Origin of the sequence: Nostoc sp. DedQUE09 (genome assembly GCF_034530915.1) — a bacterium.
In the GTDB taxonomy this organism is placed as follows: domain Bacteria; phylum Cyanobacteriota; class Cyanobacteriia; order Cyanobacteriales; family Nostocaceae; genus Nostoc.
In genome coordinates this window covers 1-57671 of sequence record NZ_JAVRCE010000009.1, presented here as the reverse complement: position 1 = coordinate 57671, position 57671 = coordinate 1, and the positions used below count along the sequence as shown (strand labels likewise).

50 protein-coding genes and 1 pseudogene (1 of these 51 running past the window's edge) are annotated in these 57671 nt (G+C 42.9%); 32 read left to right on the top strand and 19 right to left on the bottom strand.

What is annotated here, in order from left to right:
* From RMY27_RS08275 to RMY27_RS08250, 5 genes are all read left to right on the top strand, one after another.
* On the top strand, positions 1–1225 hold the final stretch of the coding sequence (locus RMY27_RS08275) for an MGH1-like glycoside hydrolase domain-containing protein (protein ID WP_322662111.1). 1433 nt of this gene lie to the left of the window's left edge; 1225 of the gene's 2658 nt are visible here — the last part of the coding sequence; the start codon falls outside the window, past its left edge; the stop codon is at positions 1223–1225.
* A 4-nt stretch (positions 1226–1229) separates the two neighbouring features.
* Positions 1230–2060 carry an MIP/aquaporin family protein gene (locus RMY27_RS08270; RefSeq protein WP_322662110.1) on the top strand — a complete coding sequence of 277 codons (831 nt, stop codon included), beginning with the start codon at positions 1230–1232 and terminating at the stop codon, positions 2058–2060.
* Positions 2057–3622 (top strand): GMC family oxidoreductase, encoded by a 1566-nt coding sequence (locus RMY27_RS08265; RefSeq protein ID WP_322662108.1) that lies wholly within the window; start codon positions 2057–2059, stop codon positions 3620–3622. Before RMY27_RS08270 ends, RMY27_RS08265 begins: the two co-directional genes overlap by 4 nt.
* 505 nt (positions 3623–4127) lie before the next feature.
* Entirely contained in the window at positions 4128–5714 is a 1587-nt protein-coding gene (locus tag RMY27_RS08255; RefSeq protein WP_322662106.1) for a sugar ABC transporter ATP-binding protein, read from the top strand.
* Positions 5665–6642: an ABC transporter permease gene (locus tag RMY27_RS08250; protein WP_322662104.1), complete on the top strand. Its 978-nt coding sequence runs from the start codon at positions 5665–5667 to the stop codon at positions 6640–6642. Before RMY27_RS08255 ends, RMY27_RS08250 begins: the two co-directional genes overlap by 50 nt.
* 380 nt (positions 6643–7022) lie before the next feature.
* Here the strand turns inward: RMY27_RS08250 and RMY27_RS08245 are convergent, their stop codons facing one another.
* The 5 genes from RMY27_RS08245 to RMY27_RS08225 form a co-directional block, all read right to left on the bottom strand.
* Positions 7023–8660, bottom strand: coding sequence for an alpha/beta hydrolase (locus RMY27_RS08245; protein ID WP_322662103.1), 1638 nt, complete (start codon positions 8658–8660; stop codon positions 7023–7025).
* A 262-nt stretch (positions 8661–8922) separates the two neighbouring features.
* On the bottom strand, positions 8923–9774 hold the full coding sequence (locus tag RMY27_RS08240; protein WP_322662263.1) for a cyanophycinase: 852 nt from the start codon (positions 9772–9774) through the stop codon (positions 8923–8925).
* A gap of 222 nt (positions 9775–9996) precedes the next feature.
* Complete coding sequence (locus RMY27_RS08235; RefSeq protein WP_322662101.1) at positions 9997–10446, bottom strand: DUF1392 domain-containing protein; 450 nt, start codon at positions 10444–10446, stop codon at positions 9997–9999.
* A 220-nt stretch (positions 10447–10666) separates the two neighbouring features.
* Positions 10667–11212 (bottom strand): pentapeptide repeat-containing protein, encoded by a 546-nt coding sequence (locus RMY27_RS08230; protein ID WP_322662099.1) that lies wholly within the window; start codon positions 11210–11212, stop codon positions 10667–10669.
* A 163-nt stretch (positions 11213–11375) separates the two neighbouring features.
* Positions 11376–11771, bottom strand: coding sequence for a hypothetical protein (locus RMY27_RS08225; RefSeq protein WP_322662097.1), 396 nt, complete (start codon positions 11769–11771; stop codon positions 11376–11378).
* 707 nt (positions 11772–12478) lie between these two features.
* Here RMY27_RS08225 and RMY27_RS08220 point away from each other — a divergent pair.
* The 3 genes from RMY27_RS08220 (at position 12479) to RMY27_RS08210 (ending at position 15196) form a co-directional block, all read left to right on the top strand.
* The gene (locus RMY27_RS08220) at positions 12479–13825 is read left to right on the top strand and encodes a glutamate-cysteine ligase family protein (RefSeq protein ID WP_322662095.1); all 1347 of its coding nucleotides are present in this window, start codon (positions 12479–12481) and stop codon (positions 13823–13825) included.
* A 46-nt stretch (positions 13826–13871) separates the two neighbouring features.
* Entirely contained in the window at positions 13872–14621 is a 750-nt protein-coding gene (locus RMY27_RS08215; protein WP_322662094.1) for a gamma-glutamyl-gamma-aminobutyrate hydrolase family protein, read from the top strand.
* 341 nt (positions 14622–14962) lie between these two features.
* Positions 14963–15196, top strand: coding sequence for an EF-hand domain-containing protein (locus RMY27_RS08210; protein ID WP_292717504.1), 234 nt, complete (start codon positions 14963–14965; stop codon positions 15194–15196).
* A 273-nt stretch (positions 15197–15469) separates the two neighbouring features.
* Here the strand turns inward: RMY27_RS08210 and RMY27_RS08205 are convergent, their stop codons facing one another.
* Positions 15470–16447, bottom strand: coding sequence for a hypothetical protein (locus tag RMY27_RS08205; protein WP_322662091.1), 978 nt, complete (start codon positions 16445–16447; stop codon positions 15470–15472).
* A 482-nt stretch (positions 16448–16929) separates the two neighbouring features.
* On the opposite strand from RMY27_RS08205, the gene RMY27_RS08200 reads away from it, so the two are divergent.
* From RMY27_RS08200 to RMY27_RS08190, 3 genes are all read left to right on the top strand, one after another.
* On the top strand, positions 16930–18861 hold the full coding sequence (locus RMY27_RS08200; protein WP_322662089.1) for a transglycosylase domain-containing protein: 1932 nt from the start codon (positions 16930–16932) through the stop codon (positions 18859–18861).
* A 352-nt stretch (positions 18862–19213) separates the two neighbouring features.
* The gene (locus RMY27_RS08195; RefSeq protein ID WP_322662087.1) at positions 19214–20890 is read left to right on the top strand and encodes an alpha-keto acid decarboxylase family protein; all 1677 of its coding nucleotides are present in this window, start codon (positions 19214–19216) and stop codon (positions 20888–20890) included.
* 46 nt (positions 20891–20936) lie between these two features.
* A complete protein-coding gene (locus RMY27_RS08190) occupies positions 20937–21620 on the top strand; it encodes a DUF2834 domain-containing protein (protein ID WP_322662085.1) in 684 nt (227 codons plus the stop codon).
* A 21-nt stretch (positions 21621–21641) separates the two neighbouring features.
* Here the strand turns inward: RMY27_RS08190 and RMY27_RS08185 are convergent, their stop codons facing one another.
* The 3 genes from RMY27_RS08185 to RMY27_RS08175 form a co-directional block, all read right to left on the bottom strand.
* A complete protein-coding gene (locus RMY27_RS08185; protein ID WP_322662083.1) occupies positions 21642–21836 on the bottom strand; it encodes a hypothetical protein in 195 nt (64 codons plus the stop codon).
* 178 nt (positions 21837–22014) lie between these two features.
* The gene (locus RMY27_RS08180) at positions 22015–23706 is read right to left on the bottom strand and encodes a M3 family oligoendopeptidase (protein ID WP_322662081.1); all 1692 of its coding nucleotides are present in this window, start codon (positions 23704–23706) and stop codon (positions 22015–22017) included.
* 272 nt (positions 23707–23978) lie between these two features.
* Complete coding sequence (locus RMY27_RS08175; RefSeq protein WP_322662079.1) at positions 23979–24263, bottom strand: hypothetical protein; 285 nt, start codon at positions 24261–24263, stop codon at positions 23979–23981.
* Between the two features lie 479 nt (positions 24264–24742).
* Here RMY27_RS08175 and RMY27_RS08170 point away from each other — a divergent pair, with 479 nt between their 5' ends.
* Positions 24743–25120 carry a VOC family protein gene (locus RMY27_RS08170; RefSeq protein WP_322662077.1) on the top strand — a complete coding sequence of 126 codons (378 nt, stop codon included), beginning with the start codon at positions 24743–24745 and terminating at the stop codon, positions 25118–25120.
* Positions 25121–25318: 198 nt separating this feature from the next.
* On the opposite strand, the gene RMY27_RS08165 is transcribed toward RMY27_RS08170, so the two are convergent.
* The gene (locus RMY27_RS08165) at positions 25319–25534 is read right to left on the bottom strand and encodes a hypothetical protein (protein ID WP_322662075.1); all 216 of its coding nucleotides are present in this window, start codon (positions 25532–25534) and stop codon (positions 25319–25321) included.
* A 429-nt stretch (positions 25535–25963) separates the two neighbouring features.
* Between RMY27_RS08165 and RMY27_RS08160 the strand changes: the two genes are divergently transcribed.
* The 5 genes and pseudogenes from RMY27_RS08160 to RMY27_RS08140 all read left to right on the top strand — a co-directional run bounded on the left by RMY27_RS08160 (position 25964) and on the right by RMY27_RS08140 (position 30212).
* Positions 25964–26341 (top strand): hypothetical protein, encoded by a 378-nt coding sequence (locus RMY27_RS08160; RefSeq protein ID WP_322662074.1) that lies wholly within the window; start codon positions 25964–25966, stop codon positions 26339–26341.
* Positions 26342–26582: 241 nt separating this feature from the next.
* Positions 26583–27611 carry a hypothetical protein gene (locus RMY27_RS08155; protein ID WP_322662073.1) on the top strand — a complete coding sequence of 343 codons (1029 nt, stop codon included), beginning with the start codon at positions 26583–26585 and terminating at the stop codon, positions 27609–27611.
* Between the two features lie 176 nt (positions 27612–27787).
* Positions 27788–27970, top strand: a pseudogene (locus RMY27_RS08150) (hypothetical protein); the annotation flags it as partial.
* Between the two features lie 88 nt (positions 27971–28058).
* Entirely contained in the window at positions 28059–29060 is a 1002-nt protein-coding gene (locus tag RMY27_RS08145; RefSeq protein ID WP_322662072.1) for an ABC transporter substrate-binding protein, read from the top strand.
* A gap of 333 nt (positions 29061–29393) precedes the next feature.
* A complete protein-coding gene (locus tag RMY27_RS08140) occupies positions 29394–30212 on the top strand; it encodes an ABC transporter permease (protein WP_322662070.1) in 819 nt (272 codons plus the stop codon).
* Positions 30213–30713: 501 nt separating this feature from the next.
* Here the strand turns inward: RMY27_RS08140 and RMY27_RS08135 are convergent.
* The 3 genes from RMY27_RS08135 to RMY27_RS08125 form a co-directional block, all read right to left on the bottom strand.
* Positions 30714–31064, bottom strand: coding sequence for a DUF1257 domain-containing protein (locus RMY27_RS08135; protein WP_094350625.1), 351 nt, complete (start codon positions 31062–31064; stop codon positions 30714–30716).
* Between the two features lie 141 nt (positions 31065–31205).
* Positions 31206–32720: an AAA family ATPase gene (locus tag RMY27_RS08130; protein ID WP_322662068.1), complete on the bottom strand. Its 1515-nt coding sequence runs from the start codon at positions 32718–32720 to the stop codon at positions 31206–31208.
* Between the two features lie 78 nt (positions 32721–32798).
* On the bottom strand, positions 32799–33152 hold the full coding sequence (locus RMY27_RS08125; protein WP_322662066.1) for a hypothetical protein: 354 nt from the start codon (positions 33150–33152) through the stop codon (positions 32799–32801).
* Between the two features lie 623 nt (positions 33153–33775).
* Here RMY27_RS08125 and RMY27_RS08120 point away from each other — a divergent pair.
* The 4 genes from RMY27_RS08120 (at position 33776) to RMY27_RS08105 (ending at position 39891) form a co-directional block, all read left to right on the top strand.
* The gene (locus tag RMY27_RS08120; protein WP_322662064.1) at positions 33776–34294 is read left to right on the top strand and encodes a hypothetical protein; all 519 of its coding nucleotides are present in this window, start codon (positions 33776–33778) and stop codon (positions 34292–34294) included.
* Positions 34295–34543: 249 nt separating this feature from the next.
* On the top strand, positions 34544–35698 hold the full coding sequence (locus tag RMY27_RS08115) for an NAD-dependent epimerase/dehydratase family protein (protein WP_322662261.1): 1155 nt from the start codon (positions 34544–34546) through the stop codon (positions 35696–35698).
* Positions 35699–35939: 241 nt separating this feature from the next.
* Positions 35940–37070, top strand: a complete 1131-nt coding sequence (locus tag RMY27_RS08110; protein ID WP_322662062.1) for a glycosyltransferase family 1 protein — start codon at positions 35940–35942, stop codon at positions 37068–37070.
* Between the two features lie 199 nt (positions 37071–37269).
* Positions 37270–39891 (top strand): GAF domain-containing protein, encoded by a 2622-nt coding sequence (locus RMY27_RS08105; protein WP_322662061.1) that lies wholly within the window; start codon positions 37270–37272, stop codon positions 39889–39891.
* A 145-nt stretch (positions 39892–40036) separates the two neighbouring features.
* On the opposite strand, the gene RMY27_RS08100 is transcribed toward RMY27_RS08105, so the two are convergent.
* A complete protein-coding gene (locus tag RMY27_RS08100) occupies positions 40037–40312 on the bottom strand; it encodes a hypothetical protein (RefSeq protein WP_322662060.1) in 276 nt (91 codons plus the stop codon).
* Positions 40313–40950: 638 nt separating this feature from the next.
* Here RMY27_RS08100 and purC point away from each other — a divergent pair.
* The 7 genes from purC to RMY27_RS08065 all read left to right on the top strand — a co-directional run bounded on the left by purC (position 40951) and on the right by RMY27_RS08065 (position 49822).
* Positions 40951–41688, top strand: coding sequence for a phosphoribosylaminoimidazolesuccinocarboxamide synthase (gene purC, locus RMY27_RS08095; protein WP_322662259.1), 738 nt, complete (start codon positions 40951–40953; stop codon positions 41686–41688).
* A 176-nt stretch (positions 41689–41864) separates the two neighbouring features.
* On the top strand, positions 41865–44345 hold the full coding sequence (locus RMY27_RS08090; protein WP_322662058.1) for a BamA/TamA family outer membrane protein: 2481 nt from the start codon (positions 41865–41867) through the stop codon (positions 44343–44345).
* A gap of 227 nt (positions 44346–44572) precedes the next feature.
* Entirely contained in the window at positions 44573–45493 is a 921-nt protein-coding gene (gene lpxC / locus RMY27_RS08085; protein WP_322662056.1) for a UDP-3-O-acyl-N-acetylglucosamine deacetylase, read from the top strand.
* Between the two features lie 99 nt (positions 45494–45592).
* Positions 45593–46123 (top strand): 3-hydroxyacyl-ACP dehydratase FabZ, encoded by a 531-nt coding sequence (fabZ, locus tag RMY27_RS08080; protein ID WP_194046775.1) that lies wholly within the window; start codon positions 45593–45595, stop codon positions 46121–46123.
* Between the two features lie 310 nt (positions 46124–46433).
* Positions 46434–47252 (top strand): acyl-ACP--UDP-N-acetylglucosamine O-acyltransferase, encoded by an 819-nt coding sequence (gene lpxA / locus RMY27_RS08075; protein WP_322662053.1) that lies wholly within the window; start codon positions 46434–46436, stop codon positions 47250–47252.
* Between the two features lie 133 nt (positions 47253–47385).
* Positions 47386–48567, top strand: coding sequence for a lipid-A-disaccharide synthase (gene lpxB, locus RMY27_RS08070; RefSeq protein WP_322662051.1), 1182 nt, complete (start codon positions 47386–47388; stop codon positions 48565–48567).
* Positions 48557–49822, top strand: a complete 1266-nt coding sequence (locus tag RMY27_RS08065) for a DNA cytosine methyltransferase (protein WP_322662049.1) — start codon at positions 48557–48559, stop codon at positions 49820–49822. The genes lpxB and RMY27_RS08065 overlap by 11 nt, the downstream gene beginning before the upstream one ends.
* 33 nt (positions 49823–49855) lie before the next feature.
* Here the strand turns inward: RMY27_RS08065 and RMY27_RS08060 are convergent, their stop codons facing one another.
* The 5 genes from RMY27_RS08060 to RMY27_RS08040 all read right to left on the bottom strand — a co-directional run bounded on the left by RMY27_RS08060 (position 49856) and on the right by RMY27_RS08040 (position 53363).
* Positions 49856–50821, bottom strand: a complete 966-nt coding sequence (locus tag RMY27_RS08060) for an aldo/keto reductase (RefSeq protein WP_322662047.1) — start codon at positions 50819–50821, stop codon at positions 49856–49858.
* Positions 50822–50967: 146 nt separating this feature from the next.
* Entirely contained in the window at positions 50968–51195 is a 228-nt protein-coding gene (locus RMY27_RS08055; RefSeq protein ID WP_322662045.1) for a type II toxin-antitoxin system HicA family toxin, read from the bottom strand.
* Positions 51188–51403, bottom strand: coding sequence for a type II toxin-antitoxin system HicB family antitoxin (locus RMY27_RS08050; RefSeq protein WP_322662044.1), 216 nt, complete (start codon positions 51401–51403; stop codon positions 51188–51190). The genes RMY27_RS08055 and RMY27_RS08050 overlap by 8 nt, the downstream gene beginning before the upstream one ends.
* Positions 51404–51494: 91 nt before the next feature.
* Positions 51495–52658, bottom strand: coding sequence for a hypothetical protein (locus RMY27_RS08045; protein WP_322662042.1), 1164 nt, complete (start codon positions 52656–52658; stop codon positions 51495–51497).
* 183 nt (positions 52659–52841) lie between these two features.
* On the bottom strand, positions 52842–53363 hold the full coding sequence (locus tag RMY27_RS08040; RefSeq protein WP_322662040.1) for a hypothetical protein: 522 nt from the start codon (positions 53361–53363) through the stop codon (positions 52842–52844).
* A 241-nt stretch (positions 53364–53604) separates the two neighbouring features.
* Between RMY27_RS08040 and nfi the strand changes: the two genes are divergently transcribed.
* The 4 genes from nfi (at position 53605) to RMY27_RS08020 (ending at position 57081) form a co-directional block, all read left to right on the top strand.
* A complete protein-coding gene (nfi, locus tag RMY27_RS08035) occupies positions 53605–54270 on the top strand; it encodes a deoxyribonuclease V (RefSeq protein WP_322662038.1) in 666 nt (221 codons plus the stop codon).
* A gap of 107 nt (positions 54271–54377) precedes the next feature.
* Positions 54378–54926 (top strand): FHA domain-containing protein, encoded by a 549-nt coding sequence (locus RMY27_RS08030; RefSeq protein WP_322662036.1) that lies wholly within the window; start codon positions 54378–54380, stop codon positions 54924–54926.
* Positions 54875–55105: a hypothetical protein gene (locus RMY27_RS08025; RefSeq protein WP_322662034.1), complete on the top strand. Its 231-nt coding sequence runs from the start codon at positions 54875–54877 to the stop codon at positions 55103–55105. Before RMY27_RS08030 ends, RMY27_RS08025 begins: the two co-directional genes overlap by 52 nt.
* 17 nt (positions 55106–55122) lie before the next feature.
* On the top strand, positions 55123–57081 hold the full coding sequence (locus tag RMY27_RS08020) for an FHA domain-containing protein (RefSeq protein WP_322662032.1): 1959 nt from the start codon (positions 55123–55125) through the stop codon (positions 57079–57081).
* Positions 57082–57671: the final 590 nt, after the last annotated feature.

Here is a 57671-nt window from a genome sequence, read left to right as displayed (position 1 = left end):
CGTGCAGGCGTGGGCAGCTTTGCGGGTTTATCAAATCGAGCAGAAGTTTTGCAAAAAAGGCGATCGCGCTTTTTTGGAAAAAGTCTTTCACAAGCTGTTGCTGAATTTTACTTGGTGGGTAAATCGCAAAGATGTAGAAGGTAAGAACGTTTTTCAGGGTGGGTTTTTGGGGCTAGACAACATAGGGGTATTTGACCGCAGCAGGGAACTGCCCACAGGCGGCCATCTCAATCAAGCAGATGGTACAAGCTGGATGGGAATGTACTGTTTAAATATGCTAGCGATCGCCCTGGAACTCGCCAAAGAAGATTCTACCTACGAAGACATTGCCAGCAAGTTCTTCGAGCATTTTCTCTACATTGCCGATGCCATTGACGGCATTGGGAATGCAGATATTTCGCTGTGGAATGAAGAAGACGGCTTTTACTACGATGCCCTGCGTTTACCTGATGGACGGCAATTTCCCGTCAAAGTGCGCTCAATGGTAGGCTTAATTCCCCTCTACGCTGTCACAGTGCTGGAATTAGAAACTTTAGAGCGTTTTCCAGGTTTCAAGCGTCGGATGCAATGGTTCATTCGCAATCGTCCTGACTTAAAAGATAATGTCGCCTGCATGGAAACACCAGGGGTAGGCGCAAGAAGGCTATTAGCGATCGCTTACCAGACAAAGTTAAAACGTATTCTGCAACGGATGTTAGACGAGAATGAATTCTTGAGTGATTACGGAATTCGCGCCATCTCCAAGTATCACCTAAAAGATCCTTATGTATTACATCAAGGCGAACATGATTACTGCGTTCGTTACGAACCCGCCGAATCTACCACAGGTTTGTTTGGCGGTAACTCTAACTGGCGTGGCCCGATTTGGTTCCCGGTAAACTACTTAATTATTGAAGCACTCTGGAAGTTTTATGACTACTTCGGAGATAGCTTGAAGGTGGAATATCCCACAGGTTCCGGGCAAGAAATGACACTAAGGGAAGTGGCGATCGCGCTTTCTCGTCGCTTAGTTGCGATCTTTGGGCAGGATAGTGCAGGTCGTCGTCCGGTATATGGCGGTCTAGAAATATTTCAATCCGATCCCCATTGGCGCAACTATATTTTATTCCACGAATACTTTCATGGAGATAACGGGGCGGGTATTGGAGCCAGTCATCAAACAGGCTGGACAGGATTAGTCGCCACGCTGATTCTCCAAAATGCTGAACACCGAGCGCAAGAGTAGCAGCATGGAAACATTTAGAAACCATTTACCAGAATACTTAATGGAAGCAGGACAACTGGGATTATTTCTGATTGCTGCGGGAATATTTAGTTGTGTGTTTGAGTATCCTGGTTCTCCAATTCATCAAGCAATTCCCAATGGTGATTTGCGTCGGTTTTTAATTGGTGTGGTTATGGGGTTGACGGCAATTACCATTATCTATTCTCCTTGGGGCAAGCAATCCGGCGCACACATGAATCCTGCTGTCACGCTCACCTTCTATCGTCTGGGAAAAGTCAAACGTCAGGATGCTATTTTTTACATTCTGTTTCAATGTTTGGGCGGCTTATTTGGGGTTTATTTGGTGGCATTATTGCTGGGTCAGATGTTCACTAAAGCCCCAGTGAATTACATCGTCACCGTGCCAGGAACATCAGGTTGGATTGTGGCTTTATTGGGCGAACTAGTCATCGCATTTGTAATGATGATGACCGTTTTACTAAGTAGTAACAACCAGAAACTCAATCGGTTTACAGGTTTATTTGCCGGATGTCTGGTAATGCTTTACGTTTTTTTTGAAGCTCCTCTATCTGGCTTTGGCATGAATCCTGCCCGCAGCCTTGCTTCTGCCTTCCCTGCCCAAGTTTGGACAGCATTTTGGCTGTATATAATTGTGCCACCTGCGGGGATGTTGCTGGCATCAGGAGTATATCAATATCTATTTGGCAAACGCGCCGTCAAGTGTGCCAAATTGCATCACGCCAATCACAAACGCTGTATTTTTCGCTGTGACTACAATCGTCACGGCAAAATCGATTTGAGCGACTCTCTGCCAATTCCAGGAGAACAATCATGACAACGAACACTCATTATGATGCGATCGTTATCGGCACTGGGGCGGGTGGCGGCACTTTGGCCTATCATCTTGCTTCCAGTGGTAAGAAAATTTTAATTTTGGAACGGGGTAAATTTTTACCGCGAGAAAAGGAAAACTGGAGTGCGCTGGAAGTTTATCAAAAAGAACGATATCACACTCAAGAACAGTGGTATGACGTAAACCATAAACCCTTCCGTCCAGCAATGAATTACTGGGTTGGTGGTAATACCAAAGTTTATGGTGCAGCTTTGTTGCGATTACGGGAACGTGATTTTGAGCAGGTAGAACACAAGGACGGCATTTCACCGGAATGGCCATTAAAATACCGCGACTTTGAAGCGTACTACACCCAAGCAGAGCAGCTTTATGATGTCCACGGTCAAGGGGGTATCGATCCCACCGAGGCAGCTAGGAGTTTACCTTATCCTCATCCTCCCGTACACCATGAACCCAGAATACAGGAACTTGTTAACGGTCTGAGGCAAGCTGGTTTGCATCCCTTCAACCTGCCGTTGGGATTGAAACTTAATGAAGTAGATAAAAGCCTGGGGAACTGTATTCGTTGTAATACCTGCGATGGCTTTCCTTGTTTAACTCAAGGTAAAGCCGATGCTGAAGTTAACTGTATTCAACACATTCGCCATGATGAAAATATTACTTTACTGACTGAAGCCAAAGTCACACGCTTACATACAAGTCCCTCTGGTCGAGAAGTCACCCGCGTAGAAGCTGAAATTGACGGTGAAACTCAGTTCTTTACAGGCGATATTGTTGTAGTTGCTTGTGGCGCGATTAACTCGGCAGCATTATTATTGCGATCGCACAATGACCAACATCCCAATGGATTGGCAAACAGTTCCGATCAGGTAGGGCGTAACCTGATGAAACATGTTTGCATGGCAATGGTGCAACTAAATACAAAACTCAATCTTTCTGTTTATCAAAAAACGATCGCCATCAGTGATTTTTATTGGGGCGAATCCGATTTTCCCTACCCGATGGGCTTGGTACAGAATACTGGCAACGTGTTAGCGGATATGCTACCCGCCGAGGTTCCTGCACTGCTGGCTCCACTATTAAGGCTACGACCAGGAGCAGAACTGAGAACAGTTGCCGATCATACAGTTGGTTGGTGGCTGCAAACTGAAGACTTACCCGATCCTGAGAATCGTGTGCGAATAGAGAAAGAGCGCCTTTACTTAAACTATAAACCCAATAACCTAGAAGCAAGCGATCGCCTAGCGAAACGCTGGGTAGGTGTTCTCAAGCAGGTTGATCGGGCAGAACATTGTATTCCATTTAGCCTCTATCCCCGCAACATGATGCCACTGCAATCGGTTGGTCATCAATGTGGGACTTGTCGTTTTGGAGAAGACCCAAAAACCTCTGTACTGGATCTGAATTGCCGTACCCATGATGTAGATAATCTCTATGTTGTCGATGGCAGCTTCTTTCCATCCAGTTCTGCCGTCAATCCTACGCTGACAATTATCGCTAATTCATTGCGAGTTGGCGATCATTTACTAGAGCGCTTGAAATGACAATATCTTTGCCAAAAAAGAGCATAAAGAAATAGGGCAGAAAGTAGCGAAGCTATGAGCCGCCATGCAACGCCTGAAAACGCTACCCAGAGGGAGTTTCATAAAAATTTTTCAACTACCATAAAATGAGATTTTGACCAAATAGATACTGCTAGGTAATCAGCATTTAAACCACCAGATGCAGACCACGCTTACCGTTATAAACTCTTATTAAATCCTCAAAGTCTTGAAATTTCCCACGTTTTTCTAGAGTGGTCAGGTCAATAATTACCTGTAGAAAAGTCTACTTCCTCTGCCACATTCTGATAAAACCTTTAAAACCGTTTCCAATACATGGCTGTGAACAATTGCGTTTCACGTGCTGTACTAGGTAGTTCTCACCCTAAAATAGAAAAAAGATAACCTGGAACTATCCTGAGCTTCCACGATGGACAAAAAACATTACTATAGTGCCAAGTAAAGGATCTCCACTATCGGCAATTAAGACAAAAACTAGGTAAAGCCGATGAATCAGGCGACTAGAAATGTCCTGTGCATGACGGGTATTAAAAAAAGTTTTTCCGGCATGCCAGCGCTCTGGGATGTGGATTTTGAACTGAAGGCAGGCGAGATTCATGCACTGGTCGGAGAGAATGGCGCTGGCAAATCGACGCTGATCAAGATTATGACGGGGGCTTATCGACGGGACTCAGGTGTAATAGAGTACGACCAGAAAACCGTTGCATTCCAGAACCCGACCGAAGCGCAGGCGGCAGGCATCGTAGCCGTCTACCAGGAGATCCAACTGGTGGGTTTCCGAACTGTTGCTGAGAATATTTTTCTGGGCAGGGAGCCGCATCGCTTCGGCATTATTGATAGACGGGCGATGAACGCTAGGGCGACAGATATCCTGGAGCGCCTGGGGTTGCATATCGACCCGCACTCAGTGGTTGATTCGCTGAATATTGCCCATCGCCAGATGGTGGCGATCGCCCGCGCCATCTCCTTTGGTGCGCGGGTGCTGATCCTCGATGAACCCACGAGTTCACTGACGGAAACTGAAGTTTCTGTTCTTTTTGATGTCATGCGGCGGCTCAAGTCGGAAGGGACATCCATCGTCTACGTCAGTCACCGTTTTGAAGAACTTTATGCCGTGTGCGATCGCGTGACGGTGCTGCGTGATGGGCGCAACATCGTAACGCGATCACTGTCCACGCTGACTCGTCTGGAACTCGTTTGTTTTATGCTAGGTCGTAAACCCGAAGAGGTGAGCCAAGGAGTCACGGCGTTTGCAGGACACTCGCAAAACACCCTAGATCGGCCAGTGCTGCTCCAGGCGGAAGCTCTCAAATATAAAAAACGGCTCAATGGCGTTTCCATTGAAATGCGGCATGGCGAAATCGTTGGGATTGCGGGTTTGCTCGGCTCTGGTCGTAGTGAAACAGTACGTGCCCTATTCGGGGCTGAACCACTTGAGGGTGGAACTGTAAAACTCGAAGGTAGTCTTTTATCCCTGCGCGATCCTCATGATGCGATCGCTGCTGGGATAGCTTTCCTTTCCGAGGATCGCAAGGCAGACGGCATCATCCCTGAGCTTTCGGTGCGCGAAAACCTGACGCTAGCTGCCTTACCGAACCTGACACAATGGGGCATTGTTTCCAGGAAACAACAGAACGAGCTTGTAGAGCGTTTCATGCAGCGTCTTGACATTAAGGCAGCCAGCACCGAGCAGAAGATCCACGAACTATCGGGCGGCAATCAGCAGAAGGTGCTTCTGGCACGATGGCTGTGCAAGAATACAAAAATTCTTCTCCTCGATGAGCCGACTCGTGGGATCGACGTTGGTGCAAAGCGCGAGATTCAGCAGCTAATTGCCGAACTAGCAGAGCAAGGGCTGGGAGTTCTAATGATTTCATCGGAAGTGGAAGAGTTAGTTGAAGGTTCGCAACGTGTTGTCGTCCTGCGTGATGGGCAGTCAATCGCGGAACTGGGCGGCGAGCAGAAGAACATAAAGGCAATTCTGCACGCAATGGCGGAAGGTGCAGATCATCAGGAAATCGTCAGTGGACAATCCCAAACAGAGCAAAACCCAAATGAAGAGCAAGAAGTCTGATCTGGGTGGGGGAACCCTGTGGAACCCAAACTTCGGTGCATTTGCGGCACTCCTAATTCTCTATGTTGCGAACGCCATCTTCACTCCGCGTTTCGCTACAGTTAGCAACACATTAAATATGTTGCTGCAAGTATCCACAACAATGTTGATTGCCGTTGGCATGACCTTTGTCATTGCCTCCCGTGGTATCGACCTGACGGTTGGCTCTACGATGGCATTGGTTTCAGTCATTGTGGCATTGCTGATTAAGTATGGGATGACTGTTGCCATCTTGTTCGCTTTGAGCGCGGCTCTGTTGGTTGGTCTGATTAATGGCTTTCTGATCTCGCGTCTAAAACTTGATGCCTTGATCACCACCTTGGCGGCTCTGATCTTATGGCGTGGGATTGCTCAGGTTATCGGGGACGGTAAGCTTGTTCCCTTCGTCCATCCTACATTTGAAGCGCTGGGAAAGGGCTATCTCGGTTCTATACCAATTCAAGTTGTCATTGCGGCAGCAGCGATCGCGGCAGCTTTCTTCTGTATCCGCTCTACGCTTTTTGGGCGTCATATCGTCGCAGTTGGCGGCAACGAAGAGGCTGCAAGGCTTGCGGGTATCCGTGCGGAGCGCGTGAAATATATAGTTTATATAATTAGCGCCCTGCTTGCTGGGGTTGCCGGACTCGTCGAGACAGCGAGGCTGGGTATGGGCGATCCGAGCAAGGTCGGTGTCAACGCAGAATTTGATGCGATCGCGGCTGTTGTTGTTGGCGGTACGCCCTTCTCCGGTGGCCGGGCAAACATCCTCGGCACTGTTGTGGGGGCCCTTCTCATGCAGGTGATCTCCACAAGTTTCAATATGCTCCTGATTCCCTTTACCTGGTCATTGGTTTTGAAATCCGTAATCATTCTTTTCGCTATTTTTTTGCAGCGTCCGAGGGAGGTTTAACGCCTCATGGCTGCCACAAAGTCTCTTGCGCTTGCAGGGAAGCGTCTTGCCAAGCTCCTCATATCATGTCCGCCAAATTACCCATAATAAAAGAACCCCACCCCCAACCCCTCCCCGCTCTTCGGGAGGGGAGACAAAGCACAGCTTTGGCGGGGTGGGGTTCTTCGGATTTAATAAGCAATCAAGCGGATATGATATCACCTCCCAGGGCGTGCTGCTCATGCTCCTTAGTTTGGCTATTTTCGCATTCTTTCGTTATCAAACCTTCCTGACACCTGTTAATCTGATGAACATCATGCGACAGAACAGTATCTTGGCGATGTGGCGCTGGGCATGACTGTCGTGCTTTTTCAGCAGCGTATTGTGCAGATGGGCTGAGTTTATTGAAACGGAAGTTGTAGTTGTTCAGATGTCAGAGATGTAATTAAACTTAAAGGTAGCGGTTGCTGACTAATGTTATTAACATAATTTGCACTCAAATAGGGAAGGTAACTTGATTGTCCGGCGATATAAGTTTCAAGAAAGGGAACACTCAAAGTTTTAACATAACGACGTGCCAAAGCTGGACTAGAACCAATTACTTGTGTAGGAACAGACACAACTCTATTGGCTGATTCTGCAATAGTAGAAAAGTGTGTGCCACCATTGATAAGTGCTAAATATTTATTGGGAGTTGTTAACCAAATAAAAGGCTGAATTTGCTCTGTTAAAGCCGGAGTTATAGTATCAGCGCTACCAGATACAATCATCACTGGAATTTTTATTTGGCTGAGGCTAGCTTGACCAAAAATACTACTATCAACTGGATTAATTGCAATTACTGCTTTTATTCTTGCATCGGATAAGTTATAGCTACCACTTGGTAAATTGACAGCTAAACACTGAAGTAAGAGCGAAATATTTAATGTATCTTCAAAAGCTGGACAATTGGCTTGTAGCTGTTCAAAATTAATCTTGGCGCCTGCCAATGCTAATGCCGTATATCCACCAAAGGATTGTCCTACTACACCAACTTGTTCTAAATTTAAACGTTTCCTAAATGTTGGGTTAGACTTTGATAAACGAGTAAGCTCATCTAGTAAATACTTGATATCTAAAGGTCTATCAATGAGTTCTCTAGGATTGGTAACTGTATCTGCTGTACCTGCTAATAATGCTTGCAGTTGTCTTGAATTACTACCAGGATGTTCGGGAACAGCAACCACAAAACCATAGGAAGCGAGATGTTCAGCTAGATATGCAAAACTTGTTCTGTCGGAACCTAGCCCATGCGAAATAATAATTATCGAACGAGGAGTTTGAGAAATGGGAAGGTAAATATCGGCTGGAAACCTTCTGCGACGCGTTAAGTCATTGAGAACAATAGTTTGCTTAGAAAAACGAAAACTTCCGTTTTGTCCTAAGTCTCTCAAGGGAACCAGGTTAAGTGTAGAAGCAGTGGTTGTTTTTTGTTGGGCTTGTTGATTAATAATTGCTACTGCATTTTGCGTTTGATTAGCTAAATTCTGTAATGAATTTACAATTTCTAAAGCCTGGTTTAAATTAATTGAAATTGAACTAGCTGGAAATTTCTGTAAGACATTTAAAAGCGTAAAGTTCTGGGGATCTGCGGCAGCTAATATTAATGCTGCGCGAATTGCATAAAAACCTGATAATCTAGATTCAGTCTGAATAACTTTACCCAATGTTTCTAATAATCGCTCCCCAATTGGCGTATAAAGAAACTGCGAAACCCCTACTTGATTTAAATTAATAGGAGTTAGTAAAGTTTGACGCAGTTGAGTTAGTTGCTTTTTGTCTATATACTGACTATATACAGCAAAATCTTCATCCATTTTGCCTGTTCTAGCATAGGTTTCAAGCGAACTAATTGGGATAGACCGTTCTAAAGCACCGTAATTAAATTTTATCCGCTCTGCACCGAAAGCTTGATTTGCAGTTAGTACAGGGAGCAATCCTATGCTAAAAACTCTCAAAGCCAATTGCCAGACAGTTTTTTTACTTGTAATACGAGTCATTATGTGCCACTTAAAATAGTACGTTACGCATAATTCATCAACGAATTCAAGCCATTTTACTTGTCCTAAATTCGTTAATTTGGGAATATCCAGTTTTGGCTAATCGCCCTTTAGCTATAAGTCTGGGGCTAGACCGGCTTCCTTTGTGTAGCCTACGGCTTTAATCTGTATAGCCCTAATTTCTAATCGCTTGATATTTTGCAAAACTGGATACTCTTGTTAATTTAAGCCATAAAGGTTTGGTTGATGACTCTGTTCAACATTAAATATTTTCTGAATTGGCTAACACAGACGCATCTGGGATATAGCCATTATTTAAGATAGGTTGACGGGTTTTTAAATCAAATTTATAGCCATGCGGTAAGATATGAAGCTTTGCTCCACAAATCGCTAAAGCCTCATCTTTTAAGATTTCGCCCATATTGTTATATGTACCCTCTACATCGACAATTGTGACTGAACCTTCGCCAATGATTTCAACTTGTTTATCAGTAACTACCATCGCTGTATTCTCATCAATACCAAATCCTAAATCAGCAGGCTCTTGTATCAAAGCTGAAATTAAGCGCCCTAAACGTCCACGCTGTAAAAAATGTTGGTCAATTACTACTCCCGGTAGAAAGCCTAAACCTGGCCCCATATTTACAATTTCTATCCGGGGGTTAGTTTGAGAATCGCCTTCTACAATCATTTTATCTGGCATCACAGCTGCTCCTGCGCTTGTGCCTGCAATAACTGCTCCTTCAGCAAAACGTTTATGAATAGCTGTGTCAAGTTCGGTATCTTTAAGAGTGCTTGTAATTCGAGCTTGATCTCCTCCAGTAAAAAATATTCCTGTAGCTTTGCTGACAGCTTCTAATGCCGTAGAAGAATATGCGTCATCACGAGTTTCCGTATCAACAATACGGGCATCTTCAGCTCCTAGCTTTTCAAATACTCTAATATAATTTTCTCCAACCTCTCTAGGTAGTTCTGTCGCTGCTGTCATAATTACTATTTTTGCTTTTGTACCTCCAGCGCGTCGTACAAACTCGCGTAGTATTTGACAATCTTCCTTTTTATCTTCAGCTCCTCCAATAATGATGAGTTCTTGTTTGCTATTACTTTCCACAATAATGACTCCTGATATTAAATTAATTTTAGTTAACTATAATTCCTAATATTACGTAATCAGTCTTTGGAGATATTAAAATGCTTCCTTAAAGATGAGAAATTCTAGGAATAAAATTATTGATTTTAAGATGAGTAACCTAAAATGAAAATGAGAACTACAAAACTTTTGTAGTTATTGCTGAACCATTTTGGTTTATAGTTTCAACATCATTTATTGACAATGCTACACCCTTACTAAATCAATATCAGCAAGCCAGATGAGTTGGCTTTGAGTGAATGCTGTTTCTTCCACAATTGGGGCAGACCACTCCACACCATAAAGCCAATTGCTTTTGAGCCTAAAAATCCCTTGAATAATACGACGTGTTGGTTGGAGAGTAAAATCAACTTCAACCATGTCGCCTAATTTTAAAAGCGAAGCAAGAACAGCAGCATTTTTGAATACATTTGTTGGATGAAATTCTTTAGAACGCAAGTAAAGTATTTCACCAAGGCAAGCAATTGCATAAATCCATTCCTGTCCTTCCCAGTGAATACCACAACAGTAGCCTGGTAAATCAGAGCTTGATAGGAAAACTTCTTCTAGTATCTGAACTGCTAATGGAGGCATGACTTTACCCCACGGAGGAGAAATATGCCAGCAAGATTCCAAAAGTGTAATTTGGTTAATCATAATGCTTTCCGCCTCTAATTTTAGACACTTCAGATTTATTAATTGCGCCAACGCCCAGTAAATAAATTAAGTGTTTCCACTGGAATCTGGTATTTATACAATCATTTCTATTCAATGGTTTGAAGCTTTGTGAACAATCACTACATTTAAATGATCTGGGAGAGTTCCTGAAAAACTTTGTCATTTCCTCTTCATATATTGACTCAACCTTGAGCAAAACTTAGGTTGCAAGATTGTTGTTGCCGCCCTCTAAAATAGTCCCCTTTAAATTGGCATCTTCTAGATTAGCTCCGGTGAGATTGCTTCTTTCTAATGCAGCTTGGTGCAGATTTGCCTGATGTAAATCCGCGATCGCCAAATCTGCCCCGCTCAAATCTGCTGCTTCTAAATTAGCTTCACTCAAATCAGCTTCACGGATGTCAGCGTCACTAAGAATCGCCTGTTCCAAGTTAGCAGCTTTGAGATTAGCCTGATTTAAAACGGCTTCATCAAGAATTGCACCTTCTAATATTGCATTGTCAAGAATTGCATCACTCAAATCGGCTTTACTTAAATTAGCGCCTGTTAAATCTGCACCATTGAGCGTAGCCCCGCTTAAGTCAGCACGGCTGAGATTCGCCTGTTGCAAATTTGCTTCATCCAGCATCGCCCCATGTAGGATTGCACCACTGAGATTGATGTTTTCCAAAACTGCACCCCTCAAGTCAGCGATACTAAAGTCTCGCTCTCCTGCGGCATATAGTTGCCTGAGTTCTTCTACGTCCATCGGCTAATACCCCGTTTTTGTTCAAATACAAGACTTGAGATTTTGGTTGAAATGATGGATTGCTGAAAATACTTCAAAGCCAGAACACTTATTTCAGGATCTCCAAAAAATAATATGCCCAGCCCTTTTCCTGCGATCGCTGTTGAAAGCAACTTGAACTAGACTATTCTTGAAGGTTGGTTTCAGGATCAATCGGCATCCCAATCGGGTCGGTATTAGGTAAAGTTCCTTGTATGCGATCGCTTGGAATGTCTGGATTGTTCTGGAGATTGACGGAACCCTTTTCGGAGAGTTGCTCATCTGTAGAATAAGGCCCCATGATAGTAGAAGCTCCAGCAGTTTTGGGATCGCCACTTGCGTCAGCTTTTGTAAAGTTAGTAGCAATAGGAAAGTTAGTCGGATCTCCCTCCGGTTCGTTCCCTCCGATTGCAGCTTGTGCATCTAACATTGCACTCCCTGCAACATTAGTAGGTGTATTAGGTTGAGCTTGCCCTGATGCAACAACAGATTGATCTGGGGAAATAGCTGGATTTGATAAAGATGGGTCGTTCTCGCTCATATTTTTAGCCAAAATATTGGTAACAGCAAAATAAAGGTAATCAGGTGTTTGGCATGGCAGACGTAGACGCAAAGCGGTGAGGTCATTGTAATCGTGACTGTTTATATTGGTTGATTTAGCGATATCTTCTCCTGTCGGAGACGCTATACGTTAGCGAGTCACGTCACGAGCTAACTTTTACTAATCAATTTATATTTTCTTGTGTATAGCAATTAATAGACGTATCTGTGCAGAGGTTATCTACAAACTACATAACTAGCGATCGCTAAAGCCCACATATCTTTAGTTAAGAATATATCTAATATGAAAACCTCAATCCAAATAGTTAATTTGAATCGTACTTAAAGAATAACTAAGTTACTTAAACATGTAATGAAGGATACAAAAAATTTTCAACACCAGATTTTGAAGAAATAACCGCAGCACAGAGTAAAACTAAAAAAATATAATCGTTGGTAAGTATAAAAGCTTATCTGCCAATCATTGCTCTTATCCTATGTCTGAAAGTGGAAAACACTTCTCGAAATATTATTAAGTATTAATCTAAATTCCCTTGAGGATAACTTCGTTAGACAACAAAATCTCTAACAATCTGATATTACGATTCTCCAAGTCGATTGACTCAAATCAATTTTGTCTTGCGGTAACTTTATCCTTTAAGCTACATATATTGAGGCTGTGGCGAGATTACCCTTGTGGAGGTCTAGATGGCGATAGTCAAGCGTCGTATTGGTCTGGAGCAAGAATTTTTTCTGGTAGACGAAGTTGGTAGCTTGAGCGATCGCGCCGATGAGTTTTTAAAGAGTTGTCACTTCAAAGCTCAAGCACAAGGTTTAAACCCAAATTACTTTGTGGCAGAGTTCGTTAAAAGCATGGTAGAAATTAACACACCTCCTGCCGACACTGCCAAGGAACTAGCGAGAGTTTATCTCAAAAATCTCAAATTGGCGATCTCTGTAGCGCAACAGATGGGTTTACGTCTTTACCCTCTGTCTAGCTATCCTTTGCCTAGTATGCCAGTTATGCGAGATCGCCCTAATTACCATATCCAAGCGCGAACTGTCGGCATTTCAAAATTTTTGCACGCTGGAAAATGTACAGGTACACACCTGCATTTGGAAGTCCCGTCTGGGGTTATTGACCCTCGTGTTGCAGTATCTTACAACTCAACATCAATTGAGCGAGAAGAACTATTAAATATCTATAATTTAGCTACAGCTTGTGACTCTGCACTTATTTCCCTGACGCGGGCGTGTCCCTTTTATGAAGGACAGGCGTTAGGACTAGCCGCACATACAATTCGTTATCGAGGTAGCGAAACCTTCGGTTGGGAGGGAGTTTATACTAATTTACAACCTGTCGGTGGACTCATGCCTTATGCCGAAAGTGTTGAGGGTTTAGTTGAGCAGCAGTTCGCTCGTTATTATGCTTGGCTGCAAGCGATGGAAAAAGCCTCAATTGAACCGAACCTGTTCAAAGAAGCGGGAGTTAGCTTACTCAAATCAGCTTGGAATCCAGTTCGACTCAACAAACTCGGCACAGTAGAAATAAGGTGTATAGATAGCAACTTTCCCTCTGTAATTTTACTTGTAATTACATTGCTGGAAAAATTGGCCGATCGAGTCAGGCATGAGAACTTAACAGTAAAACCATCTAAAGGAATGCAGATATTTGAACTAGTTGGCGATCGCTTGTATGTACCAGATTTTGAATATCTTAATGGGGAATTGCTCTTAACCTCAGCTACAGAAGGAATTAAAAACCCCAAAGTTAGAGCTTACGTCGATTCCATTTTGCAGTTTGCCAGCGCTGTTGGTGGCGAAGGAGCAAATTTTCTGACAAAACTCAGCAGAAACCTTGATCAATATCAGACAATAGAAGCCAGCATCTTGCAAAAGTTTACTCCAACAACTACTCAACTTTCATTAGATGCCGGTTTGCGTTTAGTCCGCTCAAGTTGTGACAAACTAGAAGCACAGGTTTCATCGATAGATATAGAAAATCCCCTTGCAGCTTTGGATAGTGATGAAGGATTGTTGCTACAGCAGCATTAATCGAATCTTACAAAACTGCTAGACGAAATAGTGAAATAGCATCAAGATGAGTAGAAAATCTCAAAAACCATTGATTGGGATTACAACTTACGGTCGCCTTGCAGCGTTACCATTTTCTCTGCCAAGTGAATATATAGATGCAGTCCGTGCCGCAGGTGGCATTCCCATATTATTACCACCAGGAGAAGTTGAGCCTGCCATACTTCTAGATTCTTTAGATGGTTTAATCATCTCTGGTGGTGGAGATATTGACCCTGCTTGCTACAACGGTTTTGCTCATCCTACTATCTATTCAGTCGATCGCGAACGTGATGCTTTTGAATTGCAGCTTGGCAAGTTTGCTCTTGAACGTCATCTGCCGATATTAGGTATTTGCCGGGGTTTACAAATTCTCACCGTCGCCTGCGGGGGTACTCTAATTCCTCACATTCCAGATGTTTACGGTACATCTGTATTACATCGTCTAGAGCCTGAACCTGGACGACGTTTACCTACAGAACATCTCGTCAGGATAGATGTAAAAAGCCTTTTAGCTGACTGTTTACAGAATTCTCACATATCTGTAGTTTCTTGGCATCATCAAGCAGTAGATAAAGTACCACCTGGTTGGCGGGTTGTTGCTCATGCTTTGGATGATGGAGTCATTGAAGCTGTGGAGCATGAACATCATCCTTGGGCAATTGGTGTGCAATGGCATCCTGAGCTTTCAATTCTCAATCCCAGTCATCAAAGACTTTTTCAAGCTCTCATTCAGGCTGCACATACAAAACAACCCCGGAACTGGTTGAAAAGATGAGGGAGGCAAGCTGATTCAGAAAATAGTCGCACTGGAGGCGATACTGGCAACGCCTGGGGAGATGACCAAATAGTACGAAGAAAAACTAAAATGTCCTTAGGGCAGGGTGTTGGGGGTAGGGTGTTGGCTGAGTGTGTTCCAGACAATTGAATGCGAGTGCGTCAAAAAGTTCAACATCTTCTTAATTCCCCACACCCAAACCTGCAACCCACAGCGTACACCCGATCTAAGCCCCAGCGATAGCCGTTTCTACATCTAAAGATACAAGTTTATTTAATTTTGAGAGATTAATCAGAGATTAATGAGATATTAAGTTGAAAAACTAATTCAGATAGAAACTTATGACAACCGAGCAAGAGCTTCAATCTCTTTTTAATACCTTAGATAGCGATCAAGACGGCAAAGTATCCATTAATGATCTTTTTTTAAGTCCTGGCTTAAGTGCAATCATTTCATCAGAAACAAATACCACTAGCCCCCAGGAATTGCTAGTAAATTATGATTCAGACAAAGACGGCAGTATTACCTTTGAAGAGTTAAAAGAAGCAGTTGAGAAAGCAAATAATTTAAACTAGCCAATCCCTAACACCCAATACCCAATACCCAAAAATCCCTCTCTAGCCCACGCTTTGAGGGATTTGCAATTTTCATGGTCATTGGTGACTCGCTAGCACAAAAGAGATGACCACACAAGTAGACGTGCCATTTGCAAGGCATTATTGTTTCCAAAATGACCGTCCAAGGCTTAAGGTATGCATCATCGCTGACATTAGTAATTGCGAGCGCACTTTTTAATTCATCAGCTGCTGGCTTCAGTGCCGGGTTGAATTTTGTGGCGGCGTTAATGGCTATTGTGTTTGTCCAACAATTATCCAGTACATCCCATCTGGTGCAACTAACCCAAAAGACGGTTCACTAAATTCGTTAGTTACAATTGGGCTAACGTTAGTGGCAGCGCTAGCAGTAACACGTTGATGAAAAGCACTAATGTCATCAACTTGATAAGTGAAAAGGCTCAGTCCCAAAGAACCGGGTTGAGAGTATTCTCGTTTATCTGGTGTAGGGTAAAGTGGGCTATAGACTTGAAAAAGACCGACATTTGTTTTGGGTGAAGTAAAAGCTGAAAGACAAAACTCCTGTCCTTCATCAAGCATCAATATTTGACGAGTGGAGGGTTTTTGATAACCTGATCGCTTGGGGTTACTCTCCAGGGGTACAAGTCCAAAAACCTCTGCGTAGAAAGAAGTCAGGCTGTGGTCAGAGACGATGAAACTAGAGTGAGTTCCTTCGCTTACCAATAGCGGGGAATTCGGATCAATTGTGCCGTAACCAAGGCGATGATAGTTATATCGTTGAAAAAATGCCTGTCGCGTCTCGGAACCAATCACAAACATTTCGCGCACCCCGACAAAGCGGTTATATAACCCAGATCCTAAATTGCCTGTAAACTCAATTGCCCGAACTGGTTCTGAGTAAATCCAATCTCCCCCGTTAGTTTTATCATCGCTAAAAGCATCAGCGAGCGCATAAATATCTTGAACCAGAGAAGCAAACCAGCGGCTACCCTCAACTACAGGCAAGGTATGACCTAAACCTTGATTACTAGGTTGTTGCCAAGACAGCACCCGCACGAGTCCATGATCTGATGAGTTACCATTTTGTAGTCGCAGTGATGTTAAATCTGAAGCATGACCATAGAGTAGCCCCGCCTGTTCTGCTGAGAGTTGTCCTCTATTGACCTCTCGATAACCGAACTCAGCCCAATATTTTAAGGTGGCTTCAACATTCTTTGAGCCAATACAATTTTCAAAAATTCCACTAATCATTACAACTTGCCTAAACCTAATTAGTATATACAATACCTTTGCCAAAATAAGAGCCTAGATAAATAAATTTTGGCAAAAACGGCAAAATTAAGAATATATAAGCGGTTTGATGAAAATGTGGTTTGGAATCTAAAACCCTTATCCTGCCGTCAATACGTTAAAAAACCCTTGTAGGAAACCTTAAAGGAATTTTTAGGACTGATTGTTTTTGCCAACCCTCAAAGAAATGGAGTTAATGGTTAAAGTATCATCATCTCAGCCTCGTAAATTGGCAAAGGTATTGATGTAATTTCTGTCTTTGAGTAGAAGATTTGTAATTATTTCTCCATTAAACTCTTCATAAAGATAGATTATTTCATAACTAGCGGACAATTTATTTACGTTTGCAACTATCAGAATAATAGATAGATGCAAAAAGCTATCTGGCTAAATTTGCTGGAATAAACTTTTATTTTATTTATAAGTGCGGGGGTACAAATACCGTGTCTTCGTCTAATACTTTTGTAGAGCAGCAGCCAAAAACTCGGATTGCACCTAATTCCGAGTTTTTGAAAGAAGTAGGTCAAGTAGCTGGTGCCACTCTCCTCTCAATTACTATGCTGGCAAGTTCTGTAATTGCTGGAGGACTGGTTGGTTTAGCGGTTAGTTTTCGTAATTTGCCAGATGTTAGACAACTAAGAAACTTCTTCCCAGAAGAAACAACTTATATCTATGACATTAAAGGTAAGCTTTTAGCAGGTATACATGGAGAAGCCAATAGAAAGATTGTACCGCTAGATGAAATTTCCCCGAATTTAAAACGAGCAGTATTAGCAAGTGAAGATAGCCACTTCTACAACCACCACGGTATTAACCCCGCTGCTATTGGCCGTGCTGCCTTAGTCAACTGGACAGCAGGTAGTGTCCGTGAGGGGGGTTCTACAATCACCATGCAGTTGGTGAAAAATATATTTTTATCTAAAAAACGTGCTTTGACTCGAAAAATAGCAGAAGCGGTACTGGCAATTCGGTTAGAGCAAATTCTTGATAAAGACCAGATTTTAGAAATGTACCTCAATCAAGTGTACTGGGGTCACAATAACTATGGTGTACAAACCGCAGCCCGAACTTACTTTGACAAATCAGCAGCAAATTTGACTCTGGGCGAATCTGCAATGATGGCGGGTTTAATCCAAGCGCCAGAGGAATTTAGCCCGTTTGTGAACATGAAACAGGCAAAACAAAAACAAAAGGAAGTGCTGGGACGGATGCTGGCAATAAAATGGATTAGCCAGCGAGAATATAATGATGCTCTCCAGCAAGAAATCAAGCTTGGCAAAATCAGGTCATTTCAAGGTAGTGCCCTTCCTTATGTAACCAATACCGTAGCCCAAGAAATAATTAAAAAGTTTGGGCGTGATGCCTTGCTCAAAGGTGGAATGCGGGTACAAACTACAGTAGATGCCAACTTCCAACTAATGGCAGAAGAAACTCTTAAGGAGTGGCATAAAACCCTTGAAGGACGGGGTTTACGTAATAATCAAATGGCTTTAGTAGCTATTGATCCTCGGACGCACTTTATCAAAGCTTTAGTGGGTGGTATAGATTCAAAAAGGAGTGAATTTAACCGGGCAACTCAAGCGCAGCGTCAACCTGGATCTGCTTTTAAGCCATTTGTTTACTATACTGCTTTTGCTAGTGGTAAGTTTACACCAAGTACAACGGTAATCGATGCTCCAGTTAGCTATCGAGATGGTGATGGTTGGTACTATCCACGGAACTACGATGGTGGCTTTATGGGCGCAATGCCGATTCGTACTGCCTTAGCATTATCTCGTAATGTGCCTGCGGTCAAGATTGGCAAAGCTGTGGGAATGAATACAGTCATCGACACCTGCCGTACCTTGGGAATAAACAGTCCAATGGTTGTCGTAAGTTCTTTACCATTAGGCGCAATTGGTGTAACACCACTGGAAATGGCTAGTGCTTATGCCACCTTCGCAAATTATGGCTGGCAATCACCTCCAACAGCTATTGCCCGTGTTACTGATAGTAGTGGCAATGTATTGTTAGACAATACTCCTAAACCTCAGCTAGTTCTTGACCCTTGGGCATCAGCCTCATTGTTAGATGTGATGCAATCGGTAGTTACTGATGGTACTGGTAAAGGTGCTGCACTAGATAGGCCAGTTGCAGGTAAAACGGGTACAACTTCTTCCGAAAAGGACATTTGGTTTATTGGTTCTGTACCCCAGTTAACAACTGCTATTTGGGTAGGAAGAGATGATAACAAACAATTAGCCAGTGGTGCCACAGGTGGAGGTATGGTTACTCCCGTCTGGCGTGATTTTATGCAGAAGGCAGTTAAGGATGTACCAGTCATGAAATTTAAACCGCCTTCTGAATTTCCTCGGCCTAAGCCGGTTAAAATATAGGACTTCTATTTGATTTTTGAAATTGACAAATCGTCATGCAAAAGAGCCAAGCCACAGGTTGAAGCTCTTGAGAATTTGATTTAGAAACCGGTAGAAACGATCGCAACTGCGGCACTCGCTATAGATCAGCGGCAAGCAACAATAGAAGAACTCAAATAGGAAATAGAAAAACTGCGTCTCAGTAGAGACTTGGATAGCAAAACCTCATCAAAACTAAATAAGTAATTTAGCGATCGCTGGTTTAAAGTTTGACATCACAAAATCACGTTCCTCCCAATTAGCTCTTACTTCAGAGATACGCATCTAAGTTAAAGTTTTCATACCCTAAAGGGGTAAAATTTTGGCTCGGACAATGGCAAAGTTTACTGTTAGCGACTATTTATTGCTTCGTCTGGAGCAAATCGGCATCAAGCATATCTTTGGCGTTGCTGGAGACTACAATATGGAGTTTCTCGACTACATTGTTAACCACAACGGCATCGAGTTAATTCCTACTTGCAACGAACTTAACGCATCCTATGCTGCCGATGGTTATGGCCGGCTTAATGGTGTTGCAGCGTTAGTAACTACCTTTGGTGTTGGTGAACTCAGTGCTATTAATGGTGTTGCTGGCGCTTATGCTGAACACGTTCCGGTTGTAGCGATTACTGGCGCTCCTGCAACTAAAATTCAAGCTCTTGGTTCACTTGTCCATCATACGCTTGGTACTGGTGATTTTTCAATATTTGCCCGAATGTATCAACAGGTAACGGTGGCTCAAGCATATTTAACAAACGAAAATGCAACAACGGAAATTGACAGAGTTTTAGGTATCTGTTTGCTGAAGAAGTTACCTGTTTATATTTCCATACCTATGGATGTTGCTCTGGCTGAGGTGTCTGCACCGTCTGATTTCTTTATACCCCCTGTATTTCAAAGTGATGACGCTACAATAGCCGAAATAATTGATGTCTCTGTAAACATACTAGAAAAAGCTTCCCAACCTGTGATTCTTGCTGATATTGGTGTAGCTCGTTATCATTTGCATGAACAATTGCGAGAATTGCTAACAGCTACTGGATACCCTTATGCCACGATGAACATGGGAAAAGGATTGCTAGAAGAAACCCATCCCCAATTCATCGGCATATATAATGGTGCTGCCAGTGAGGAATCTGTCAGAAAACGTATTGAGCAGGCAGATTGTGTTTTAACTATCGGTGCTTTGATGACTGATTTCAACACAGGCAAGTTTTCTGCCAAACTCGATCCCAGCCAAACTATTGAAGTGCATGGGGATTATGTAAAAGTTAAACATGCTTTGTACAACAATGTCGCTATGGCAGATGTGCTTTCTGCTTTAAGCCAACGGTTGCAGCGCCGCGATCCTCAAACGCTGAATTTCAAATCAGCAACAGAGAATTTAGATGCTGGTTTTATAGAGCCTATCGTTGGCGGCTCTTCGGCACCGATTACGCAGCAGTATTTTTGGCATAGATTTGCTCATTTTCTCCAAGAAGATGACATTATCGTTGCTGAGACTGGAACTTGTTTGTTTGGCGCTTCTATCGTTCCTTTACCAAAAGGAGCTACTTTCGTTGGGCAAGTACTTTGGGGATCGATTGGTTACTCTGTTGGTTCATTACTTGGTTGTGCGTTGGCGAAGCCCACCGCAGGTATCGCTGCATCACAACGTCGCTCTATCCTACTGGTTGGTGACGGGTCTTTCCAAATGACTGCACAAGAACTTTCAACCATCTTACGCTATAATCTAAAACCGATTATTTTTTTGATCAACAATGATGGATATACTATAGAGCGTGATATTCACGGTGAACGTATGTCCTATAACGACATTCAACCTTGGAATTATCATCAGCTCCCTAAGGTTTTCGCTGGCAATGGTTGGGGAATTAAAGTTAGTACCGAATCCCAGTTAGACAAAGCATTACAAACAGCTCAACAAAACCATGACCAACTTGCTTTTATTGAGGTTGTCATGGATAAAATGGACAGCCCAGAGGTTCTGTTGAAAATGTTACAGCAATAAAGCTACATACTGCCTCATCAATTACTCAGTATGCTATGGAGGTCTTATGGTGAGAAAAACTATTCTTTGGGCTATCTGGCTGGGATTCGTTACTTATACTATCTTGCTAGCCCCAGTTGATCAACCCGACACATGGTTTTTAGGATGGAAGATTTTAACGCTTCAATGGGAAAAACTGAACGCCATTATTCCAACAATCTTCTGCTTGATGGGCATCTGGCCTATGATCTACGCTTGCCTAATGTTTGCTGATGGCAGAATGCAAAACTTTCGTGCTTGGCCTTATTTTATCGGCTCAAATTTTACAGGTGTAATTTGTCTTCTCCCTTACTTAATATTTCGTAAATCTAATCAAGTATTCTATGGAACAAAAGATCAGTGGCTTTTAATTCTTGAACAACGAGCAACAGGAGCTTGTCTCCTAGTTGCTACTATTGGTTTGTTGGGCTATGCAGTAATTGCTGGAAACTGGGAAGATTATATTCAGCAGTTTTTTCATAAACCCTTCGTTCACCTTATCAGTCTTGATTTCTGTCTCATGTGCTTGATATTTCCAATAAGTTCATTATTTGATGATGATATGGCACGTCGAGGACTCAAGGATAAACGTATTTTTTGGGTGGTTGCTCTTTTTCCTTTGTTTGGGCCATTAGTATATTTGTGTTTACGTCCGTCATTACCAGAAACTTTTTTCAAAGAGTGTGATGCTACAGCAAATAGCTTGTTATGACAAATGCACCTATCAATTCTGTCATAAACTCAACAAGACGCGAACTTTAGCATAGAGATAGCGTTTTTGCGGGTACAACACGGAGATCGGTAATCCAACTTGGGTCGCGTAGGATTGAAGAATTGGTTGGAGGTCTCCACGCGCGATCGCTTTGGCTGCGATAAATTTGGGAAATTGAACTACATCGGCTCCTTGAATGACCGCCTCTAAAATCACTTCTGAATTATCGAATCGCAGATAACTGTCAACAGAAAGGTCAATCGCTTTTCATCTTGTTCAAACTTCCATTTAGGCTCTCACCCAGTCTGTAGATAGATAAAGTTGACACAGCGATGCTGCAAAAGTTCTATGGGTATTATGGACGATCCATACTGGGCGATTTCAGCTTTTTCAATTAGCCAGCCTTCAAAGAGGAACGCACTTTTTCAACGACTTGAGTAAGTGCGCCAGGTTCAAATGGACAAATGAGATTTGCCGAGCGCACTAATTCTCGAAAGGACGCAGAACCGCCGCGATCGCATAATGCAATATACTCTGCTAGCGTCTTTTCATAATCTTCTTCTGCTTTGACCCAAAACTGCAACGCGCAACACAGAGCTAAAGTATAATCAATGTAGTAAAACGGCGAACAGTAGATGTGCTGTTTGTCTTGCCAAAGTCCGCCTTTGCTAAGATATTTCAAATCCCCATAATTTCGCCAAGGCAGATAACGAGCTTCCATCTGTTGCCACATTTGATGTCGTTCTTGTGGTGTTGCTTCTGGGTTGGCATAGACCAAATGCTGAAAATGATCCACTGCCACACCATAAGGCAGAAACAGAATTGACCAGGCTAGATGCTGCCGACGAAATCGCTTTGCTTGCTCGCCGAAAAACTTTTCCATCTGCCATCTGGTAAGAAACTCTAAGCTCATGGAATGAATTTCACACGATTCTAGCGTGGGCCACAGGTAATCAAAAACTGGCAAATGGCGACTTCGCCACATTTGGAAAGCGTGACCCATCTCGTGAGCGAACACCTGCACGTCGTTTTTTGTTCCATTAAAATTTGCGAACACGTAGGGCACATCATAGCTTGGGAAGGTTGTACAGAATCCGCCTCCCGCTTTTCCAGGACGGTTTTGCAAATCCAGTAAATGCCGCTCAACCATCATCTTAAAAAACCCACCCAGGGATGGATGCATGGCATCAAACATTTCTTGTGCCCGTTCCAGCATCCAATCATGATCCCCAATTGGAGCCGGACTGCCTTCTGCATCAAAGACAGACTCATCCCAAAAATACACGCTGTCTAGGTTGAGCCGTTGAGCCTGTTGCCCAATTAGCTCGATCGCTAAAGGAACGACCTGTTGAACGACTTGATCTCGATAGTACTCGACATCGGTTTGATCGTAATCTACCCGTCGCATTCGGCGATATCCTAGCGCAATGTAATTCTCGTAGCCCAATTTTTTTGCCATGCGATCGCGCAGTTTTACCAATCGATCAAACAGTTGATCGAAGCGGTCTTGATTCTGCTCAAAAAACTGCCAGCGACAATGTTCTGCCTGCTGACGAACGTCTCGATCTTTACTTTGCACATAAGGTTGCAAACCCGATAAATTCACCTGCTCACCCTGGAACTCTAGCTTTGCTGAGGCGATCAGTTCAGTATACTCATTGCTGAGTTTGGATTCTTCGACTAAATCTGCTGCGATCGTCGATTCAAAGGTCGTAATATCTGCTTCCCATAGCAAAAAGGCTTGCCGTCCCAAACTTTTTTCTAACTCGGCGCGATCGGGGCTGTTGAGCAGTTGCCGTTTTAGGTCTACTTCAAGAGCGGTCAGAGATGGCAAAAGTTCGTTGCAATAGTCCAAAGCAGTTTTGTACTCTGGGTTTTGCGTGTCTTGGTGAAAGTGCAGTCGCGTGAGTTCCTTCCATGTATCTAGTCTGCGTCGCAAGGCATCCCACTGCTCTATGACGGACTTTCGTTGCTCAGAGGTTTGAGCCTGGTTAAATTGCATCTGGATAACTTGGTATTCGGCGGTCACGGTTGAGAGAGTTGGAGTTTCTGCTGTGATGTCGGCGTAATCTACTGAAGCTTGCATCAATCATTCTCCTCTGCGATAAACATTTAGCAATCCGGTGACTTATAGAAAATTTTTATTTAGGAAAAGTTAAATTTCTATTTAGTGAAAAGTGTGGTTTTCTGGTAAAGCCATAAAATAAAAAATATACAATTATTTAATAACAAATTCGGTTAAATACTGTTAAGACTATTACTGGGTCAAAATCACCCTCATAAAATACAAGCCAGTCAAGAAAAATTATTTATGGAAAGCACCGGTTGCTATTTGACATCATTGCTAGCGCTCAAAGCTTACCAACTATCGCAGTAACTATCTACCCGAATTTCTCGCCAAATATCTGACACCTGCCACTCTGAGTTCTCAATTGATTTTATTTGAGGGTTGTCAAATACTGGAGAATAGTAATAGTTAGAAACATACTCTAACTTGTCATTACCCTCTTTTAGTTTTTGTTTGGCTTCTAATGCTGGTTTTGGAGTTTCAAGAATTTCAATTTCTGGCTCTAACTGTTGAGGTAAATCTGTTGTAATTGTCTTTTTCAGAATGGGTTTTTCTATTTTTATGCTCAGTTCCATATCTAAAATTGGCACGTCTACGGCTGCAAAAGGATTGCTTCTTGAATCTGAAGAGTTCAGAAGTTAGTGGAAAGAATTAACATTGATACCTTACTTTATAATTGCCTCTTTTTAGATGCTCACAAGTCGTTAAAACTAGAACTTATCTATTCGGTTCGCTGCACTGTCAAATCCTCCCATCTCAACACACACCATAACCCACGCTTCACCTGCCTTTGTATGAACAGCAGAACTACAACTGGCAACCTCCAACATCTAAGAAGCTGTATGAAGTTATGCGCTTTAGAATTCCAGTAGTGGAAAAAAGCTCACTGTGGCTGAACTTTTGTTGGAGTGCGTAGATGTTGTAAGAGCGCGGCTTTTAGAGTAAAAGTACACGAGTAACACTAAACTACTATCATCTGGTAAACTTGCAGTACATTACGATAAAAAGCTTATAATAGCCATATTACAGAAGTTCTGGATTAGCACAGTAGAATATGACATTGAAAAACACTTTTGGTGAATATAGTTTTGTCACTAAACTAGACGTTACTAATCTCGAAGCTAGTGCCGAGTGGTACAAGTCTAAGCTTGGGTTAGTTCCTCAAGAAAAATATGACACACCTACCTGGAGACAGTTTAGTTTTCCTGATATTCCACGCTTTGCAATCGGCTTGAACTTGAGTAACTCAGTTGAACCAGGTAATACCGTCAATACCTTTGTTGTCAACGATATAGTTACTGCTCGTCAAAGCCTGGCTGAAAAAGGAGTTGAACTTGGGCCAATTACAGATGTCGGTCACGGAGTGCAATTATCCACCTTCAAGGATATTGACGGAAATTTGTTAGGGCTTCGGCAAAATCCGCAGCCTTAACCTGGATTTGCAGCTAAACCGGGGAATTAGCCAGCAATATGATTTCATTCACAATTTAACCTAATTGTCTTAGTGGTGCATGAGCCTAAAAAAGCTTGTAAAACAAGTCTGACCCCAGATTTTCCACTAACACGCTACTCATCACTCCAATAGCTCACATCACCAGAACTTTCGGTAATTTTGGGAGAATCGATTGGTTTACAGATTCATAACTGGCAACCATATCTTTAGATCGTTATTGTTGCAAGGTTCGATAGTTTTGCCGTATTTGGGAAGGGGCAATCGCGCTCTCTTGACACTGCCGACGATGTAACATCTGCAATTCAAGACTGCCTCTCTAAGAGTTGGCTTGACGCTGAGAAACACCGCTTTTTCGGTCAGAATGGCTTCTGACTCCTGTTTCAATAAAGTCAATACATCTGCTTAAGGGGCAACTTTTTCTACATACTATTGGCGTTGATCCAAATTCGGGTTTAGTCGAACTACCAGCATGGCAAAGTTGAATTAATTGCAACGCAATCTCACGCAAATATACAACCCCAGTTAACAAGTGCAACACTTGTGAAGAATTAGTTGCTTCAGGAACTCTGCAACCCCCAAATTCCCGGTACGTTTGTCTCTAGTGAAGTTACTCTAATTCCGGGCGGCATCAAGAGAAATTGATGCTGAAGATTGCGGCATCACAATGTTTTTTATTATAAGTTTACCTATTGATGAACTGGTGTTTATTCCTGATGAAAGAGAACTTAAGCATCAACGTCTTCTAAAGTGGTATTAAACAATTAACTACGATGTGATCGCATTCGCCAATTTGTTAACGATGTCGAAAAAACGAGCGCAGGTTTGAAAAGACTCGCTCCTCCAGTTAAGCCAATTGAACTGCTCCAACATACGGGTGAAGTGGTTTGTACCGTGCAATATCTCAACAGCACACTTCAGGATGTATTCGACTTTCAGCTACCCCAAGCCGCCCAAACCCTATTGGCTCTGCAATGGCCTGATTTTCTGCTGCCTCCGAATCAACTCTCGTTTTATGCCTGGGTCGCTTTGTTCAAGGGCTATCAAGTCGGTGCATTTTACCCAACCCAGCATTTTGAGCATGTAATCAATTCTTTAGTCAAAGTGATTGAATCAAATAGAGGGCAGGTATTGCTCAACCATAAAGTTACGAATTTTAGACTCACAGACCGCACATCACCGGAGTTGAGGCGATGGATCTAATTCCAAAGAGATTAGCTGGTTATCTTTTTCTTCCACCACATTAATAATGCCATTAACTAAAAGGCGATGGCTCCCACCCACTGATGTCGGTAAACTACTTTGTCACCTTCAAAATTCTTGCCTTCGTCATCAACTTTGCGGTACAGATGACGACCAATGATAATGTATTCATTATCGACATTTTCTCCAAGCTCGTACTCAAGAAAGAAACGACAGGGGCAATATTCTAGGAAAGCCTTTTATGAATAAATTAGACAAGACAACACAAATTATATCTCCCTGGTGGCGTTGGCCTGTTGAAGCTCTATTCCCAGATAAAAAATTTGATGGGCAATTCCAAAACCCAGGTAGCGAAGAGGTTTTTGATTTTGACTCGGTTATATCATCTGTTGATCCCATCACTATGATTGCATCTGATATTGCCTATTATCCAGAAAACGATAAGCGCGAACTTTTTACAATATTTGTCTCTGGGCTGGGACAAAATAAGTCTGAGTCTTCAAAAAGGAGCCGTAGGTATGCTAGTACTCTTTTAACTGGTATCGCTAATATGAACAACTCTTCTTTTCTGAAGCAACGTCCAATTATTGCTTTCATTAACCGATACCTCGACTGGATAAATGCAGTTATTGACTATCTCAATTTATCTGGTAGTCCAGTTATTAAAAATGCAGCAATTTTGATTAATTACGCTGTAAAAAACTCGATACCTCTTAATTTATCGGGTGATAGTCTTGGAACAATTTACTTGGCTAGAGCTATTAAGCTTGCTAAAACAATCTTTATCAGTGGGCATGCTAGGGTGTTTGACTTTAGAGAACGACAAATTCAAGAACAGAAGTGGCAGCAGCACACTAGTCAACTCATCAATGTTTTGACCTTCGGAAATGGCTATCGAAAATGGATACCAGGTCCAAATTATATTATGGTTTTTATTGAAGGCGATATATTACCACAAAAATTTGGAATGACACCCCAAATAGCTATTGAGCAAAAACGAGACGATATAAAATTTTTGGTATTTCAGCGTTTGTTTACTGAAGGCAACTTTGAAGCCCATAATATGATGTTTACAATCGAACTTCTTCGCCAAACTTTTAAAAAAAATAAAATTGAAGTTGGTGATTTTATAGGCTTATATAAGAAACTCAATTCCAACACTTTAGAAATTGCTACAACCGATGAAATATTATGGCCAAGCGATATGAAAAACTACGTATGGAATCCAGACAGTCTCAAATCAATTCTATCTCTCTCATCACATGAATAAAAATATAAACTATTTAGTTATGAGTCTTTCAATATCTTAAACTTCATCAGCTTATGTAACCTGAGTTCGGGATAAGGAAAAGGACAGGTAGTAAGCTGAAAATAACAACAAATCCAGCAACCTGTCCTATGTTTAGTTTAGATGCTTTGTTCTGTCATGTAGATGATTTCTGTAAAGATCAACTCAAAAACATTTCTCAGATTGAACATTCTCGACACCGATAGCGAAGCGGTAGCCGGTACCCCGGCGTCAGCCCCGTTAATTTTTGCGTTAACGTTCTTTGCGGATTAATCGCTTATTGTCATCAACCTAAGAAACCTAGCCTTCAACTGGAGTGGCTTTTACCTCCTTATCTTTAACCCGAACTCAGGTTACTTTAGGCAATACTTTTGTGATGTCGGCAAAATCTGAGATAAGCTCAATGTAGCGTTCAGACATGATTGGGTTATGAAGAATAAAATCTGTTTTGGATGCTCAGGTATCGGAGCTTATATGCCAAAGTTCTTGGTATTTAGCGCCTACGTTGTGATTACTGTTTCGGCTTTCTCGCTGTCTGGCTGTATACGCGAAAAAACAAAAAAAATTGTCGGATTTTCGCAGACGGAGAACATCGGGCCGTGGCGCATTGCCGAAACGAACAGTATTAAGGAAGAGGCCGCCAAGCGTAAGCAAACTTATGATTTTTTGATGACGGATGCCCAGGGACAGACATCGAAGCAATTTGCCGACATTGAGGATCTAATCGCACGACAAGTTGATGTGATATTTCTTGCACCACGTGAGTATGAGGGCCTCACGCCTGCACTCGAAGTAGCGAGAGCGGCAAAAATACCGGTTTTTCTCATCGACCGTGAAGCGGCGGGAAGACCAGGCGAACATTTCGTCAGCTTTCTTGGGTCGGATTTTATCGCCCAAGGCCGCCGCGTTGGCGAATGGCTGGCTAAGGCAAGCAATGGTAAGGCATCCATCGTGGAACTTACCGGAACAGCTGGTTCATCGGTCGCAATTGATCGGGCTAAGGGGTTTCGTAATGCGATCGCCAATTATCCCAACATGAAAATCATCGCCACGCAGACGGCGGATTTTTCACGGGCGGCGGCCCAGCGTGTAATGGAAAACATCATCCAGGCTAAAGGTTCCGACATTACCGCAGTGTATGCTCACAACGACGAAATGGCACTAGGTGCTATCCAGGCTCTCAAATCCGCAGGTATGAAGCCTGGTAAGGATGTGATGGTCGGTTCAATTGATGGTCAGAAAGCCGCGCTTGAGGCAATAATTCGTGGTGAGCTTGGTGTTAGTGTCGAGTCGAACCCGCGTTTTGGCCCACTTGTTTTTGCCACGATGGAAGAGTATTTTGCTGGCAAGAAAATTCCTCCTCGGATTATTCTCAAGGACAGACTCTTCGACGTGACCAACGCCAAGGATTTCGTAGATGAAGCATACTAGTACCACAAGGCAGAAGTTAAAAAGAATCTAGCGTAAGAGTTTTGTTAATTTGGAATGGGTGGTTTATTTACGCCGTGCTGTACTAGGTAATTCTCACCCTAAAATAGAAAAAAGATAACCTAAAATTATCCTGAACTTCCACGATGGACAAAAAACATTACTAAGGAGGTTTAACGCGTCATGGCTGCCACAAAGTCTCTTGCGCTTGCAAGTATGCGGCATCTTGCCAAGCTCATTACCTCCCAAGGCGTGCTGCTCATACTCCTTAGCTTGGCTGTTTTTGCATCCTTTCGTTATGAAACATTCCTGACACCTGTTAATCTGATGAACATCATGCGACAGAACAGTATGCTGGCGATCGTGGCGCTGGGCATGACTGTCGTGATTCTGAGTGGAGGAATCGATCTGTCCGTGGGTTCCCTTGTTGCGCTAGGCGGTGTTGTCGCAGCAATGCTTGCTGGACAAGGAAGCTTTGTAGCGATCGTCGCCGGCATTGCTAGCACCACGTTGCTGGGTGTAGTCAATGGTCTTTTAGTTTCGCGCGCGCGGCTTCAGCCGTTCGTTGTTACCTTATTCACTGCCAGCGCTGCACGTGGGCTGGCGTTGAGCATCACCGAGGAGAGGTCGATCGCCGTACCCTCAGCAGCATCGGGACTTGTTTGGCTGGGTAGGGGGTTCATTGGTTGGGTTCCTGTACCTGTGTTGATAGTTGCACTCTTATATTTTGCAGCTTGGTTTATGCTGCACAGAAGCCGATTAGGTTTGCACATATTCGCTATTGGCAACAATGAGGAAGCCTCCCGACTCATGGGCGTGAACCCAAACCGAGTAAAGCTAGCAGTCTACACATTTAGCGGGTTACTTTCAGGGCTTGCTGGTATTATTCTCGCAGGTCGTCTAGGGGCGGGTCAGCCTGTGGCTGCCTTTGGCTGGGAGACGGATGCGATCGCCGCCACCGTCATGGGAGGAACGTTTCTCGTAGGGGGTCAGGGGAGCGTCTTCCCAACACTAGTCGGTGTACTTTTACTAGGAATGATGTACAACCTTTTAAATCTTGAAGGAACCATTACTCCTTGGTGGCAGCTCGTACTCCGTGGTGGGTTCTTACTTTTGGTCGTGCTTTTTCAGCAGCGTATTGTGTACAGAGGCTAATGTCAGTAGATTGAAAATCTTAACTCGACTCAATCACTGCGAAGATGGCTGCTTCAGACATTTGGAATTAAGAGACAGACGACTCTACCGTTCAAGTCACCGTACATTTGAAGATTATTGCCGCGATCGCTTTGGGCATAGCTGTCAAAAATCGAAAATCCCGAACCACATCATGCGGAAGGGAAAAATTGTTGGAGATTGTGACAAGTTAGTTACTTGGTACAAACCTAAAATCTGCCCTAAAGGATTGAGCCTAGATCAATTTGGGCTGCTACCCCCAACTATAACTGTGTGAGAGTGCTATAAAGTCATGAAAACGCTCTAAATTATATTTTTTGAGCCTATTCGATAGCTATTATTGTGGTTTTTTTGATCGCAAACTGCTGTAAATAAACTATAAAAATTGGGACTGAGAAATAAATCTCAGTCCCGATAAAAAAGCGGGCTAACCGCTACTTATATGGTTAACCCGTGCAGCTTTGGGAACGCGCAGAGAAATTGTTATTGCAATACCAACTTCACATTGGCGTTTTGCAGACCGCGCTGTTTAACTTCAGCCAAAGTTTTGTTAACGGCATACTTTTGGTTGATTGAGTTGATCAACTCGGTTTGGTTGTGCTTCTTAGCAACGCCCCACAAGTCAGCGATTAGGTCAAAAGAACCATCGCCATTGCGAGACCAGCCGAGGTCATATTCGCCTTCCAACACGGCAACGATGTCAGAACGGACACGCTGACCGTTATAACCACGGACATCAGCTTCAGTCTTTACGCTGATACCGAGGTCGCGCAAGGAAGCCTTGAGGATTTCGGCATCGGTGATTTTGGTACGCAGGGTGCTAAAGTGAGACATTTGGGTTTCCTCCAATGAGAAGATTGAGAAAAACGACAACGGTTTGTTTTGGGCGAAGCCGCGCTTAACAGGATGCGGCTTTTCTTATAACTGCTAGCATTTTCAGCTAGCCTTTCCCCCTGGGATGGCAGAGGAAAGCTTTTAGAACTCCATTCGCTGATATTCAGCTACGGAGGATGCTGCGGGGCGGGCGCGCTGTCTGGCCCAATCTCTCAGAGCCGTTACTTGTTCTTGCATCGTTCGAGACAGCGGCAGTGTTGCCTTCAGTGCAGCAATAATATCTAGTTGGGTGAACTCCCGATCTTGGGCAAAAGCTTCATACATTGCCGCAACGATCGCTTGCTCTATTTCTGCCCCAGAAAAGCCATCAGACATCTTAGCTAGTTGCTCAAGATCGAATCGAGAGATGTCTTCACGGCGTTTGGTCAGATGAATATTGAAAATCTGCTGCCGTTCTTCCGGTGTTGGCAGATCGACAAAGAAAATTTCATCAAAGCGTCCTTTCCTCAAGAATTCGCCAGGTAAGCGTTCTACTCTATTGGCGGTTGCCATCACGAACACTGGTGATTTCTTATCTTGCATCCATGTGAGGAAAGAGCCGAAGATTCTACTTGAAGTCCCCCCATCAGAATCAGAAGAACCTCCACTACCAGCAAAGGATTTATCTAATTCATCGATAAACAAAATCGCTGGGGAAATAGATTCTGCTGTTTTCAGGGCGTTGCGCAGATTTGCTTCACTTCGTCCCACCATTGAGCCGTCGTAAACTCGCCCCATATCCAACCGTAACAGTGGTAAACCCCACAGCCGGGAAGTAGTTTTAGCGATTAATGACTTACCGCAACCAGGAACTCCTAAAATTAGCATCCCCTTTGGTTGAGGCAAACCATACTCTCTCGCTCTTTCTGTAAAAGCGTTAGAGCGCTGCTTGAGCCATCTTTTTAACTCTTCTAAGCCACCTACAGCATCAATAGTTTCATCTTCTTCAATGTATTCTAAGATGCCATTGCGCCGAATTAGTTGCTTTTTCTCAGATAAAACGATATCTACTTCATCTTCCGTCAAACGCCCTGTAGTTACCTGTGCCTTACGGTAGACTTTTTCAGCTTCATCTTTAGTTAGACCTAAAGCGGCTCTGAGAAGTTTTTCTCTGGCTTCTGTTGTCAGTCGGCGACCACGATTTTGGTCTATATGGTGAGTTAAGACTTTGTTCAACTCAGCCATATCTGGCAATGTAAAGTCGAGAACGACAACTTCTTTTTCCAGTTCTATAGGTACTTGTTGCATTGGAGACATCAATACGATGTTCTTCTGCATACCTTTGAAACTAGCGATCGCATCACGTAGCGATCTGTTAGTCGCAGGCGCATCTATAAAGGGGTGTAAATCTTTAAGAATAAATATACTTGGTTCTTTCTGCCGAATTATCCACTCAATCGCTGCCTCTGGAGACACCGTATTGTGTTGGGTAACATTCCGGGGCTGACCGTACTCTACAATCCCGTGTGTTACTGTCCAAACAAATACTCGGCGCTGGGGCTTTAACTCTGACTGGGCGATTGCGGAAATTGCTTGCTCAGCCCGCTCTTCCTCGGAGGTCACAAGGTAGATTAAAGGGTATTGAGCTTGAATTAGGATCTTGAGCTCTTGGTTCATACTTCGACCTACTTGAGACCTTATAGAGACAGTAGAGACATTGCTTCTGGTAAAGACAACCGAATCATTAATATCTATCTAGCAAGGAACTAACTCTTCCTCACCCTTGGGATTGGTTTGATCTTCATCAATCTCATCGAGAGAAAGATGCTCTTGACCAACTACTCCTGGTTGATTGCCTAAAGTAACCAGTTCCCCATCACGTAAGACTAGTGAGCTATCACAGGTTGGGCATGAATAAACTCTATGAGTCCGCCCGTAAGAAGAATCTTCTAACTCGTCAACCAATTCTTGATTGGATAGGTAAAAACCAAGGGCACGTTCGGCAAGTTCTGACATTGGCTCGGAATCAACTGCTGAACGAATCTTCAGTTTTCTGTGCAACTCTGGCGATAAATACAAAGTGACCTTTTGCTTAGTTTGCGTTTGCATATAACTCTTTAACGGTCTTACCCGGGTATGTATATCAAATTATCGGTTCTTTTCTTGGTTGTCAAGACAGCAAAACGTTTTAACGCCATTTTTGTTACATTTATTTACATTTATGGCTAAAATACTATTTTCTTGAGCGCAAAATAGCTCAATAAAAATCTGTCAGAATTAATCAGGACTTACGCACTCAAAACCTGAAACCTTGATGCGAATTAGCGATCGCTAATTAACGATGAACCAATGATTGTCTGACTTAGCTTCTTTTTGAAGCGTCAGCGGATTAAAGTTGAGCACCTTTACATCATTGGTTGTAAACAACTAATATCCACAGGAGATTCCAGTGAATGACACTAACATAGTAAATAGAGACACAGAATCGATTACAACACCACTGACAATAAATAGAGTAATTACTAATTAGTGTTATAAAGGACTTGCTTCGAGCTTCCTCTACTGTGAACTCAAAAGAGAATGGTAAATATCCTGAATATTATTGAATTTTGCATAAGCGCTCTTTCGGTGCATTTCCCGATTTGGGAATAACTCGTAAATTGTCGAAGGTATTGATCTGAGTTTCTGGTATTTCTATAGAATCAGTAACTTTGGCAAAATGTGTGATGTAAATGGCTACTGCTAATAAAATCTGTAGTTTGGGGCGAAGAATTTATCGGTTTGCCGCCAGCGTTAGCGGAGTCATTGCCCTGTTAATCATGCTGGGGGGTTGTACTACAAATGATTTTAATGGCGGAGCGATCGCCTGGAAAACTTATAGCAACTCCCGTTATGGGTTTGAATTTCCATATCCGAGTAATTGGATTTCGTTAGCAGCATCAGAAAATGGTGATGGAATTGCGTTGATTTCACCACAGGATAACTCAGTGGAAATTCGCGGGTGGGCAAGTCATCAGCTGCCAAACGATCCAGAGTCCATGAAAAAGATAAAATCCAACTTTCAGACCGCTCAAGGAGTATCTGGGGTACTACTTGTAGAAGTCGATCAAGGAGTAAGTTCTATGACATTGACGCTAACTCAGAGTCAAGTGAAATACCATTTACAGGGACGGAGTAAGAGGCAAGATTTTCAAAATTACTATCGTTTGTTTTATTACATTGCCCAGCAGTATCGGATTTCAAAGTTTTAATGGAGCGTTGGGCATTGGATACAAGAGGCAGAGGTGCACAGAGGCAGAAGAGCAGAGGGGAAAAACTTACTGCAACTTTTTCTCGGTTACAGAGCGCAGCCTCTTGTAGAGAAGTGCTGCTCCCCTGCTCTTTTGCCCTCATCTCCCGACTTCCCACTCTCCCCAAAATCCACATCTCTCCCAGAATGATGATTGAGAGGGTACAGAAACCTGATAGATTTAGCTATCAGCGAGTAAAAACTGGTGAAGATGAAAGTCCTGGTTATTGGTGGTGATGGATATTGCGGTTGGGCAACTGCTCTTTACCTTTCCAATCGAGGTTATGAAGTTGGAATTTTAGATAGTTTGGTGCGGCGGCACTGGGATAATGAACTTGGTGTCGAAACTCTCACTCCGATCGCACTAATTCAACAACGTCTCCAGCGCTGGCAAGATTTGACGGGTAAATCGATCGACTTGTTCATCGGCGATATTACAAATTACGAGTTTCTCCATAAAACATTACAGCAATTTCAGCCAAATGCTCTGGTGCATTTTGGTGAACAGCGTTCGGCCCCATTTTCCATGATTGACCGAGAACATGCAGTTGTTACCCAGGTCAATAATGTAGTTGGGACGTTGAACTTGCTGTACGCCATGCGGGAAGATTTCCCCGACTGTCATTTGGTGAAGCTGGGGACGATGGGTGAATACGGTACACCCAACATTGACATCGAAGAAGGGTATATCACCATTGAACACAATGGACGCAAGGATACCCTACCTTATCCCAAGCAGCCCGGTTCGATGTACCACTTAAGCAAAGTTCATGATAGTCATAACATCCACTTTGCTTGCCGGATTTGGGGATTGCGGGCAACTGATTTAAATCAAGGTGTAGTTTATGGCGTCTTAACCGAAGAAACGGGGATGGACGAACTACTGATTAATCGGCTGGATTACGATGGTGTGTTTGGTACTGCACTAAACCGCTTTTGTATTCAAGCAGCGATTGGACATCCGTTAACTGTCTACGGTAAAGGTGGACAAACTCGCGGATTTTTGGATATTCGGGATACAGTCAGATGTGTGGAATTAGCGATCGCTAACCCTGCCGAGGCTGGTGAATTCCGCGTATTTAACCAATTTACTGAACAATTCAGCGTCGGCGACTTGGCATTGATGGTGAAAAAAGCTGGTAACGCTATGGGATTGAAGGTAGAAATCAATCATTTAGATAATCCCAGAGTTGAAAAAGAAGAACATTATTTCAACGCTAAAAACACCAAATTGCTCGATTTAGGTTTACAGCCCCATTTGCTCTCTGATTCTTTACTCGATTCTCTGTTAAACTTTGCCATCAAGTATCAGACACGAGTAGATCACAAACAAATTCTGCCTAAAGTCTCTTGGCACAGAAATTAAAATAAACCCCAGTAAATCGTGGGTATAAAAATGGTCGTCGTATTTTAGCACAATATGACGACCAACTATTTATTATTTATCAGGTGTATCTTCCAGCTACTACCAAATTTACTGTTTACTGTTTACTACAGTTATTTTGATTGTGCAGAATTGATTACAGGACGCGAGACAGTTTACTCTGTGTTTAATAGCAAAATGCACTCTTAAGCTGAGATTATCTGCCTGGACTGAATAGTTTTTTATGAGAATTGCCCTATTTACCGAAACCTTTTTACCCAAGGTTGACGGCATTGTAACGCGTCTGCGCCATACTGTTGACCATCTACAGCGCAGTGGTAATCAAGTGCTGGTAATTGCCCCTGATGGAGGCATCACAGAACACAAAGGCGCTAAAGTTTACGGCGTTACTGGCTTTCCTCTGCCATTGTATCCAGAATTGAAAATGGCACTTCCCCGCCCAGCCATTGGGTACGCTTTGGAAGAGTTTAAGCCAGATATTATTCATGTCGTAAATCCAGCAGTTTTAGGTTTATCTGGCATATTTTATAGCAAAATCCTCAAAATCCCCTTGGTGGCCTCTTATCATACCCATTTACCCCAATATCTCCAGCATTACGGCTTGGGGATGCTGGAAGGTTTTCTTTGGGAACTGCTCAAAGGCGCTCATAATCAAGCTGCTTTGAATCTGTGTACCTCCACAGCAATGATAGAGGAACTGACAGCACACGGTATTGAACGTGTAGATTTATGGCAGCGTGGGGTGGATACAGAATTATTTCACCCCGATTTAGCTAGTGTAGAGATGCGATCGCGCCTATCACAAAATCATCCAGAAAGTCCATTGTTACTTTACGTGGGGCGGCTTTCCGCTGAAAAAGAAATTGAGCGCATCAAACCAATTTTAGAAGCAATTCCCGAAGCGCGGTTAGCATTGGTTGGAGACGGGCCGCACCGTCAAGCATTGCAAAAACACTTTGCTGGCACAAATACTTATTTTGTTGGCTATCTTATGGGGCAAGAGTTAGGTTCTGCCTTTGCGAGTGCTGATGCCTTTATCTTTCCTTCTCGTACAGAAACACTAGGTTTAGTATTACTAGAAGCGATGGCTGCTGGCTGTCCCGTTGTAGCAGCCCGTTCCGGGGGAATTCCCGATATTGTAACAGATGGGGTAAATGGATATCTTTTTGAGCCAACAGCAGATGTTCAAGGAGCGTTAGCTGCTACTATTCGACTCTTAGAACAAAAACAACAACGAGATATCATCCGTCAAAATGCCCGCCAAGAAGCAGAAAGCTGGGGTTGGGCAGCCGCCACCAGGCAGTTACAAGATTACTATCAAAAGGTGATATTTTCTGAACAGTTGGCAAAATAAGAGGTAAGGAGTGGGGAAGTCAGGGATTAGGGAGAGCAGGGGAGGTAGAGGGGAAGAATTAATAACCATACCCAATGCCCAATGCTCAAAATTTAAAATCTAAAATCTAAAATTCCCATGACCGAAACAAACTCATGATACAAGCCCCTTTATTTATGGGGATTATTAATTTTGAATTTTGAATTCGGAGCGAAGCAACGTGACACTCCCCAACTCTGGCAGCGTCTTGGCTACATTAACTGAATTGACTCAAGTTAATCGTGCTCACGCCTTACTGCGTCGCGTCAAAGACTTATCTGTTAATGAATTTGTTTGCTTACTCGACTTTATAACTGCTGAGTTCCAGCAATTTCTGAGAGCTATTGAACTAATCAATAATGAGGCTCTAGAAACTATGTTGGAGAAAGTATTAGAAGCTATCACACTCAAAATTGGTCAAATTCTCCAAGCAGAACATACAGCCATTTTTTTAGTTGACTATGACAAAGGTCAATTGTGGTCAAAAGTTCCTCAAGATAATACCCAAAAATTCTTAGAAATTCGTACTCCCATTACAGTGGGTATCCCTGGCCATGTTGCTAGTACAGGTCAATATCTCAATATATCTGAAACTTATACTCATCCCCTATTTAGCCCAGAACTTGAAAAACAAATGGGCTACAAAATCCGTAATATTTTATGTATGCCCGTTATCAGTAGTAAAAATCAGACTGTAGCGGTAGTGCAACTAGCTAATAAAACCGGGAATGTTCCGTTTAATCATGATGATGAAGAACGTTTTCGAGACTTTGCTGCTTCAATTGGTATTATTCTGGAAAGCTGCCAATCTTTTTATGTAGCGGCTCGTAATCAAAGAGGCGCAACGGCTTTGTTGCGGGCAACTCAAACACTGGGGCAAAGTTTAGATTTAGAAGCAACTTTGCAGATAGTCATGGAACAAGCTCGAATTTTAATGCAAGCAGACCGCAGCACACTGTTTTTATATCGTAAAGAACTGAACGAACTCTGGACGAAAGTTGCAGTGGCAGCAGATGGCACAAACTTGATAGAAATTCGCATTCCCGCTAATCGTGGCATTGCTGGATATGTAGCTTCTACTGGTGAAGCCTTAAATATTTCCGATGCTTATAAAGACCCCCGCTTTGACCCGACTACAGATAAAAAAACTGGTTATATAACTCGCAATATCTTGTGTTTACCAGTATTTAATTCTGCAAATGAATTGATTGGCGTTACACAATTAATTAATAAGCAGCAAAGCAGTTTTACTGCTTCTGATGAAGAGTTTATGCGAGCTTTTAATAATCAGGCAGGAATTGCCTTAGAAAATGCTCGACTGTTTGAAAATGTGCTATTAGAAAAACAGTATCAAAAAGACATTTTACAAAGTCTGTCAGATGCTGTGATTTCTACAGATATGGCAGGACAGATTGTCACGATTAATGATGCAGCCCTAGAGTTGCTGGGTTGTCCGATAGGAGACGCTAATAGTAAAAACAACAAACTTTTGTGGGAACAAAATTTGATTGGTCGCCTAGTTTGGGAAGTTGTGCCAATTGAAAATCTCCAAATGCGACTAGAAGATAGTCTCAAAACTGGAGCTAAACATTATGTGCCTGAGCAAAGTTTGATACTGGGAATTTATCAAGTGCTGAGTGCTGTTAGCGATAGCGGGGCGTTTAGCCCGTGCCGATTACTGACTGAAACTCAGCACTCACCACTCAACACTCAGCACTCAATACTAGCACTGCGCGATCGCACTAACCCCGATATTTTTATTCCCTGGAATCAACCTCTGACTCCCCAATCTGAGTTTCTCACTTCTAATGAGGTACAAACATTAGAGCGCAATATAAATCTTACTGTTAATCCCCTGACTAACCCAGAAGGCGGTGTCCGCGGTGGTTTGGTGGTCTTAGAAGACATTACTCAGGAAAAACGGATGAAAACTACCATGTCCCGCTACCTGACGCCCCATGTCGCTGAACAAGTCATGGCACTAGGGGAAGATGCTTTAATGGTAGGCGAACGGAAGGAAGTAACTATCTTGTTTTCTGATATCCGGGGCTATACAACACTTACGGAAAATCTTGGCGCAGCTGAGGTGGTATTGCTGCTCAATCAATATTTTGAAACGATGGTGGAGGCGGTTTTTAACCACGAAGGCACTCTCGATAAATTTATTGGTGATGCCTTAATGGCGGTATTTGGTGCGCCGCTACCATTGACAGAAAATCATGCTTGGAGGGCTGTGCAGTCAGCGTTAGATATGAGACGCCGCTTAGAGGAATTTAACCAACGGCGAATTATCCAGGCGCAGCCGCAAATTCGTATTGGCATTGGAATTAGTTCTGGGGATGTGGTTTCGGGTAATATTGGTTCCCGTAAACGGATGGATTACACCGTCATTGGAGATGGTGTAAATTTAAGTTCGCGCTTGGAAGCAGTAACTAAAGATTACGGTTGTGATATTATTTTAAGTGAATTTACTTACCAATTGTGCAACGATCGCATTTGGGTGCGCCAGTTAGATAAAATCCGAGTCAAAGGGAAACACCAGGCAGTTAATATCTACGAGTTAATTGGCGATCGCAACACTCCCCTAGATGCCAACACTCAAGAGTTTTTATTTCATTATCATACTGGACGCGATGCTTATTTATCGCGCAACTTCTCACAAGCGATCGCTTCTTTCGAGTCCGCCAAATCTATCCAACCCCAAGACCAAGCTGTTGATATCCACCTAGAGCGTGCGCGTAATTACCAACAAACGCCGCCTCCAGAGTCCTGGGATGGTATTTGGACAATGCTTACTAAATAGTCATTGGTCACTTGTACTGAGTTTCGACTGCGCTCAACTACCGCGTAGTCGTTGGCGTGGTCACTGAGCGTAGTCGAAGTGCAGCCTCTCGTAGAGAAGTATTGGTCATTTGTCAGTTCTCAATGCCCCGTACCCCATTCCCCATTTAATCTTTAGTCTCTTCTTGGTCATCTTGAAACGGATTTTCGCCAATTCCTAGCTCTTTTTTTGAGCGTTTCAACTGTTTCCACAGTTCCTTTATTTGTTCGTAAGCTGTATCTGGAGGCACTTTTCCCCCTGTTTCTAAGTTGCAAATGTAACTTACTCGTTGAGCAAATTCCTGTAAATTAGCATTAAAAACCAAGTTTTCTGGCTTCACCTGACCGTAGTAGCGACCACGAGGGAACAGAAAATCATCCTTGTCCACTATTTTTTTCTCCATTTATTCAATTCACCTTGTGTTCCGGTTTATGAAGCTGAATCACTAGCTAACCTAATCTTCTTTTGTCAAATTGGGGTAAATCAGATCATCCAACTCCTTTTCCAATTGGTGATGCAGAAATTGGTTGATTCAGATTTTGATACTAGAGGATAAAGCTTAAAATACTTTGTGTTGTAAATATTACAAAAAAACTTTCTGCTAAGTAACTAGAGAAAATATTTGATTTTCCTCCCGGTTGTCAATTTATCTCATCTTAATTTATGAAGTTCAAATTGTAATTAGCTTTAGTCAAAACCTTGAGGTACAAATTATTATCACATATCAGTATGTACTAGCAGCTTTATTTTTTTAAAAAAAATACAATTTTGATCGTAAAACTACTTAGGCAAACATACTATATACAAAAGCTAATTGTCCTCTATTAAAAGTTAGAGATTTAATTCCAAATCTTTGGCAACTGGCTATTAAGCAGCGATCAAGCAGAGAAAATTGGTCTGGGTATTAGTTATTACTTATTTAACCCTGCCCCTGTTTCGTCTTAAATAGTCACCAATGGCTAATAGTTAATAACTAAAGATAAAATGGTGAAGCCTCAAAGGACGACTTTATGTCCATCGCCTAAAACATTACCTGCCACCATGTCTGTTAATTCCAAATTATACGAAGGCAAAGCAAAAATTCTTTATACAACGGACGATCCAGAAGTCTTGTTGGCTGATTTTAAGGACGATGCCACGGCGTTTAACGCCCAAAAGCGTGGCAACATCGAAGGGAAAGGAAAAATTAATTGTAGCATTTCCAGCCAGCTTTTTAAACAGTTGGAGGCTTATGGTATAAAGACTCACTTTATCGACAGCCCTGCCCCGAATCAAATGCGGGTGAGGGCAGTAAAGATTTTACCCTTAGAAGTAGTGATCAGAAATATTGCTGCTGGCAGTCTGTGTCAGCAAACAGGTTTACCAGTGGGTACAATTCTGAAACAGCCTTTGGTTGAGTTCTATTATAAAAACGATCAGTTAGGAGATCCTTTGTTGACACGCGATCGCCTGTACCTGCTAGAACTAGCGACTGCGGAACAAGTAGACGCAATTACACATCTTGCATTGCAAATCAATGAATTTCTGAATAACTTTTGGCAGCGATGTGGCATTACCCTAGTAGACTTCAAACTAGAGTTTGGTTTGGATTCACAACAGCATTTGCTCTTGGCAGATGAAATTAGCCCCGACACCTGTCGTTTATGGGATACCACAGAAAAGGACTCAAATCGTCGAGTAATGGACAAAGATCGCTTTCGCCGAGACTTAGGAAATGTAGAGGATGCTTACCAGGAGGTTTTACAAAGAGTGCTAAAAGCAGTAGAAACTACAAGTTAACCAGGTAAAAACCAAAAGGTGAGAAGGAATTATATTTAACTTTTGCCTTTTGCCTTTTGCCTTGTAAAGTAAAAAAGCAAAAGAAAAAAATTATGTTTTGAAATTTTACCTTTGGCATAAGGGCATTATTGCCTTGTGATGGTGTGTGTGTGGTCGTGAAGAGGAATATAAGTAAAATGCGTTTATCTCCCGTATTGCTGGCAGCAGTAGCAATTGCAGCCCCTTTGGGTGGCTCATTGAGTGCAAATGCAGAAACCGCCAACAGTTCAAAACAGACAACAGAAGTTTTGACACTAGAAACAAATCAGCAGCCAGAAAAGGACACTGGTCAGGTTAACTCTAGTAAAAGTTTAGAATCTCGACCTAAATCCACAGGAGTTATAGAGGCGGAGCTTCCCCAATCCCGCGTCGTCGCAATTTACCCTGCCAATCCAGCAGCGATCGCGACCCCAAAGGTAATTGTGCCAACCTCCACAACGCCAACAACTGCACAAACCCCTGAAATCAATCCTAGCCCTACTCAACAGCCATCTCCGGCTCCAGATATTCCACCGCCAGAAATTCAAGAACCAACGCCTGCTCCAACTCCTGAGACCACTCCAGTCCCAGAAAATGTCAATCCACCGACAACGGAACCTTTATTACCGACAACTCCCGAACCATCAACCGCTCCAGACATTCCCCTCCCACCTAGTCAACCAAGAACACCTGCGCCATTCCCAGGCACTACTCCTAGTCCGCAGAATGTTAACCCACCGACAACTCCGGGCAGTACTCAACCCAACACAGCCCCAGAAGCCAACGATCCCCGTGTACTGGTATCGGAAGTAGTAGTTAGATCCCAGGCTGGCCAACTATCACCAGAACTGGAAAGCCAAGTTTACAGAGTAATTCGTACCCAACCAGGACAAACAACCACCCGCAGCCAACTGCAAGAAGATATTAACGCCATCTTTGGTACTGGCTTCTTCTCCAACGTCCAAGCAGCGCCAGAAGATACCCCCTTGGGAGTGCGGGTAAGCTTTGTTGTCCAACCTAATCCCGTCCTCAGCAAAGTAGAAGTGCAAGCCAATCCTGGCACTGGTGTTGCTTCTGTGCTCCCAGCTAATACTGTGGATGAAGTCTTTAAGGAGCAGTATGGCAAAATTCTCAATTTGCGTGACTTGCAAGAAGGCATCAAGCAGTTAAACAAGCGGTATCAAGATCAAGGTTACGTCCTAGCCAACGTGATTGGAGCGCCACAAGTTTCTGAAAGCGGAGTTGTTACCTTACAAGTAGCAGAAGGGGTAGTAGAGAATATTAGAGTCCGGTTCCGTAATAAAGATGGTCAGGAAACAGACGAGAAAGGACAACCAATTCGCGGACGGACACAGGAGTACATCATTACCCGAGAAGTGGAGTTGAAGCCAGGACAAGTATTCAATCGCAACACAGTACAAAAAGACCTACAGCGCGTGTATGGACTGGGACTGTTTGAAGATGTGAATGTATCCCTTGACCCTGGTACCGACCCCAGCAAGGTGGATGTAGTAGTGAATGTAGCTGAACGCAGCAGCGGTTCTATTGCGGCTGGGGCAGGGATTAGTTCTGCTAGCGGACTTTTTGGAACAGTTAGCTATCAACAACAAAACCTGAATGGTAGGAACCAAAAACTGGGGACAGAAATACAAGTAGGAGAACGAGAACTGCTGTTTGACTTGCGGTTTACCGACCCCTGGATCGCAGGAGATCCTTACCGGACTTCCTACACAACCAATATTTTCCGTCGCAGTTCTATTTCGTTGATTTTCGATGGTAAAGATGAAGACATTAGGACGTTTGATCCGGGTAATCCCACGGATGTAGATTCTCAGGATCGCCCCCGCATTCTCCGTCTAGGTGGTGGTGTCACCTTTACCCGTCCCCTGTCTGCCAATCCTTATAAAACTTCTGTCTGGACTGCCTCAGCGGGTTTACAGTATCAACGAGTTTCCGCCCGTGATGCTGATGGCAATCTGAGAAAAACAGGAGCGGTATTTGATGATGATACTGGAAACCGCCTGAGTGATGAAATTCCACTGACCCTCTCTAGCAGCGGCCAAGACGATTTACTACTGTTGCAAGTGGGGGCACAGCGCGATCTCCGTAATAATCCCCTGCAACCCACTAGTGGTTCTTATCTCCGCTTTGGAGTCGATCAGTCAGTCCCTGTGGGGCTAGGCAACATCTTCCTCACCAGATTGCGGGGTAGCTACAGCCAATATTTACCCCTTAAGCTGATTAACCTCAGCAAAGGGGCACAAACCTTAGCATTTAACTTGCAAGCAGGAACTATCCTCGGTGACTTGCCTCCCTACGAAGCTTTTACCCTTGGGGGTAGCAACTCCGTTCGGGGTTATGAAGAAGGAGCATTAGGTAGTGGACGCTCTTATGTGCAAGCATCAGTTGAGTATCGCTTTCCAGTTTTTTCAGTAGTTAGCGGCGCACTATTTTTTGATCTCGGCAGTGACCTGGGAACTAGTACTAGGGCTGCTGAAGTATTGAACAAAAATGGCAGTGGCTATGGTTATGGTCTTGGCGTTCGCGTCCAGTCTCCACTGGGGCCGATTCGGATTGATTACGGTATCAACGATGATGGTGATAGCCGGATTAATTTCGGTATTGGCGAAAGATTTTAATTAGTCATTAGTCATTGGTCACTTGTACTGAGCGTAGTCGAAGTATTGATCATTAGTGAATCACAAAGGACTAATGACAATTCTCTTTCTAAATTAGCTTGCTAATTTTTACATTTACCTCAATACTGTTCCGATAAAGGGATTAATGACATTTTTCAGGGAATATCAGGGAGTTTGCCAAAACAGACGATGAACAATACTAAAGGAAATATATTGACTTTTAGGCTATGCAACAGCACACTCTAGCAGCCCAAATCACCCAAATAGGGGTGGGACTGCATAGCGGTGTGAATACCCAAGTGCGGATATTACCAGCCGAGGCGGGAAGTGGACGCTACTTTGTGCGGGTGGATTTACCGGATTTGCCGATCGTTCCAGCCCAAGTTGCAGCAGTTAGTCACACTGTTCTCTCAACTCAGTTGGGTAAGGGTGAGGTATATGTTCGCACGGTAGAGCATATATTGGCAGCACTTTCAAGTATGGGCGTGGATAATGCCCGAATTGAAATTGATGGTCCAGAAGTCCCACTTTTAGATGGTTCAGCAAGTGTGTGGACAGCCAATATTGCCCAAGTTGGCTTAGTCTCACAACCCGCTAACAACCAAGTTCCCTTAGCTATTACAGAACCAATATGGGTCTATCAAGGGGATGCCTTTGTATGTGCCCTCCCAGCACCAGAAACCCGCTTTAGTTACGGTATTGATTTTGACCTGCCCGCTATTGGTAATCAATGGCATAGTTGGTCACTAACCGCTGAACTAGGAAAAGCATCTGCTAGCTTTGCTGCGGAAATTGCTCCTGCGCGTACTTTTGGGTTACTACACCAAATTGAACACTTACAAAAAACAGGATTAATTAAAGGTGGCAGTTTGGATAATGCACTCGTTTGTGGCCCAGAAGGCTGGCTAAATCCACCGTTGAGATTTGCAAATGAGCCAGTCCGTCATAAAATCTTGGATTTAGTAGGAGATTTGAGTTTACTAGGAACTTTTCCTCGTGCTCATTTTTTAGCGTATAAAGCCAGCCATAATTTACACATTCAACTGGCTCAGAAAATTTTAGATTTTGGACTTCGGCTTACCTCGCCTCCGGTTCCATCGGGCCAAGTCGAGATGCTCGGCACAAGTCGCTCAGTCGAACGATTTTAGATTGTAGATTTGATCTAAAGTTTTCATCCAGGATTCATTAAGGCTTTGGATATACGCCTGCCTACTCAACTTTTAGATAAAAAATCAACTACACGGCCAATGTCAATCCTCACTGAAGTAAATACCATCGATACGACTACACCTACATCTACCGAACCACAGGGTATAAATGAGATTACAATCAGTTCTGAGATTAAAACAACTTTCACATCTGAAGAAATTCAGAAATTGCTACCCCATCGCTACCCATTTTTACTTGTAGACAAAATCATTGACTACGTACCAGGTAAAAAAGCTGTTGGGGTTAAAAATGTCACTATCAACGAACCCCATTTTCAAGGACATTTCCCTGAACGTCCACTGATGCCAGGGGTGCTAATTGTTGAAGCAATGGCACAAGTTGGAGGCATTGTCCTAACTCAAATGTCTTCGGTAGAAGGCGGGCTGTTCGTCTTCGCTGGTATCGATAAAGTTCGCTTTCGTCGCCAGGTCGTGCCGGGGGATCAACTAGTAATGACGGTGGAACTGTTATGGGTAAAACAACGTCGTTTCGGTAAGATGCAAGGTCGTGCCGAAGTTGATGGTCAACTTGCTTGTGAAGGAGAATTAATGTTTTCTTTAGTTAGCTAAAAGTTTGCTTTCGTGGTACGGGCATAGCCGTGAAATGCCCCTACTGAATCCTAAAAAAGGATAACAGTTAAAAAATCCACAACAGCATCTGATAATTTCTTGATTTTCGCCGCCCTCTCTACGAGACGCACTCACAAACACACTTAACTTGCTTTGACCGACACTTTTGTTCACTGAAATATTTCACGCTCAACAACGCCAGTCGCCCCAATGGGGCGGTAGTCGGTACAACTCTTTTAACCAGAGTAACGCGCTGCCTCAAAAAAACCGCCTGGCGCTGGATTATTAAGACAGTTCTGGAGATTCACCCTTGAAAACGCTAATTCATCCAACTGCTGTAATTCATCCGAAATCGGAACTCCACCATACAGTGCAAGTCGGTGCCTATGCTGTGATTGGAGCGCATGTCAAAGTGGGCCCTGAAACAATAATCGGCGCTCATGCAGTACTAGAGGGACCTTGTGAAATTGGGGCGCAAAATCAGATTTTTACAGGTGCAGCCATCGGCATGGAACCCCAGGATCTGAAGTTTGTAGGAGAACCAACCTGGGTCAAAATTGGTGATAACAACTTGATTCGTGAGTACGTTACCATTAACCGCGCTACCGGTGCTGGTGAAGCGACGGTAATTGGCGATGGTAATCTTTTGATGGCTTATGTCCATGTGGCTCATAACTGCGTCATTGAAGACCAAGTAGTGATTGCTAACTCTGTGGCGTTGGCTGGTCATGTCCATATAGAATCACGCGCTAGGCTAAGTGGGGTTTTAGGTGTCCACCAATTTGTGCATATTGGTAGACAAGCAATGGTGGGAGGTATGGCACGTATTGACCGTGATGTGGCCCCATATATGCTGGTGGAGGGAAATCCAGCGCGGGTGCGAACCCTCAATCTTGTCGGACTCAAACGGTCTGGTATGGACTCAGCAGATTTACAAATGCTGAAAAAAGCCTTCCGCATTCTCTACCGTTCTGATTTGTCTTTTAAGGATGCTTTGGAACAGTTGGAATTGTTAGGAGATAGCGAAGAATTGCAGCATCTGCGACGCTTCCTTCTACTTTCTCAGATGCCTGGAAGACGTGGTTTAATTCCCTGTAAAGGGAAAAAAAGCGCAAGTGATGAATCGTGAGTTAGGAGTTAGGAGTTAGGAGTTATGAGTTATGAGTTGATAAATTACATTTTTTAACTCTTCACTCCTCATTCCTAACTCTTCACTTTTAATTCCTCACTTTTAATTCCTAACTCCTAACTTTAATTATCAAATGCGGATATTTATCAGCACTGGCGAAGTATCTGGCGATTTACAAGGGTCGCTACTAATTTCAGCGCTGAAGCGTCAAGCTGCGGCGATTGGGTTGGAATTAGAAATTGTGGCGCTGGGTGGCGAAAAAATGGTAGAGGCTGGGGCAATTTTGCTGGGAAATACCAGTAGTATTGGCTCAATGGGTATTCTAGAAGGGCTACCTTATGTTTTACCGACTCTTCAGGTGCAACGTCAGGCGATCGCCTCCCTAAAACAAAATCCACCTGACTTGGTAGTGCTAATCGATTATATGACTCCCAATCTGGAAATTGGGACTTATATGAAACAGCATCTGCCAGATGTACCTGTGGTGTATTACATTGCTCCCCAAGAGTGGGCTTGGTCAATAAGTTTGCGGAGAACTAACCGAATTATTGGTTTTACAGATAAGCTGTTGGCAATCTTTCCACAAGAAGCCCGTTACTTTCGCGAGAAAGGCGCAAAAGTTAGTTGGGTGGGACATCCTTTGGTTGACCGAATGCAAGATGCTCCTAGTAGGGAAGCAGCTCGTGCAACACTGGGGATTGCTCCAGAAGAAATTGCGATCGCACTCCTCCCCGCCTCTCGCCGCCAAGAACTAAAATATCTTTTACCAGTAATTTTTCAAGCTGCCCAAACTATTCAAGCTAAATTACCTGAAGTTCGTTTCTGGATTCCCCTATCGCTAGAAGTCTATAGACAGCCAATCGAAGAGGCTATTAAGCGTTATGGTTTACGGGCGACAGTTATATCAGGTCAACAAATGGAAGTTTTTGCCGCTGCTGATTTAGCCATTAGCAAATCTGGTACTGTCAATCTAGAACTGGCTCTGTTAAATGTGCCACAGGTTGTAGTTTATCGTCTCAGTCGTCTGACTGCGTGGATAGCTCGGAAAATTCTCAAAGGTTCAATAACCTTCGCATCGCCACCTAATTTAGTAGTGATGAAGCCGATTGTGCCAGAATTTTTACAAGAGCAAGCCACAGCAGAAAATATTACCCAAGCAGCGATGGAACTGCTACTCAATCCCAGTCGCAGAGAGCAAACTTTGCTAGATTATGAAGAAATGCGGCAAAGTTTAGGAGAAGTTGGGGTTTGCGATCGCGCTGCTCAAGAAATTTTGCAAATGCGACCAAATATATTGAGGTGTCATGGCTTATGAGATGAAAAAACAAAGAGCGATCGCAGTTGACTTATTTGCTGGCGCGGGCGGTATGACTCTTGGCTTTGAGCAAGCTGGTTTTGATGTGCTAGCCTCTGTGGAAATCGATCCGATCCACTGTGCAACACATGAGTTTAACTTTCCTTATTGCTCAGTGTTATGTAAGAGTGTTGTGGATACTACCGGGGAAGAAATTAGGAGTCGGTCTGAAATTGGCGATCGCGAAATTGATGTGGTAATATGTGGCTCACCATGTCAAGGTTTTTCTCTAATTGGTAAACGAGTTGTTGACGATCCCCGAAATTCTTTGGTGTTTCACTTTCATCGGCTGGTTTTTGAGCTAAAACCAAAATTCTTTGTGATGGAAAATGTCCGGGGAATTACAGTTGGCGAACATAAACAAATCCTCCAAAGATTAATTAGCGAGTTTAAAATTCACGGCTATAAGGTAGAAGAAAATTACCAAATTCTCAACGCTGCAAATTACGGAGTACCACAGTCCCGTGAGAGATTATTTCTTATAGGTGCAAGAGAGGATGTAGAGTTACCGAAATATCCTCAGCCGATTACTAAACAAACATTACTAAATAATTTAAATTCAAAAATAATATCTGACATTCCATCGAGTCCTACAGTATGGGATGCAATTGGAGATTTACCTGAAATAGAAAAATATCCAGAGTTGCTAACAAGAGATTGGGTTGTTGCAGACTACGAAAAGCCTAGTAATTATGGTGTTGTACTTCGCGGTATCAAATGCCTAGATGATGATTATTCTTACAAACGAGAATATGATTTGCGAATACTTTCTTCAAGTTTAAGAACCAAACATTCTGCGGAAACTGTTAAACGTTTTCAGGAGACTCAACAAGGCGATAGAGAAAAAATTAGTCGTTTTCATAAGCTACATCCTGGTGGTGTCTGTAATACTTTAAGAGCCGGAACAGATAAGTACAGGGGTTCTTTCACATCTCCTAGACCGATTCATCCATCTACGCCCCGCTGTATCACCGTTAGGGAAGCGGCGAGATTGCATTCTTACCCCGATTGGTTTAGATTTCATGTAACCAAATGGCACGGTTTTCGACAAGTTGGTAACTCTGTACCACCATTACTAGCAAAGGCTGTAGCGTCAGAAATTATTCGCAGTTTGAATATTTTGCCTTTTAAGCCGGGTTTGAGCTACACGTTGCCAGAGGAGAAGCTATTACAATTTAATATGTCGCAAGCGGCACAATATTATCAGCGTGATTAGTAAAAATACACTTTGTACTACGTGCAAGTTAGGCTAAGTCCAAGCACGGAAGAATGTACTATCTTCCCAGACATTAGCAGCCCGTTGAGCGATCGCTGTTAATTCTTGCTCCTTCAGAGGCACAAAAGCCCGCGCTATATTGACATTATTCTCTAATTGTGCAATTGTTTCTGTGGCAATTACACAACAATGAACTCCAGGCTGAGACATTGTGTAACCTAAAGCTTGCTCCATACCTGTCAACCCACCTGATTTAAACAGCCGACCATAAGCCGGGACTTTCATCGCAATCACACCGACATTTTTTTCTTGAGCAACTGGTAAAACTACTGGGATAAATGGACGTGGGTGGTGTTTATCGGCGGCATTCACAGGAATCAGTGTAGTGTGGAAAGGATAGCGACGTAACCCTTCAGCAATCACTTGAGGGTCGTGATGTCCAGTAATACCTGCAAACCGCACCAATTTTTGTTCTATGGCTTCTTCTAAGGCTTTAATTGCACCAGATGCACTAAAGATGGTGTCGAGTTCTTCCGAAAAAGAAACGTGATGCAACTGCCACAAATCGAGATAATCTGTATTGAGACGTTTAAGCGATCGCTCCAATTCTCGCCATGCACCATCCCGATCTCTTTGATCCGTCTTGCTTGTTAAAAACACCTTTGAGCGATGGGGTGGTAGCACTTTGCCTAAATAATCTTCACTCGGCCCATAACTAGCGGCTGTATCAAAGTAGCGAATGCCAAGTTCTAGCGCTCTTTGAATAATTGCTGTAGCATCACCCTCTTTTCCTTCCCAGGATAACGGCGTTTGTCCTGCTCCTCCTAACCCGAAGATCGGGAGTTTTACTTGCGTGCGTCCCAGTAACCGTTCTGGGATAGTTGCTGGCGGTGTTGCAGTGTTGGTAGTATTTTGCTCAAAAGCATTAGTTGCCACAATACCTCCAGTTACAGCAATGCTAGTAATTAGGAAATTACGCCGCGTTTTTCCTTCTGTCATGATTGGCTTCGGGTGCGAAATAACTTTTATTATAAAATTTTAGTTAGGGAGAATTAACCGGATATCCTTCTAAAGGATAAATCCATCACATTCTATCAGGATAGGTAAAAATAAGAGGATGTCTACGACGGGCTACGCTTACGCGCTTACAAATTTTCTATAAACTCTTCTGGTGTAACCTTTGCTAGCTTCAGAACACCACTGAGTGTACCAACTTTTAACTCGCGGTGGAGTGGTAGAACACAAACAATTTCTCCTTCGAGAGTTGGTTTTTTAAGCACAACATGACTACCAGTTTGTCTAGTTTGAATAAATCCTAAACGCTCTAATGCACGAATTGCCTCACTGCCTGATATTCTTGGCAATCTAGGCATAGTTGACCTCTATACTCGTTACAAATCTCGGATTAGTATCAGTATCGAGCAAAGGACATTCTTCTAAATATAGCCTTGTAGCTTCTTTAAGATTAGCAAGAGCTTCTTCAATTGTTTCACCTTGGTCAACTGTGCCGACTTCAGGACATTCAGCAACATACATATCTTCTTCTTTGTGAAGAATGGCAGTTAATGTTTTGGTCTTCATAGAATTTTATTTTGATAGGGATAGTTGAGCGATGCCTACGGCGGCAAGCAACGCACTCCTTTTTCTAGTTTAGCTTTGAGGTGCGATCGCGTTACTTGCCAGCGACGGCATTTTTTTCGGCGTAGTTAAGATTTTTTTGATATTCTTTGATTTTTTGTTGAGCTACTACATAATTTGGGCTAGAAGATGGCACGAATTTCATAAGTGCGATCGCACCTTCCCAATGACTCACAACTGTCTTCCACTCATCTGAAGATTTTGCTGATTGAGTCAGGTTAGCTGCATTAATCGCTTTACTTACTGCCTCTCGGAATGTATCAGTTTGGAGTAACACAGTCGGCGATTCTGAAGTCACTGGTGAGGGTGTAACTAATACAGACTTTGATGGGATTTGCGTTGAACTTTTAGAAGTTAGAGGGAGTATTTCTGAAAATCTTGAAGAAAAGTATATTCCTAGAGGAATCGAAAATATTATAAAAATGATCAATAACTTTTTATTTAAATTACGAGACTTCCGTCGAAGCTCGATAATTGTATTTTGCCCCTTGCTCAATGAAATATTTGATTTTATTGTGTTTAATCCCATTTTGCCACGCAATTTATTGAGTTCTCTCTCTGTTTCTAAATTAATGTTTGATTCATATGTATTTTTTTGTTTATTGCCAGAATAAGCAGATATTATTCGATATTTTACTAAATATTCAATTTGATAAATTAGTGCACTAGCAAAAATATAGAATAACCCAAATATTAATCCTATATTATTATTGATGTTTTGTATTTGTGTATAATATTCAATTTGTCTATCGAAGCTAGAATAAAATAATGGTAGAACTATTGTAGAAAAGAACGCTGCTATCAGTATAGAAATTACAATTACAAGCCAAGCGTACAATCCTTCCCACCAACTCATTATTCCTGGTAATAATCCTTGTGTTTTACCTATTTCGGGTGCTTGAATTTCTGATATAAACCGACTAATAAGTAAGTGTAAGCAATGATGAGTCAAAGAAATTATAGGAATTGGAGATAAGATTAACAATATTGTAAATATAATAAATAATTGCAAACTGTGTGCAAAATATACGATATCATAGCCTAGCTTTCCAGTATTTTTGACTATAAATATAATAACTCTCAAAAATATAGTCAAAATCAATGCTTTTAACCAAGAGCTAGGATAAGGAAACCATAATGGCCAGTAAAAGTTTTGTGTTTTTTGCTTAACAACTTCCTGATTATTCGGCTGCGTCATAACCTATAAATGCAAAAGATAAATTATTTATTGTCTATATTATGATTCCCTCTTTACACCTATAAAAAACATTTTCAGACTTTTTTATTCTTGTATTTAAAGTTTAGTTAGATTTATTATATCTCTTGTAAAAAGCCAGATTGGAGACTGTTTTCTACATAATTATGTAAGACAAATTAAATACTAACGTTCTTTTGTAATCACAGAGCTACCATTACTAATACTTACTTTTTGAATAAAAACGTCAGTACAAGATGATAAAATATCCGCGCTGATTTGATTAGCAATAAATTCAAAATCTTGGTTTGTTAATTCCTGTGCAGTATCGCCACTTAAGTTAATACAAATAGTTAAAATTTGAGGATTGTTAGAAGAATATTCATTATCTACTGGTTCTAAATCAGCTTCTGCCATGCCCAAATCAAACTCTTTACTCCAAGCCGGAAACTCTTTACCTGTTTGTTGTCCATAAACTTTGACTCTTTCAACAGATGCAGCCCCTAAAGCGGTTAAACCTTTGCGGATAAATGCAACTAAAATTTGCTGATTTGGTACTTGGGCAGATTCTAGCATTACCTCTAAGCAAGCATCTTGTAAGGCAACTTTTGCGTTGATCCTTTTGGGGTGTAGGTGGCGGTTCATCAGAGATGCGATCGCTTCTGCATCTCCCTGTTTTGCAAGTTTTAGAATATTTGGCTGTGTCATAACCAGTACAAGAGAAAATCTAGGAAAATAAGCTTATATTCTCAGGATTCCCTCTTGACAGCCTTAAGTAACATTGTGATGCAAGATATCAGCTAACCTGGGCTAAAATATTTAGTATAAAGATGGTCTTTCACAGAATTTTACAAAAATATATTTTCCCTGTATCAACATCAAAAACTCTTGTTTTTGTGGTTGCCAAATTAACAGGATTAATATTAATCAGTTAATTCCAATTTTCAATATGAAGTTTTACCGAGATCATGTTTGGCCTTCGACGCTAGAAGAAGCCATAGTTATCCAAGAAACGCTGCAAAATCAAGTAATTACTGAAGATCAACTGCAAGAACCTATCCAGTATGTTGCTGGGGTGGATATGGGTTTTGAAGCTGATGGAACAATTAGCCGTGCCGCTGTCGCAGTGCTGAGTTTTCCTGGTTTGCAAGTAATCGAGACAAGCCTAGCATATCGTCCTACGACCTTTCCTTATGTTCCTGGGTTCCTCTCATTTCGAGAAATCCCAGCCGTCCTCGATGCCCTGGAGAAAATTAACACAACACCAGATATCATTCTGTGTGATGGCCAAGGAATTGCTCATCCCCGCAGATTAGGTATAGCTAGCCATTTAGGGTTACTTATAGATATGCCGACAATTGGTGTAGCTAAGTCCAGGTTAGTAGGTAAGCATGAGGAATTGCCAGAAACCAAAGGCAGCACGCAACCACTTATATATAAAGGTGAAACCATTGGGGCAGTTTTGCGATCGCGCACAGGAGTAAAACCTCTGTACATATCCAGTGGTCATCGAATTAGTTTACCGACAGCGATTGACTATGTATTGCGCTGTACGTCCAAATATCGGCTGCCAGAAACTACACGCATTGCTGATAAATTAGCGTCGGCAAAATAAAGCTTGTTGAAGTTTTTTCTAAATACTTGCTTCCACCGACTCAATCATGTTAGGAATCGCACAGAAAGAAGTTGAAGTAGCTAAATACGATTTAGAAAGTTAGAACCATGAACGCACTAACTTTACAGTGGCACGATGCAGGTCAAGATAAAACTCAAAATATTTACGAACAACAGCCAAGTCAAAATCATGGCACTGTCCGCATCGGTCGCGACCCCCTCCGGTGCGATATTGTTCTGAGTCATCCTACTGTGTCTGGACTGCACGTTGAAATATTTTTTCATCACCAGCAACAGCGCTTTTATATCAGGAATTTGCGATCGCAAAATCCCCCCGTTATCGATGGACGGCAATTAGTCCAAGGTGAAATGCCTTTAACTGAAGGCACTAGTATCACTTTGGGACAAATAAAACTCAATGTTACAAGCGTTTCCACAGGTAGCATTCCAACAACAATTTTGCTGCCACCCAATCCAGCAGTAAATCTAGGACATCACCATCACTCAGCAACACCTCCCGCACCACCGCCAGGAGTTTATGGCTTAGAATGCCCCAAATGTCATAAAGTTTCCCCAGGAGAGAATTTACAAATCGGCTGTCATTGGTGTGGAACATCTTTAGCTGCGGCTGTGAGTGTGTTGGTAGCAAAGAATTAGGGAGCGGGGGAGCAGGGGAGCAGGGGAGCAGGGGAGCAGGGGAGCAGGGGAGCAGGGGAGCAGAGGAGCAGGGGAGCAGAGGAGCAGAGGAGCAGGGGAGCAGGGGAGCAGGGGAGCAGGGGAGCAGGGGAGCAGAGGAAGAATTCCTAACTCTTGATTTAATGACAAATGACCAATGACCAATGACAAATGACAAATGACAAATGATCTACAAATCCAATTAAGTTGGGAAGAACCAGCGACGGGTGAACGGCGAGAACCACTGTTGAATATGCCGATCGCTTTTGGTCGAGAATTCGCTCGCTTACCTGCTGAACTCAGGGGAGTGCGGGTTTCTCGGATGCTGCTTAACAGTAACGAAGTTTCTCGCTACCATGCCCTAATTGACTGGGAACAAGATCATTTAGTAGTGATTGATCAAGGTAGCGTTAACGGTGTCTATGTCAATGGTCAACCACAAACGCGCAGTGTTCTAATTAATGGCGATACGTTGCAAATTGGCCCTTATGTGATCACAGTGACATTTGCTGCTAACTTACCCGCACCAGATACTAGTCCCCCTTCAACGATTCATTTCAACGCAAATACCAATCGCCCAGACCCCAGCTTGCCTGTAGTTCAGCCGCTAACGCCCGTGGCAAGTAATTTCCCACCATTGGCGTTTCAGGCACAAAAAGTCTCTGTGCAAGCACTTCATGCTACAGGATTACCAGTAGATGAATCTGATTATCTAGCGATCGGGGCGGGATTAGGTAGCTTCGTTTGGGCTGATTTGTTGCGAATTAGTGGTGTGCGTGCTGACAAAATTGTAGCTTTGGGATTAGAGGCGGAACCTTATGCCCGTTACAAACGCCTCTGTCTGAATTCGCAAATTCCCTTATATGAAAGACTGCGTTCTAATTCTGACTCTTGTCCCGATAATATTTGGGGTTGGCCTAGTTATGCCTTGCGTGAAGCTTGGAGAGACTTAGCCAAGGGACAGATAAAGTCAGCATTCAAGTATTTGTGGCAAGTTTTTGCTGAACCAACATTTGCAGAAACTTATACTCCCCGTGCGGGTAATGTCTTTGATTCTATAGATAGGGAGACGAAGCGCATAGGCTGGAATCAAATTTATCGCTATGGGCGAGTTAGGGTAATTCGCAAAACTGATGACGGCAGATATTGCGTAGCCTATTCTCGCGGCCCGGGAAATTATGCTTTTTTAGTTAGTCGTTATTTACATTTAGCTACTGGGTATCCAGCAATTCAGTTTCTCCCAGATTTGCAAGCTTATAGAGAAAAATATCAAGACTTTAAATCTGTAGTTAATGCTTATGAAGCTCACGATCATGTTTATGAGCAACTAGAGCAACAGGGTGGTACGGTATTGATTCGAGGGCGGGGAATTGTGGCTTCGCGGATTGTGCAGCGCATTTATGAAGCCAGAAAGCGAAATCGGAATATTGCAGTTTTGCATTTAATGCGATCGCCTAAACCTCAAGGCAACAAATTTCAAAATACCCAGCGCCTAGTCAAAAATCATTACGAATTTCAACCCTTTAACTGGCCGAAAGCCTGTTGGGGCGGCGAACTCCGGGCAATGTTAGAAAAAGCCACCCCCGATGAACGCAAGCGTCTACTAGCAGACTGGGGTGGAACTACCACCGCCGACCGCCACGACTGGCAGCAAATTACTGCCCAAGGGTTAAGCGAAGGCTGGTATCAAATTACCTTCGGTGAGGTGCTGGATGTGGAACGAGATGCCCAAAACCGGACTATTACCCGTATCCGAGAGCAAAGCTTTGGGGAAATGAAATTGCTAGCTGATTTTATTGTTGATGCTACCGGACTGGATGCCAAGATAGATGCCAATCCCCTCTTAGCGGATTTGGTAAAACATTACAATCTGCCAGTGAATCACTTGGGGCGATTGACTGTAGCGAACAATTTTGAATTAGTAGAAATGCGTAGCGATAGAGGTCAAATCTATGCTGCGGGAGCGGTTACTTTAGGTGGTCCTTATGCCGCAGTTGATAGTTTTTTGGGCTTGCAATACGCCGCATTAGTCGCCGTTGATGGACTGTCCGCTGCTCGTGCGCCTGGAGTTCAAAGGTTGAATACTATAAGTTCTTTTAGCCAGTGGTTGAAGTGGGTGTTAAATCAGTCACCTTAGTATTAAGAGGCAGACGGCAGAAGGGATAGAGTATTTATCTGGCTGTTTTGAGTAGCATCCTAATTTCGAGGATAAAAGGCGCAACTTCGGGGATAAAAGGTGCAACGTCAAGGATAAAAGGCGCAACGTTGAGGTTCAGAGGTTCAAGTGGCGATGTCTACGACGAGCTACGCCTACGCAGAATTCTTACTCTCTGATATTGTGAATAAAATCGGCGGTTAGAAACCGCGTCTACACAAGGCTTTACCCACCTACGCAGGTTTCAAACCTTCAATTTTTCCTTAGTCCGCGCAGGCGGACTTTGTTTGTGTAGCCGCGAATTCCATTCGCCCTGGTTCTAAATTAAACCTGCCTTAAAAATAGAGGCTGAAACAACGCAAAATCATTCCCAGATTATTTTCATTGTTCCTTGTGAGCGCAGCTCATGGAGTCTCTTGCAAAAATATATTTTTGCACTCTTAGGGAAAAGGGTGCATGTTAAAGGGAAAGGATTTTGAGTTTTTTTACCCTTTTCCCCCGCCCCTTATCCCCAGAGGGCAGGGCTGTTTCATTCCATAAGATGAAGGAGTTTGTCAATATCATGAGAGATA

What these genes read in the sequence shown, in the direction of transcription:
- fabZ (WP_194046775.1), top strand. Translation starts at nt 45,593, where the DNA reads ATGTCAATCCTCACTGAAGTAAATACCATCGATACGACTACACCTACA.
- RMY27_RS08195 (WP_322662087.1), top strand. Translation starts at nt 19,214, where the DNA reads ATGGCAAAGTTTACTGTTAGCGACTATTTATTGCTTCGTCTGGAGCAA.
- lpxB (WP_322662051.1), top strand. Translation starts at nt 47,386, where the DNA reads ATGCGGATATTTATCAGCACTGGCGAAGTATCTGGCGATTTACAAGGG.
- RMY27_RS08170 (WP_322662077.1), top strand. Translation starts at nt 24,743, where the DNA reads ATGACATTGAAAAACACTTTTGGTGAATATAGTTTTGTCACTAAACTA.
- RMY27_RS08230 (WP_322662099.1), bottom strand. Translation starts at nt 11,212, where the DNA reads ATGGACGTAGAAGAACTCAGGCAACTATATGCCGCAGGAGAGCGAGAC.
- RMY27_RS08040 (WP_322662040.1), bottom strand. Translation starts at nt 53,363, where the DNA reads ATGACACAGCCAAATATTCTAAAACTTGCAAAACAGGGAGATGCAGAA.
- RMY27_RS08270 (WP_322662110.1), top strand. Translation starts at nt 1,230, where the DNA reads ATGGAAACATTTAGAAACCATTTACCAGAATACTTAATGGAAGCAGGA.
- RMY27_RS08125 (WP_322662066.1), bottom strand. Translation starts at nt 33,152, where the DNA reads ATGCAAACGCAAACTAAGCAAAAGGTCACTTTGTATTTATCGCCAGAG.
- RMY27_RS08180 (WP_322662081.1), bottom strand. Translation starts at nt 23,706, where the DNA reads ATGCAAGCTTCAGTAGATTACGCCGACATCACAGCAGAAACTCCAACT.
- RMY27_RS08045 (WP_322662042.1), bottom strand. Translation starts at nt 52,658, where the DNA reads ATGACGCAGCCGAATAATCAGGAAGTTGTTAAGCAAAAAACACAAAAC.
- RMY27_RS08135 (WP_094350625.1), bottom strand. Translation starts at nt 31,064, where the DNA reads ATGTCTCACTTTAGCACCCTGCGTACCAAAATCACCGATGCCGAAATC.
- RMY27_RS08130 (WP_322662068.1), bottom strand. Translation starts at nt 32,720, where the DNA reads ATGAACCAAGAGCTCAAGATCCTAATTCAAGCTCAATACCCTTTAATC.
- RMY27_RS08210 (WP_292717504.1), top strand. Translation starts at nt 14,963, where the DNA reads ATGACAACCGAGCAAGAGCTTCAATCTCTTTTTAATACCTTAGATAGC.
- RMY27_RS08050 (WP_322662044.1), bottom strand. Translation starts at nt 51,403, where the DNA reads ATGAAGACCAAAACATTAACTGCCATTCTTCACAAAGAAGAAGATATG.
- RMY27_RS08245 (WP_322662103.1), bottom strand. Translation starts at nt 8,660, where the DNA reads ATGACTCGTATTACAAGTAAAAAAACTGTCTGGCAATTGGCTTTGAGA.
- RMY27_RS08100 (WP_322662060.1), bottom strand. Translation starts at nt 40,312, where the DNA reads ATGGAGAAAAAAATAGTGGACAAGGATGATTTTCTGTTCCCTCGTGGT.
- lpxC (WP_322662056.1), top strand. Translation starts at nt 44,573, where the DNA reads ATGCAACAGCACACTCTAGCAGCCCAAATCACCCAAATAGGGGTGGGA.
- RMY27_RS08110 (WP_322662062.1), top strand. Translation starts at nt 35,940, where the DNA reads ATGAGAATTGCCCTATTTACCGAAACCTTTTTACCCAAGGTTGACGGC.
- RMY27_RS08020 (WP_322662032.1), top strand. Translation starts at nt 55,123, where the DNA reads ATGACAAATGATCTACAAATCCAATTAAGTTGGGAAGAACCAGCGACG.
- RMY27_RS08065 (WP_322662049.1), top strand. Translation starts at nt 48,557, where the DNA reads ATGGCTTATGAGATGAAAAAACAAAGAGCGATCGCAGTTGACTTATTT.
- RMY27_RS08120 (WP_322662064.1), top strand. Translation starts at nt 33,776, where the DNA reads ATGGCTACTGCTAATAAAATCTGTAGTTTGGGGCGAAGAATTTATCGG.
- RMY27_RS08140 (WP_322662070.1), top strand. Translation starts at nt 29,394, where the DNA reads ATGCGACAGAACAGTATGCTGGCGATCGTGGCGCTGGGCATGACTGTC.
- RMY27_RS08145 (WP_322662072.1), top strand. Translation starts at nt 28,059, where the DNA reads ATGAAGAATAAAATCTGTTTTGGATGCTCAGGTATCGGAGCTTATATG.
- RMY27_RS08220 (WP_322662095.1), top strand. Translation starts at nt 12,479, where the DNA reads ATGGCGATAGTCAAGCGTCGTATTGGTCTGGAGCAAGAATTTTTTCTG.
- RMY27_RS08190 (WP_322662085.1), top strand. Translation starts at nt 20,937, where the DNA reads ATGGTGAGAAAAACTATTCTTTGGGCTATCTGGCTGGGATTCGTTACT.
- purC (WP_322662259.1), top strand. Translation starts at nt 40,951, where the DNA reads ATGTCTGTTAATTCCAAATTATACGAAGGCAAAGCAAAAATTCTTTAT.
- RMY27_RS08225 (WP_322662097.1), bottom strand. Translation starts at nt 11,771, where the DNA reads ATGAGCGAGAACGACCCATCTTTATCAAATCCAGCTATTTCCCCAGAT.
- RMY27_RS08055 (WP_322662045.1), bottom strand. Translation starts at nt 51,195, where the DNA reads ATGCCTAGATTGCCAAGAATATCAGGCAGTGAGGCAATTCGTGCATTA.
- nfi (WP_322662038.1), top strand. Translation starts at nt 53,605, where the DNA reads ATGAAGTTTTACCGAGATCATGTTTGGCCTTCGACGCTAGAAGAAGCC.
- RMY27_RS08155 (WP_322662073.1), top strand. Translation starts at nt 26,583, where the DNA reads ATGAATAAATTAGACAAGACAACACAAATTATATCTCCCTGGTGGCGT.
- RMY27_RS08205 (WP_322662091.1), bottom strand. Translation starts at nt 16,447, where the DNA reads ATGATTAGTGGAATTTTTGAAAATTGTATTGGCTCAAAGAATGTTGAA.
- RMY27_RS08265 (WP_322662108.1), top strand. Translation starts at nt 2,057, where the DNA reads ATGACAACGAACACTCATTATGATGCGATCGTTATCGGCACTGGGGCG.
- RMY27_RS08115 (WP_322662261.1), top strand. Translation starts at nt 34,544, where the DNA reads ATGAAAGTCCTGGTTATTGGTGGTGATGGATATTGCGGTTGGGCAACT.
- RMY27_RS08030 (WP_322662036.1), top strand. Translation starts at nt 54,378, where the DNA reads ATGAACGCACTAACTTTACAGTGGCACGATGCAGGTCAAGATAAAACT.
- RMY27_RS08235 (WP_322662101.1), bottom strand. Translation starts at nt 10,446, where the DNA reads ATGATTAACCAAATTACACTTTTGGAATCTTGCTGGCATATTTCTCCT.
- RMY27_RS08215 (WP_322662094.1), top strand. Translation starts at nt 13,872, where the DNA reads ATGAGTAGAAAATCTCAAAAACCATTGATTGGGATTACAACTTACGGT.
- RMY27_RS08175 (WP_322662079.1), bottom strand. Translation starts at nt 24,263, where the DNA reads ATGGAACTGAGCATAAAAATAGAAAAACCCATTCTGAAAAAGACAATT.
- RMY27_RS08090 (WP_322662058.1), top strand. Translation starts at nt 41,865, where the DNA reads ATGCGTTTATCTCCCGTATTGCTGGCAGCAGTAGCAATTGCAGCCCCT.
- RMY27_RS08060 (WP_322662047.1), bottom strand. Translation starts at nt 50,821, where the DNA reads ATGACAGAAGGAAAAACGCGGCGTAATTTCCTAATTACTAGCATTGCT.
- RMY27_RS08255 (WP_322662106.1), top strand. Translation starts at nt 4,128, where the DNA reads ATGAATCAGGCGACTAGAAATGTCCTGTGCATGACGGGTATTAAAAAA.